Source organism: Fodinicola feengrottensis (genome assembly GCF_010993775.1).
GTDB classification, from domain to species: domain Bacteria; phylum Actinomycetota; class Actinomycetes; order Mycobacteriales; family HKI-0501; genus Fodinicola; species Fodinicola feengrottensis.
In genome coordinates this window covers 1-47151 of record NZ_WOTO01000070.1, presented here as the reverse complement: position 1 = coordinate 47151, position 47151 = coordinate 1, and the positions used below count along the sequence as shown (strand labels likewise).

Annotated in this window: 45 protein-coding genes and 14 pseudogenes; 36 read left to right on the top strand and 23 right to left on the bottom strand. The window is 67.6% G+C overall.

Annotation, left to right across the window (positions count from 1 at the left end):
- The first annotated feature begins 376 nt into the window (after positions 1-376).
- Positions 377-739, top strand: a complete 363-nt coding sequence (locus tag GNX96_RS41960) for a hypothetical protein (RefSeq protein ID WP_163573139.1) — start codon at positions 377-379, stop codon at positions 737-739.
- Between the two features lie 158 nt (positions 740-897).
- Here GNX96_RS41960 and GNX96_RS41955 read toward each other — a convergent pair.
- Positions 898-1303: pseudogene (locus GNX96_RS41955) on the bottom strand (ArsI/CadI family heavy metal resistance metalloenzyme).
- An 80-nt stretch (positions 1304-1383) separates the two neighbouring features.
- On the opposite strand from GNX96_RS41955, the pseudogene GNX96_RS41950 reads away from it, so the two are divergent.
- Together GNX96_RS41950 and GNX96_RS41945 are read left to right on the top strand one after the other, a co-directional pair.
- Positions 1384-1752: pseudogene (locus tag GNX96_RS41950) on the top strand (ArsR/SmtB family transcription factor).
- Between the two features lie 26 nt (positions 1753-1778).
- Complete coding sequence (locus tag GNX96_RS41945) at positions 1779-2261, top strand: GNAT family N-acetyltransferase (protein WP_163573138.1); 483 nt, start codon at positions 1779-1781, stop codon at positions 2259-2261.
- 42 nt (positions 2262-2303) lie between these two features.
- Here the strand turns inward: GNX96_RS41945 and GNX96_RS41940 are convergent, their stop codons facing one another.
- Together GNX96_RS41940 and pdxR are read right to left on the bottom strand one after the other, a co-directional pair.
- The gene (locus GNX96_RS41940) at positions 2304-2486 is read right to left on the bottom strand and encodes a hypothetical protein (protein WP_163573137.1); all 183 of its coding nucleotides are present in this window, start codon (positions 2484-2486) and stop codon (positions 2304-2306) included.
- 80 nt (positions 2487-2566) lie between these two features.
- Positions 2567-3928, bottom strand: a pseudogene (pdxR, locus tag GNX96_RS66345) (MocR-like pyridoxine biosynthesis transcription factor PdxR).
- A 47-nt stretch (positions 3929-3975) separates the two neighbouring features.
- On the opposite strand from pdxR, the gene GNX96_RS41930 reads away from it, so the two are divergent.
- The gene (locus GNX96_RS41930) at positions 3976-5091 is read left to right on the top strand and encodes an MFS transporter (protein WP_163573136.1); all 1116 of its coding nucleotides are present in this window, start codon (positions 3976-3978) and stop codon (positions 5089-5091) included.
- 75 nt (positions 5092-5166) lie between these two features.
- Entirely contained in the window at positions 5167-6261 is a 1095-nt protein-coding gene (locus tag GNX96_RS41925; RefSeq protein WP_279582928.1) for a low temperature requirement protein A, read from the top strand.
- 9 nt (positions 6262-6270) lie between these two features.
- On the opposite strand, the gene GNX96_RS41920 is transcribed toward GNX96_RS41925, so the two are convergent.
- The 8 genes and pseudogenes from GNX96_RS41920 to GNX96_RS59295 form a co-directional block, all read right to left on the bottom strand.
- Positions 6271-7818, bottom strand: a complete 1548-nt coding sequence (locus GNX96_RS41920) for a long-chain-fatty-acid--CoA ligase (protein WP_163573134.1) — start codon at positions 7816-7818, stop codon at positions 6271-6273.
- Positions 7819-7829: 11 nt separating this feature from the next.
- On the bottom strand, positions 7830-8267 hold the full coding sequence (locus GNX96_RS66340; RefSeq protein ID WP_390624291.1) for an alpha/beta fold hydrolase: 438 nt from the start codon (positions 8265-8267) through the stop codon (positions 7830-7832).
- A gap of 5 nt (positions 8268-8272) precedes the next feature.
- Positions 8273-8521 (bottom strand): annotated as a pseudogene (locus GNX96_RS66335) (alpha/beta fold hydrolase); the annotation flags it as partial.
- Between the two features lie 110 nt (positions 8522-8631).
- A complete protein-coding gene (locus GNX96_RS59315) occupies positions 8632-9540 on the bottom strand; it encodes an alpha/beta fold hydrolase (protein WP_279582925.1) in 909 nt (302 codons plus the stop codon).
- The gene (locus GNX96_RS59310) at positions 9537-10292 is read right to left on the bottom strand and encodes a hypothetical protein (protein WP_279582924.1); all 756 of its coding nucleotides are present in this window, start codon (positions 10290-10292) and stop codon (positions 9537-9539) included. Before GNX96_RS59310 ends, GNX96_RS59315 begins: the two co-directional genes overlap by 4 nt.
- Before the next feature lie 10 nt (positions 10293-10302).
- Positions 10303-10596, bottom strand: coding sequence for an acyl-CoA dehydrogenase family protein (locus GNX96_RS59305; RefSeq protein ID WP_279582923.1), 294 nt, complete (start codon positions 10594-10596; stop codon positions 10303-10305).
- Between the two features lie 103 nt (positions 10597-10699).
- Positions 10700-11041, bottom strand: a pseudogene (locus GNX96_RS59300) (acyl-CoA dehydrogenase family protein); the annotation flags it as partial.
- Positions 10926-11492 carry an acyl-CoA dehydrogenase family protein gene (locus GNX96_RS59295; protein WP_279582922.1) on the bottom strand — a complete coding sequence of 189 codons (567 nt, stop codon included), beginning with the start codon at positions 11490-11492 and terminating at the stop codon, positions 10926-10928. The pseudogene GNX96_RS59300 and the gene GNX96_RS59295, both read right to left, overlap by 116 nt.
- A 213-nt stretch (positions 11493-11705) precedes the next feature.
- Between GNX96_RS59295 and GNX96_RS41900 the strand changes: the two genes are divergently transcribed.
- The 9 genes and pseudogenes from GNX96_RS41900 (at position 11706) to GNX96_RS41880 (ending at position 16714) form a co-directional block, all read left to right on the top strand.
- Positions 11706-12170, top strand: coding sequence for a hypothetical protein (locus GNX96_RS41900; protein WP_163573133.1), 465 nt, complete (start codon positions 11706-11708; stop codon positions 12168-12170).
- Positions 12171-12372: 202 nt separating this feature from the next.
- Positions 12373-12543 (top strand): hypothetical protein, encoded by a 171-nt coding sequence (locus GNX96_RS41895; RefSeq protein ID WP_163573132.1) that lies wholly within the window; start codon positions 12373-12375, stop codon positions 12541-12543.
- Positions 12544-13046: 503 nt separating this feature from the next.
- Positions 13047-13886, top strand: coding sequence for an AAA family ATPase (locus GNX96_RS59290; protein WP_279582921.1), 840 nt, complete (start codon positions 13047-13049; stop codon positions 13884-13886).
- Positions 13859-14614 (top strand): MalT transcriptional regulator family protein, encoded by a 756-nt coding sequence (locus GNX96_RS59285; protein ID WP_279582920.1) that lies wholly within the window; start codon positions 13859-13861, stop codon positions 14612-14614. The genes GNX96_RS59290 and GNX96_RS59285 overlap by 28 nt, the downstream gene beginning before the upstream one ends.
- A pseudogene (locus tag GNX96_RS59280) lies at positions 14611-15045 on the top strand (hypothetical protein); the annotation flags it as partial. The gene GNX96_RS59285 and the pseudogene GNX96_RS59280, both read left to right, overlap by 4 nt.
- A gap of 112 nt (positions 15046-15157) precedes the next feature.
- Complete coding sequence (locus GNX96_RS59275) at positions 15158-15562, top strand: tetratricopeptide repeat protein (RefSeq protein ID WP_279582919.1); 405 nt, start codon at positions 15158-15160, stop codon at positions 15560-15562.
- Positions 15540-15683 carry a helix-turn-helix transcriptional regulator gene (locus GNX96_RS59270; protein WP_279582918.1) on the top strand — a complete coding sequence of 48 codons (144 nt, stop codon included), beginning with the start codon at positions 15540-15542 and terminating at the stop codon, positions 15681-15683. Before GNX96_RS59275 ends, GNX96_RS59270 begins: the two co-directional genes overlap by 23 nt.
- A 91-nt stretch (positions 15684-15774) precedes the next feature.
- A complete protein-coding gene (locus tag GNX96_RS41885; protein ID WP_163573131.1) occupies positions 15775-16050 on the top strand; it encodes a hypothetical protein in 276 nt (91 codons plus the stop codon).
- Positions 16013-16714: a hypothetical protein gene (locus tag GNX96_RS41880; RefSeq protein WP_279582917.1), complete on the top strand. Its 702-nt coding sequence runs from the start codon at positions 16013-16015 to the stop codon at positions 16712-16714. The genes GNX96_RS41885 and GNX96_RS41880 overlap by 38 nt, the downstream gene beginning before the upstream one ends.
- Here the strand turns inward: GNX96_RS41880 and GNX96_RS41875 are convergent.
- Positions 16698-17252 (bottom strand): histidine phosphatase family protein, encoded by a 555-nt coding sequence (locus tag GNX96_RS41875; protein WP_163573129.1) that lies wholly within the window; start codon positions 17250-17252, stop codon positions 16698-16700. The genes GNX96_RS41880 and GNX96_RS41875 overlap by 17 nt on opposite strands.
- A 143-nt stretch (positions 17253-17395) precedes the next feature.
- Here GNX96_RS41875 and GNX96_RS41870 point away from each other — a divergent pair, with 143 nt between their 5' ends.
- The 17 genes and pseudogenes from GNX96_RS41870 to coaBC all read left to right on the top strand — a co-directional run bounded on the left by GNX96_RS41870 (position 17396) and on the right by coaBC (position 30078).
- A complete protein-coding gene (locus tag GNX96_RS41870) occupies positions 17396-17860 on the top strand; it encodes a hypothetical protein (RefSeq protein WP_279582916.1) in 465 nt (154 codons plus the stop codon).
- Positions 17857-18216, top strand: coding sequence for a hypothetical protein (locus tag GNX96_RS41865; protein ID WP_279582915.1), 360 nt, complete (start codon positions 17857-17859; stop codon positions 18214-18216). Before GNX96_RS41870 ends, GNX96_RS41865 begins: the two co-directional genes overlap by 4 nt.
- An 87-nt stretch (positions 18217-18303) precedes the next feature.
- Positions 18304-19298 (top strand): annotated as a pseudogene (locus GNX96_RS41860) (aldo/keto reductase).
- A gap of 95 nt (positions 19299-19393) precedes the next feature.
- Entirely contained in the window at positions 19394-20290 is an 897-nt protein-coding gene (locus tag GNX96_RS41855) for a DUF4129 domain-containing protein (protein ID WP_163573126.1), read from the top strand.
- The gene (locus tag GNX96_RS41850; RefSeq protein ID WP_163573125.1) at positions 20287-20721 is read left to right on the top strand and encodes a hypothetical protein; all 435 of its coding nucleotides are present in this window, start codon (positions 20287-20289) and stop codon (positions 20719-20721) included. The genes GNX96_RS41855 and GNX96_RS41850 overlap by 4 nt, the downstream gene beginning before the upstream one ends.
- Before the next feature lie 68 nt (positions 20722-20789).
- Positions 20790-21755, top strand: coding sequence for an AAA family ATPase (locus tag GNX96_RS41845; protein WP_163573124.1), 966 nt, complete (start codon positions 20790-20792; stop codon positions 21753-21755).
- Entirely contained in the window at positions 21752-22609 is an 858-nt protein-coding gene (locus GNX96_RS41840) for a DUF58 domain-containing protein (RefSeq protein WP_163573123.1), read from the top strand. Before GNX96_RS41845 ends, GNX96_RS41840 begins: the two co-directional genes overlap by 4 nt.
- Positions 22591-23061 carry a DUF58 domain-containing protein gene (locus tag GNX96_RS41835; protein WP_279582914.1) on the top strand — a complete coding sequence of 157 codons (471 nt, stop codon included), beginning with the start codon at positions 22591-22593 and terminating at the stop codon, positions 23059-23061. Before GNX96_RS41840 ends, GNX96_RS41835 begins: the two co-directional genes overlap by 19 nt.
- 81 nt (positions 23062-23142) lie before the next feature.
- Positions 23143-23676: a hypothetical protein gene (locus GNX96_RS41830; RefSeq protein WP_163573121.1), complete on the top strand. Its 534-nt coding sequence runs from the start codon at positions 23143-23145 to the stop codon at positions 23674-23676.
- 59 nt (positions 23677-23735) lie between these two features.
- A complete protein-coding gene (locus GNX96_RS59265) occupies positions 23736-24149 on the top strand; it encodes an FAD-dependent oxidoreductase (RefSeq protein WP_279582913.1) in 414 nt (137 codons plus the stop codon).
- Positions 24146-25084, top strand: a complete 939-nt coding sequence (locus GNX96_RS41825) for a dihydrolipoyl dehydrogenase family protein (RefSeq protein ID WP_279582912.1) — start codon at positions 24146-24148, stop codon at positions 25082-25084. Before GNX96_RS59265 ends, GNX96_RS41825 begins: the two co-directional genes overlap by 4 nt.
- Positions 25081-25674 (top strand): CYTH domain-containing protein, encoded by a 594-nt coding sequence (locus GNX96_RS41820; RefSeq protein ID WP_163573120.1) that lies wholly within the window; start codon positions 25081-25083, stop codon positions 25672-25674. The genes GNX96_RS41825 and GNX96_RS41820 overlap by 4 nt, the downstream gene beginning before the upstream one ends.
- 974 nt (positions 25675-26648) lie before the next feature.
- Positions 26649-27453, top strand: a pseudogene (gene pyrF, locus GNX96_RS41815) (orotidine-5'-phosphate decarboxylase).
- A 144-nt stretch (positions 27454-27597) separates the two neighbouring features.
- Positions 27598-27921: an integration host factor, actinobacterial type gene (gene mihF / locus GNX96_RS41810; RefSeq protein WP_163573119.1), complete on the top strand. Its 324-nt coding sequence runs from the start codon at positions 27598-27600 to the stop codon at positions 27919-27921.
- Positions 27922-27930: 9 nt separating this feature from the next.
- Positions 27931-28518, top strand: a complete 588-nt coding sequence (gene gmk / locus GNX96_RS41805; RefSeq protein WP_279582911.1) for a guanylate kinase — start codon at positions 27931-27933, stop codon at positions 28516-28518.
- Between the two features lie 15 nt (positions 28519-28533).
- Positions 28534-28802, top strand: a pseudogene (gene rpoZ / locus GNX96_RS41800) (DNA-directed RNA polymerase subunit omega).
- A 34-nt stretch (positions 28803-28836) separates the two neighbouring features.
- A pseudogene (coaBC, locus tag GNX96_RS41795) lies at positions 28837-30078 on the top strand (bifunctional phosphopantothenoylcysteine decarboxylase/phosphopantothenate--cysteine ligase CoaBC).
- On the opposite strand, the gene GNX96_RS59260 reads toward coaBC, so the two are convergent.
- The 4 genes from GNX96_RS59260 to GNX96_RS41780 form a co-directional block, all read right to left on the bottom strand.
- Positions 30062-31027 (bottom strand): molybdopterin dinucleotide binding domain-containing protein, encoded by a 966-nt coding sequence (locus GNX96_RS59260; RefSeq protein WP_279582930.1) that lies wholly within the window; start codon positions 31025-31027, stop codon positions 30062-30064. The pseudogene coaBC and the gene GNX96_RS59260 sit on opposite strands and share 17 nt — an antisense overlap.
- Before the next feature lie 38 nt (positions 31028-31065).
- On the bottom strand, positions 31066-32337 hold the full coding sequence (locus tag GNX96_RS59255) for a molybdopterin-dependent oxidoreductase (protein ID WP_279582910.1): 1272 nt from the start codon (positions 32335-32337) through the stop codon (positions 31066-31068).
- Entirely contained in the window at positions 32334-32753 is a 420-nt protein-coding gene (locus GNX96_RS41785) for a MarR family winged helix-turn-helix transcriptional regulator (RefSeq protein WP_163573117.1), read from the bottom strand. The genes GNX96_RS59255 and GNX96_RS41785 overlap by 4 nt, the downstream gene beginning before the upstream one ends.
- A 335-nt stretch (positions 32754-33088) precedes the next feature.
- A complete protein-coding gene (locus GNX96_RS41780; protein ID WP_279582909.1) occupies positions 33089-35134 on the bottom strand; it encodes a phosphocholine-specific phospholipase C in 2046 nt (681 codons plus the stop codon).
- Positions 35135-35400: 266 nt separating this feature from the next.
- Between GNX96_RS41780 and metK the strand changes: the two are divergent.
- The 5 genes and pseudogenes from metK to GNX96_RS41755 all read left to right on the top strand — a co-directional run bounded on the left by metK (position 35401) and on the right by GNX96_RS41755 (position 40021).
- Positions 35401-36601 (top strand): annotated as a pseudogene (gene metK / locus GNX96_RS41775) (methionine adenosyltransferase).
- A gap of 419 nt (positions 36602-37020) precedes the next feature.
- Entirely contained in the window at positions 37021-37239 is a 219-nt protein-coding gene (locus GNX96_RS41770) for a SigE family RNA polymerase sigma factor (RefSeq protein WP_279582908.1), read from the top strand.
- A 4-nt stretch (positions 37240-37243) separates the two neighbouring features.
- On the top strand, positions 37244-37471 hold the full coding sequence (locus GNX96_RS41765; RefSeq protein WP_279582907.1) for a sigma factor-like helix-turn-helix DNA-binding protein: 228 nt from the start codon (positions 37244-37246) through the stop codon (positions 37469-37471).
- Positions 37472-37474: 3 nt separating this feature from the next.
- Complete coding sequence (locus GNX96_RS41760) at positions 37475-38842, top strand: sialidase family protein (protein WP_163573113.1); 1368 nt, start codon at positions 37475-37477, stop codon at positions 38840-38842.
- Between the two features lie 202 nt (positions 38843-39044).
- A pseudogene (locus GNX96_RS41755) lies at positions 39045-40021 on the top strand (NADPH:quinone oxidoreductase family protein).
- 233 nt (positions 40022-40254) lie between these two features.
- Here GNX96_RS41755 and GNX96_RS61850 read toward each other — a convergent pair.
- From GNX96_RS61850 to GNX96_RS66330, 7 genes and pseudogenes are all read right to left on the bottom strand, one after another.
- Positions 40255-40581, bottom strand: coding sequence for an aromatic amino acid lyase (locus tag GNX96_RS61850; protein ID WP_313885925.1), 327 nt, complete (start codon positions 40579-40581; stop codon positions 40255-40257).
- Positions 40582-40687: 106 nt separating this feature from the next.
- A pseudogene (locus GNX96_RS61845) lies at positions 40688-41578 on the bottom strand (aromatic amino acid ammonia-lyase); the annotation flags it as partial.
- Between the two features lie 130 nt (positions 41579-41708).
- Entirely contained in the window at positions 41709-42194 is a 486-nt protein-coding gene (locus tag GNX96_RS41745) for a hypothetical protein (protein WP_163573112.1), read from the bottom strand.
- A gap of 27 nt (positions 42195-42221) precedes the next feature.
- Positions 42222-43901, bottom strand: coding sequence for an FAD-dependent monooxygenase (locus tag GNX96_RS41740; RefSeq protein ID WP_279582906.1), 1680 nt, complete (start codon positions 43899-43901; stop codon positions 42222-42224).
- Positions 43902-44063: 162 nt separating this feature from the next.
- Complete coding sequence (locus tag GNX96_RS41735) at positions 44064-44636, bottom strand: tetratricopeptide repeat protein (protein WP_163573110.1); 573 nt, start codon at positions 44634-44636, stop codon at positions 44064-44066.
- A gap of 128 nt (positions 44637-44764) precedes the next feature.
- The gene (locus GNX96_RS59250) at positions 44765-46144 is read right to left on the bottom strand and encodes an NB-ARC domain-containing protein (protein WP_279582905.1); all 1380 of its coding nucleotides are present in this window, start codon (positions 46142-46144) and stop codon (positions 44765-44767) included.
- 85 nt (positions 46145-46229) lie between these two features.
- Positions 46230-46934, bottom strand: a pseudogene (locus GNX96_RS66330) (AfsR/SARP family transcriptional regulator); the annotation flags it as partial.
- Between the last annotated feature and the right edge of the window lie 217 nt (positions 46935-47151).

Sequence of the window (47151 nt, the reverse complement as noted above, 5' to 3'; positions counted from 1 at the left end):
CGAACAGCTCGTGACGGAAATTTCGATGACAACGCTGGAAAACATCCAGGTCGACACCCGGCTCCGTCGTCGGGCGTCGCGGTCGTCAGTGGCCTGACCAAGCATAGGTACGACGCGCCACCGGGCGCCCCTCGACGGCGCTGGATTGACCAGCTTCATAACTTTCCGAACGAACTACACGGCACCCGCATTTTGCGCTCTGGACCGTCGTGAAAGTCCCCGGCCGGCCGGATTCCGTCGCCGGGTTGGGGTACCGGGGCCAGATCAGCTCTCATCGTCCACCCCGGTCCTGGGGGCGGGTCCGTCGCTGCCGACGTGAGCGGCGGGCCGTTCTCGTCACATTCTGTTAGGAAGGGGCACGGTCATGGATTCCCCGATGATCGAGGTAGCGAAGATCCACGCGCGGGACCACCAGCCCCTGTTGCCACCGGCCGCCGCGAGCGTCATCCCTGTCTGCCGGGCGTGGCACTGCAACGAGAGCTGGCCGTGCCCGGTCCGGCGCAACGCGGTCACCGTGTTGTGGTTCTACGGCATCAACCCGGCCAGCGTGGACGACCCACCACGACAGCCGCTACCGGACACCGGGCCGGCGCGACGGCCTCGGCCACATCTACCGACCGCTACTCAGGATTCTCTCTGTCCTGCCGCAGGCTCCCAGGGCACGACTACGACCGCCGCGAGCGTCCCCAATGGCGTTGGACGTGAACACGCGCCGAGTCGTGTCCTGTGCAGGGGGTGAGCGGCCGGCCCGCACGGGGTACGACGGGCCGGCCGCTTGCCGTCACCACCGAGCACGGGCGCGATGTAGGTATTATTCGGACCAGTAATACCGTCTAACATTCTTTGATATGCCGACCCGAGCATTGTGGTCGAAATTCCTTTGAAGGGCCGGCGTCGCTAGGCGGGCGTACAGCAAGCGGGTGCTGCGGTGGTGGGGGAGTCGGCCTTGACGGTGTAGACCTCCCATGGTTCCTGGCCGGGGCCGTGGACCCAGACCTTGTCCTGTAAGGCGTAGCAGCACGTCGTGTCGTTTTCCAGCTGTGTTTTTCATACCTTCGCCGATCAGCCTGTTCGCGGCAGCGGCTACTTGCGCGGTGGAGTCGACTTCGACGCCGAGGTGGTCCATTACGGTGGCTTGGCCGGGTTCGCCTTCGAGCAGTACGAGCTTGAGAGCGGGCTCAGTGATCGCGAAATTGGCGTAACCGGGCCGAAGTTTCGCCGGTTTGACGTTGAACAGCTGGGAGTAGAACGCGATTGACTCGGCAAGATCGCCGACCCGCAGGGCGAGCTGAACTCGGGACATCGAACCCTCCTTGGATAGATGACCATCAAAGCAACTTCGATTAGATTGCCCTCTAAATAGAACTCTGTCAAGATAGACAGATGTCGAGACAACTGGAGCTGGCCGCGATCGACGCCTGCTGCTCACCGCTGGCACGTAAGCCGTTGTCCGAGTCGCAGGCCGTGGAACTGGCTCGGGTGTTCAAGGCGATATCAGACCCCATCCGACTCCGTCTGCTCTCGCTGATCGCATCACACAAGGGTGGGGGCGGCGTGCGTCTGTGACCTGACCGACGCCTTCGAAGTCACCGGCCCGACGATTTCCCACCATCTCAAGGTGCTGCGCGAGTCGGGGCTCTCATCGACGGCGAACGCCGTGGCACCTGGGTCTACTACCGCGTCCATCCTGAGGAATTAGCCCGCCTGTCTGCTGTACTGGTGCCGGGCGACGCGGCCGCGGTGACAGTGTGATCACCGGTGCTGCTCAGGTGGTGCCGATGACCTCCGCGCACGCGCCGGCGGTGCTGGCGATCTACCAAGCCGGGCTGGACAGCGGTGACGCGAGTTTCGAGACTACGGCTCCGTGCTGGCGAACCTGGGACGCCACCCATGCCGCGCAGCACCGCTTTGTCGCCGTTGACCAGCACGGACGGGTCCTGGGCTGGGTCGCCGTGTCCGCTGTGTCCTCGCGCTGTGTGTACGCCGGAGTCGTGGAACACAGCGTCTATGTCGACCCCGCGGCAGGTCGACGGGGTGTCGGGCTGGCGCTGCTCCAGGCATTGATCGCCTCGACGGAGGCCGCCGGGATCTGGACCATTCAAAGCGGAATCTTCCCGGAGAACACCGCCAGCGCGGTCCTGCACGAGCGCGCTGGCTTTCGCCGGGTCGGTGTCCGCGAACGCATCGGCGCCCACCACGGTCGATGGCGCGACGTGGTGTTGATCGAACGACGTAGCACCCGCGTGGGATCGGGCGGTTGAGCGGCCCGTACGTCCTCGGGTGCGACGACCCGTGCGAGGGCTCTAGCCCAACCGTAGGTCGCGCAGGCGTTTCGGGGGCAGGATTGAGCCTTTCAGCTCGTCGTCCTCCCAGTGCAGAAACTCTGTTTCCCACGGCCGCTGCGACCGGAGGAAGGCCTCTTGGGCGCGGACCTGCGCGCGGTATGCCTGCCAGATTTTGTGGGCGGCCACTGATATCAGTCGCATGATGTTTCACCTCTTCCTGTCACCTGCTAATTTCTCATCTGGCGGCGATCGGCGACAGATGCGCAAGTGTCAAGAACCCATCAAATGCTGCCAACCGTGCGTACGAGGGCATCCAGAGCGTCGGAATAGGCGTGATCGGGCGGGGTGCCGTAGCCGATGACAATTCCTTGCTGATGGTGACCGGGCTGTTGCCAACGGTCTCCCAGATAGCCGATGGACAGCTCGTTGACGGCGGCCACCTGACGAATGTCATCTTCGGTGTGGTCCGGAAGTTTTATCAACGCGTGCAGGCCAGCGGCGATTCCGCGTACCGGAATATTGATACGCGAAACCAGTAGATCCCGGCGGCGCTTGTATTTCAACCGCATGGCCCGGATGTGCCGGTCGTAGTCGTGGCTGGCGATGAAATCCGCGAAAGTGAGCTGTCCGAGGTTTTCGGTGTGGTGGTCGCTGTGTCGTTTAGCGTCGACAACCGCTTCGATCAGCTCCGGCGGCAGGACGAGCCAGCCCAGCCGCAGACCCGGGCCGAGGGTTTTTGAGGCGCTCCCGAGATAAGCGACCTGATCGGGGGCGGTGCCCTGGATCGCGCCGACCGGTTGCCGGTCGTACCGGAATTCGCCGTCGTAGTCATTCTCGACAACCAGTCCGCCGGTCGACCCTGGCCCAGTCGGTGAGTGCCAGCCGGCGAGCCGGATGCAGCGTTTCGCCAGTCGGATTCTGGTGCGCCGAAGTGACAATCACCGCTCGTACGGCCGCGGTTAGGGTGTCGGTACGAGCGCCTTTCTCGTCGACATTCACCGGTACCACGGTCGCGCCGGTTCGGCGTACCAATTCTCGGTGAAAAGGCACGCCCGGGTCTTCCATGGCGATGGTCGACGGGCCGAGTGCGCGGGAGATGAGGACGAGCGCTTGGACATAGCCGTTGGTGATCACGATCTGATCCGGGTGGGCGAGAACTCCACGCGTACGCCCCAAATAGCCGGCGAGGGCTTCCCGCAGCTCCAGACGGCCGCGCGGATCGCCGTAGCCGAACGCGTCGGCCGGCGCGTTGCCCAACGCCCGCCGGGCCGACCGCAGCCAGGCCGCGACCGGGAAGGCCGCCACGTCGGGGCTGCCCGGGCGCAGGTTGTGCCGCGGCGGCCGCTCGGTGGCCGGCGGCTGGGAGCGCTGTGCTGGGCCATCAGCGCGACGGCGGTCCCCGAGCCCTGCCGCGAGGTCAGGTAGCCCTCCGCGATGAGCTGGTCATATGCCGCTCGTACGGTGCCGCGGGACAGCCCCAGCTCGACGGCCAGTTTGCGGCTGGCCGGCAGTCGGGCCGCCGGAGCGAGCCGGCCGGCCTGGATGGCGGACCGCAGCGCCTGCTCCAGGCCGGTCCGCCGGCCGGTCGCCGGGTCGAGCTCCAGGTGCAGGTCGACGCCGAAAGTGGGCCAGAATTCAGTCACGGTATTGGATCTTAGTTTCGATCCAATCACTGCGTAGCGTCCCGCTGGTGACTCTCGAAACACCGCGCCGGCTGATCTGGTTGCTGGCCCTGACTTATGGCCTGACCATCGCGAACATCTACTACTGCCAGCCGCTGCTGCCGGAGATCACCGGCTCGTACGGGCCGGCCACGCCGGCGCTGACCACGCTCAACCAGGTCGGGTATGCGCTGGCCCTGGTGCTGATCGTGCCGCTCGGCGACATCGTCCGACGACGGCCGCTGGTGTGCCTGTTGTTGTGTGTCGACGCGATGGCGCTGATCCTGACGGCCATCGCGCCGACCGTGGGCGTACTGCTCGCCGCTGGTGTGGTGGTCGGGCTGGCCAGCGCTGGGGTGGTGAACATCCTGGTCGCGTACGCGGCGACCGTCGCCGCCGATCATGAGCGGGGCCGAGCGGTCGGCACGATGCTCACCGGCGGCCTGACCGGTGTCCTGCTGTCCCGTACGGTCGCCGGCCTGGTCAGCCAGGCGGTGGGCTGGCGGGTGTTGTTCCTGGCCGCGGCGGCGGTGACGCTCGTGTTGGCGGCGACGCTGGCTCGTACGATGGCGCCGGCCGACCCGGAGGTGTCGATCGGCTACCTTGCGCAGTTGCGCGCGACCGTACGGCTCGCGGCGACCGAGCCGGTGCTGCGCGCCGCCGTCCGCGATCGGTGCCTGCGTTTTCGCTTCTTTCGGAGTGTTCTGGGCGACCGCCGCGTTCCTGCTCGCCGTCCGCCGTACCACTTCAGCGCCGCGGCGATCGGGCTGGTCGCGCTGGTCGGCGGTGCCGGCGTACTGGCCGCCCGGCTGACCGGCCGGGCCGCCGACCGTGGCTGGCAACGCCCGATGACCGGACTTTTGCTGGTTTTGGGCGCTGTTTCGTTCGCCGTGTTGTGGCTGGGCGGGCAGCACCTGACGTGGTTTTTCGTTGGATTGCTCGCGGTCGACATCGCGATTCACGGCACCCACCTGCTGAACCTGAGCGTGGTTTACGGCCTGACCAGCGCAGCCCGGTCGCGTATCGCCTCCGTCTACATGACCGCGTACACGCTCGGCGGGGTGATTGGAACGGCCGCCGGCGTCGCCGCGTACGAGCTGGCCGGTTGGGGCGCGGTGTGCGTGGTGGGGCGCGGGTGTGCATGATCACCGGCCTAGCGGTCTGGATCCGGGACTGCCGGTCGGCTGGGGTCATTGCCCTCAATGAGCGAATCCGCGGAAGTGCCTGAGAAGCCGGTCACCTGGGCCGAGCTGTTCTTCGACCTGGTTTTTGTCTTCGCCGTCACCGAGGTGTCGTCGCTGCTGCGTGAGGACGTGTCCTGGGCCGGGCTGGGCCGAGCTTTGGTTGTCTTCGTACCGATTTACTGGGCCTGGGTCGGCACCACGATCCACGCCAACACCACCAATGTGGACACCTCCTTCGAACGGATCGGCATTTTCGCGACCGGCCTCTGCAGCCTTTTCATGGCGTTGGCCGTGCCTGGTGCGTACGGCTCCCGCGCGGTGTTGTTCGCCGCGGCTTTCCTGCTGTTGCGGGTGGTTTCACTGTTTTTCTCCGGTCCGCAGCAAAGTTTCGCCTTCGGGCCGATGAGTATCGCCGTGTTCATCACCGGTCCGGCCCGGTTGATCAGCGCCTTTTTCCCTTACCCGATCCTGATAACGGTGTGGGCCATCGCCGCGGTGCTGGACCTGGCGACGCCTATCCTGACCCGCCGCCGGCTGCTGTCGATGCGGTTCCATCCCGGCCACCTGCCGGAGCGGTTCGGCACCTTCATCATCATCGCGCTCGGCGAATCCATCGTCGCGATCGGCGCCCCAGCCGCCACTTCGGCGCATTTGACGGTCGACGTGCTGGTGGCGGTCGCGATCGCTTTCGTGCTCGCCGCCGCATTGTGGTGGGTGTATTACGTGTTCGCCGCCAGCGCGATCCGGCACGCGATGCTCACCGCGAGCGTACGCACCGACCTCGTCCGCGAGGTGCTCTCGTACGGACACCTGGCCTTCCTGACTGGCATCATCGCGGCCGCGGTAGGCATGGCGGCCGTCGTCGCACATCCCACCCACCGCTTGGAAATCGGCGTGGTGGGCCTGCTCTTTGGTGGCTGTGCTCTCTATCTTGCGACTTTCGGCTACACCCGGTGGCGGATGTTCCATCGAATCTCGATCTACCGGCTGGCTGGTGCGGCAGTTGCTGTTTTCCTGATCCCGCTGGCCGTCTACGTGCCGGCGGTGGCTGCTCTTGGCGCGCTGACCGCTGTCGTGGTCGGCGTCAACGTGACCGAGCATCTGGTCGTACGACGGCGGGGATCGATGTAGTGTCGCGCCTCAGCTGAGTTCTCGCTTGAGGACCTTGCCGGTGGCCGTCATCGGCAGAACCTCGCGGAACTCGACGATGCGTGGGTATTTGTAACCGGCCATGTTTTCCTTGCACCATGCCACCAACTCGGCCTCGACCAGCTCGGCGCCAGGTGTGCGGATCACGAATGCCTTCACTTCCTCGCCGTGGCTCTCGTGCGGCACGCCGATGACCGCGACCAGGCTCACCGCCGGGTGGGTCATCATGACCTCCTCGAGTTCGCGTGGATAGACGTTGAAGCCGCCGCGTACGATCATCTCCTTGGCGCGGCCGACAATGAAGTAGTCGCCGTCGGCGTCCTGTCGGCCGAGGTCGCCGGTGTGGAACCAGCCGTCCCTGATCGCTTCGGCGGTGGCCGACGGGCGGCCCAGGTAGCCGGTCATCACGTTGTGGCCCCGGATCGCTATTTCACCGGTCTCGCCGTCGGGCACCCGTTGGCCCTGGTTGTCGACGAGCTTGACCTCGATCCCCCAGGCCGGCTGGCCGATCGAGCCGGGTTTGGGTTTGCGGCCCGGATGGTTGAAAGTGGCGACCGGGCTGGTCTCGGACAGGCCGTAGCCCTCGCTGACCTCGACCCCGAACACCTTTTCCATCTGTTCCAGGATTTCCACTGGCAGTGCGGCCCCACCGGAGACCGCTATCCGCAGGTTGTTGGCGATTTCGGGTAGGTCGTACGCGGTCGGGTCGGCGCTCAGTAGGCCCCAGTACATTGTCGGAACGCCGGCGAAGAACGTGACCTTTTCGTTCAACATCAACGAAAGAGCGGCGTTCGCGTCGAAGCGAGGGAGCATCACCAGGGTCGCGCCGGAGCTGAAGCCGGCGTTCATCTGGACCGTCTGTCCGAAGGAATGAAAGAGCGGCAGCGCCAACAGGTGGATCTCGTGTTTGGCCACACCGAAAATCCGGTGACAGGTGACAGCGTTCATCACCATGTTCGAGTGCGACAGCTCGGCGCCCTTGGGCTGGCCGGTGGTGCCGCTGGTGTAGAGGATGACGGCGGTGTCGGTCGGAGCGGTGACCGCGGTGTCGAAAACTGCCGGTTGACCGGCCAGCGCGGCGCCCAGGGTGGTGGCGCCCTCGATCGGCGAAGGTGCCGACGGATCCGCGGTGATCAGGAAGAAATGCTCGCAGCTTTCGGTCGCGCCGAAGCCGGCCCACCCCTGCTGGCCGATGGGCAATGCTGGCGTACCTTCGAAACAGAGATAGGCCTTCGCCCCTGAGTCGGCCAGATGGTAGGCCACCTCGCGGCCCTTGAGCATCACGTTCAATGGGACCACGGTGGCACCGGTCTTCAGGATTCCGTAGTAGACGATGGGAAAGTAGGGCACGTTGGCGCATGACAGCGCGACTCGGTCGCCCGGTCCCGGTCCGACACCGCGGGACGCCAGCAGGTTGGCGACCTGGTTCGCGGCCGCGTTCACCGCCGGATAGGAGAGTCGGGTGTCGCCGAGCACGACCGCGTCTCGGTCGGCGAAGCGGACCGCGCTGTCCTCCAACATGAGGGCCAGGTTCAGCATGACTTTCTCCTTTACGACAGGAAGGTGTGGATGGCCGGAACAAGTTCGTCGGCGTGCGTGAGCAGCGCCAGGTGGCCGCCGCCGTGGACAATGTGGACGGTCGGTTTTCGCAGTAGCCGGGCCATCATCTTCGCGTTCACCAGCGGGATGATCGGGTCGTCGTCGCCGGCCACCAGCAGCACCGGTTGGCGCAGCAGCGGGCAGGTAGTACGCACTGGTCCAGCCCCAGCCGGCGAGCATCTGCCAGTAGTAGCCGAGCGGATCCGGCGCCCGGGACGCCCGGGCGAAGGCGTCGGCGACCCCTTTGTCTTCGCCAAAAGCCGCCACCGTAGATCGCCGCGCCGAGCTCGCGCATGCGCGATGGCCGGAAATACCGGGTCGGACTGGCCAGCGCCAGCAGGACGCGCGGGTGAGCCGGCACCATCACCATTCCCATGCTGGTCGCGCACAACACCACTCGGCGGCACAGTTTCGGGTTCAGGTGGGCGAATTCCTGCGCGAGCGCGCCGCCCCAGGAAATGCCGAGCACATCGACCTGCGGAAAGCCCAGTTTGGTCACCAGCTCGCGCAGCAGTCGAGCGTGGCCAGTCATCCATCGCGGCAGTCGCGGTGTCGGTGACCCGCCGGTGCCCGGCACGTCGAAGGCGATCGTCGGGATTCGCCGGCCCTGCATCGCCTCCAGCCGTTCGACGAACGGCCGCATCAGCTCCAGGTTCGCGCCAATGCCGTTGCACAGCAACAAAGGCGTTCCTTCGCCGGCGCGTATGTCCACGTGCAGCTGTTGGCGGCCGACCCGCAGGACATCGGTGCCGTTCATCCGCGTACGTACGAGCCGGGGGCGGCTTCCAGCGCAGCGTCAATGATCGGCGCGTCGACAAAGTCGCCCGATCGCTCGCCGAGCCACTCCATCCAGCGAGGCCACCAACTGCCGGCGACCTTGGTCGCGCCGGCCTTCCAGTCTGCCGCCGACTCCGGCCGGTCCGGATTGCTGAAATAGCTGGACTTCGGGTTGCCCGGCGGGTTCAGGATGCTCTGGATATGCCCGGAGTTGCTCAAGGTGAACTCGACATTCCCGGTCAGCCGCAAGGACGACCGGTAACAGGCGTCCCAGGGGGTGATGTGGTCGGTCGTACCGCCCATCACGAAAGCGTCACAGTCGATCTTTCCCAGATCCAGCGGCGTGCCGTCCACCACGACGGCTCCCGGGGTGGCGAGCGAGTTGTCGCGATAAATGTCGATCAGCTCGCCGTGGAAGGCGGCCGGCAGCCGGGTCGTGTCGTTGTTCCAGTAGAGCACGTCAAAAGCGGGCGGCTTGTTGCCGAGCAGGTAGTTGTTCACCCAGTACGACCAGATCAGGTCGTTTGGCCGCAGCAGGTTGAAAACCCGACCCAGCTCGCGACCGTCCAGGACGCCCTTGGCGTGCGAGTGGCGTTTGGCGGCGGCCAGTGTTTCCTCACTGGCGAAGACGCCCAGCAGCGTACGGTCGGCGGCCATGTCGAAAACGCTGACGAACAAGGTCAAAGAGTGGATACGAGCGATGCCACGCGCGGCGAAAGCCGCGCTCATGGCGACCGACGTGATGCCGCCGGAGCAGGCACCGCCGAGGTTGACGTCCGCGCTGCCGGTGATGTCGCAGACCGTGTCGATGGCTTCTTCGAGCGCACGAAGATAGGTCGCCAGCGTCCATTCGCGCTGCTCGGCGGTCGGGTTGCGCCAGCTCACCACGAAAACCTGGAAGCCGTTGTCCAGTGCGTACCGGGCCAGGCTTTTCTGTTCGGACAGGTCGAAAACGTAGTACTTGTTGATCTGCGGGCGGCGGCGCGATCAGCAACGGTCGGGCGTGGACCCGCTCGGTCCGCGCTCTCGTACTGAATCAGTTCCAGCACCTCGTTCCGGAAGACCACTGAGCCGGGCGTGCCGGCGAGGTTGCCGCCGACCTGGAAGCGGTTGGTGTCCACTTGCCGGGGCATCCCGCCGTTGTGAAGAACATCGTCGACGAGCTGGCGGATTCCGCTGACCGCGCTGCGGCCGCCGGTCTCGATGAACCGCTTGAGCGCCGCCGGATTCGTCGGCAGATTGCTCGGCGCGAGTGCGTCCAATCCCAGCGACAGGACGAAACGGGTTCGCTCGCGGTCCATAGTGGACAGTTCGGAGCCGCCGATCCACCTGTCCAGCTCGGCGTCCGCGGCCAGGTAGAGCTGCAACATCCGCTGATAGAGAACGTTCTCCGACCACGCCTGATCGGCGAATCGGCGATCTTTGGCGCCGGGCGTGAAAGTCGCCTTGCCGCGGCCGATGTCCAGGCCGGCGTGGGCGAGATGAGCAAGGCTGCCGACAGTGTGTTGCGGGTGTCGGATGGTTTCGCCAATGACCGTACGCAACGAGTCCAGCAGGTCTTTGCGGCGAAAGCCGACAATGGGGTTGGGGCCGCCGATCGAGTCGGCCGCGCTGTCCGGGTTGAGGCTCGAAGTCATGACAGGTCTCCTAGACAAAGGCCGAAAAGCCGGTGATCGCCCGGCCGACGATCAGGGTGTTCATCTCGCGCGTTCCCTCGTAGGAATGGATCGCCTCGGCGTCCGCGACGAACCGGCCGACCTCATGCTCCAGGAGGATCCCGTTGCCGCCCATCAGCTCGCGCGCGAGCCCGACCGTCTCACGCATTTTGGTGGTAGCGAAGGCTTTCGCCAGCGACGCCTGCTCCTCGGTCATCCGGCCGGCGTCCTGCAGACGGGACAGCTGGGCGACCATGCACAGCGACGCGGTAATGTTTCCCAGCATTTTCACCAACATGTCCTGGACCAGCTGGAAGCCGCCGATCGGCCGGCCGGCCGAACTGCTCGCGTTTCTTGGAATAGTCCAAAGCCCGTTCGTACGCGCCGATCGAGCATCCGACGGCCTGCCAGGCCACCGACGTACGAGTCATCCGCAAAACCGCTGCGGTGTCGGCGAACGAGTCGGCATGGCCGAGCCGGTGCGACTCCGGTACGCGACAGTCACGCAGCTCGATGTGCGCGTTCTGGACCGTACGCAGCGCCATCTTGTTCAGGATCTTGGTGGGGGTGAAGCCGGGACTGCCCTTCTCGACCAGGAATCCGCGGACGTTTCCGTCAGCCACATCGCGGGCCCAGATCACCGTGACATCGGCGAAAGTCGCGTTGCCGATCCACTTCTTCTGGCCCGACAAAACCCATTCGTCCCCGTCCCGGCGGGCCGTGGTGGTCAGCCCGCGGGCCGCGCCGGAGCCGGCCTCGGGCTCGGTGAGACCGAAAGCGCCGACCTTCTCGAACCGGGCCATCGCCGGCAGCCACGTCCTCTTCTGTTCCTCCTCGGAGCCACAAAGGTAGATCGAGCCCATCGCGAGCCCCGGTGTGGACACCGAAAAAAAACGTCGCGATCGACGGGTCGACGCGGGCGAATTCCAGCGCCACAAAGCCATCCAGCAGGCTGCTCCGACCGGCGCAGCCGTACCCGTCGTACGACAGACCGGCGATACCCAATCCGCCGAGCTTGCCAATCAGCTCGTACGGGAATTCCTCATGGATCCAGTGCTCGTTCGCGGTGGGGGCCACCTCGGTGGCCAGGAAAGCCCGCAGCCTGGCCAGCAGTCGCTGGTCGTTGTCCGGCAGCGCGTCCGCCAGTGCGTAGAAATCGCCTGTTTCGGTCTTGTCGGTCATCATGCCTCCTCGCCGTGTGTTCTCACGGTATGGCCAGGAGAGGGCCACCGGACCTGCCTAAAGTTAGGGGAGAAAAGTTAGGGCGCCGTCACCGGCCGCTCGCGTCGTACGTTATTCGTACGTGTCCGAGGGAAGCGCACCCACGCCGGTCGGTGCGCGTTTACGGTGGTCCCTGAGCCTGGACTGGGCGCGGACTTTCATGGGGGCAAGGCAATGTCGCACAACGGATTCCGATGGTCGTCACCCACCACGGTCGTCGCGCTGGTGCTCGGGGTGGCGCTGGTGGTTGGTTACGGTGCGTGGCGAGAGGGCTGGCGGCCGACCTTTCACAACCCGCTGGCCAACTCCGCTGACTCGGACACCAGGATCTACAACGGCTTCGAGGGCACCAACGCGGCGTCGTACGCCGAAGGCGCCGCCGGCATCGTGCCACCGCCAGCTGCGAAAGCCGGTGACTGGTCCGCTGCCGACGTGGCCCGGGACCTCAGCGCGGTCAAGGCGGCGCTGGTTTCGAGCCATCTGGACCACCGGCTGCTGGTCACCGGCGACCCGGCTGGATATCTCGCGCAGGTCGCGCCCGGTTACCGGTCACTAGCCAAACTATCGCTGGCCAAGGACAGTTTCAGCGAGATGATCCGGACCGCTCCCGGACACTCGCCGATCTTTCCCCGCGAGTGAAAGGAAAAATGACATTCGGTGTGGGCAAGGACGAGGATGGCCACAGCTACCTGCAAATCACCACGAACTACGTCTGGGCGTACGCGTTCGCCGGCGTTGGCACAAACCATCCGGGCGAGCACGTGGTCGTGGTCCACGACGAGACCAAGTGGGGTAGCTACAGCGATAGTCACGTCGGCCCCCCGAGTCCCGTGGGCTCTGGGTGGAGGGCACCCAAGCGTACGTCTACAACATGGACTGCCAACAAATCGCGCACGGCCTGATCGCGCCGGCGAGCTGGAAAGACCAGGGGACCGGGGTCGCCGGCGGCGGCGAGGACTACAGCCCAGATCAGCCAGTGGACGGCCCCGACACCTGCCCCAACCACAAATAAAGTGGGCTTCTATATAGAGCGCGCGTGGTCTGGGTGCCTTGGTTGAAGGCGTTTTCTGTGAGGGTGCGGTGCCTCGTCTACCAGCCCCGAGAAACCCACCCCGACACCAAAGGGCGGTGTCGGGGTGGGTTTCTCGGGGCTACTGCCGATGGCCCCCGATTTTTCTGGCGCCTTCGGCGCGGGGCGCCGTCGACTACGGCAGGAGCGTCCGCCTTTGTAGGCCCGCAAAGACCGCGGGCCTACAAAGGCGGACGCTCCTGCCGGAGGGGCGACAACATCGGCCTGGCGGCCGATGGCGCCGGACGGGGGCTGGGTCCCGTCTAAGTGGACCAATTTGATGGGAATGGTGACGGTCCCGTACGGGGTGAGGGCGGCGGGGCTGGGTCCCGTCGAAGGTGGCCACCTTGGCGGTAAGGGTGATGGTTCTGGGTGGGGTGGTAGTCGGGAGTGTGGGTCTGGTCAGGGGTTGGCGGGAAAGTTAGGGTCGGTCCGGGAGGTGGGGTATGCGGCTGGTCGCCACCAAACTGCTTATCCCCCCAGGCTGGCCGGGGTTGGTGCCGCGGGCGGCCGCCCTGCGGCTGCTGGATGGGGTGCTGTCCAGGCCGCTCACCCTCGTCACGGCGCCGCCCGGGTTCGGGAAGACGACGCTGGTGAGTACGTGGCTGCGGGAGCAGTCGGTACGGTCCGGCTGGCTGACGTTGGACGAGGACGATGACGTGCCGGCGCGTTTTCTGGACTATCTGCTGACCGTCGCCGGCGGCTTGGGCGACGAGGTCGCGGACTTGGCTCGTACGCTGCTGATGGCCAGCCCGCAGTCGGTGCCCGCGGTGGTCGCCGCGCTGGTCAACGACCTCGCGGCGGTGCCGGCCGAGATGGTCTTGGTGCTGGACGACTTCCATGTGATCGCCGAGCCGGAGATCCTCGACGTCCTGTCATTCCTGGTCGAACGCTGCCCGCCACGGCTGCACCTGGTGCTCATCAGCCGGCATGAGCCGGACCTGCCGCTGGCCCGCTGGCGGGGTCGTGTGGTGCTTGCCGAGGTGGGCGCGGCCCAGTTGCGGTTCTCCGCCGCCGAGGCCGGCGCGCTGTTGCGGTCAGGCGTCACCGGTTCGGCGGTCGATGAGCGTACGGTGACGGCCCTGCACCAGCGCGCCGAGGGCTGGGCGGCTGGTCTGCAAATGCTCGGTATCGGGTTGCGCGACGGTCTTCCGAGTGCCGCTTCGGTCACGTACCGGTCCGGTGATCGGTACGTGCTGGACTATCTCGCCGAGGAGGTGTTGCGCGGCCAGCCGGCCGAGCGGCGCGACTTTTTTTGTTGCGTACGTCCGTTCTTGACCGGCTGACTCCGTCGCTGTGCGACGCGGTCACCGGCCGGACAGACAGCGCGGCGGTCATCCGCCAGTTGGAGCGGGCCAATCTTTTCTTGGTGCCGCTGGATGATCGCGGTGAATGGCACCGCTATCACGGTCTTTTCGCCGATTACCTAAGACGCGAGCTGGATCCAGCGACCGCGCGAGACAGTCACCACCGGGCCGCGCAGTGGTATGCCAGCCATGAAATGCCAGCTGACACTGTGAAACACGCGATCGCGGCCGGTGAGCCAGACCTGGCGATCCGGACCGTACGAGCAGTCGCGGAGGATCAGGTACGCGGTGGTGAGCTCGCCCCACTCCTGGGCTGGTTGAACAGGCTGCCGGAGGAGACCGTCCGCGCGCACGCGGATTTGGCTGGATACAAGGGATGGCTGCTTTACCTCGCTGGGCGCCGGGAAGAGGCCGAGTCGTACGCACGGATCGCGCAGGACCAGATGGCCGCTGACGCGCCCGCTTCGGACCGGGCGATGTTGGGCACCTTCCAGGCATATCTCGCACTGACCAGGGGAGAACCGGCGCAGGCGGCCGAAATCGCCGGCGCGGTGCTCGACCAGGTGGGCGACAGCACCTCGTTCTTCCGGGCCGCCGCGATGGGCGCGCTCGGTCAGGCTCGCCGGCTGACCGGTGATCGGCGCGGTGCCATAAATGTGTTGCGCGCGGCCGTACGACTGGGGGAGCGCGCAGCGGTAATCCGTTGAGTGCCTTGGAAGCCACCGGCTATCTCGCGCCTTTGTTGTATGTCCAGGGAAGGCTGCGAGAGGCCGTGGTCCTGTGCGAGGACGCTCTGCGTGCGCACACCGACCCGGCCGGGCGGCCGCTGCCGATGGCCGGGCTGGCCGAGGTGCCGCTGGGCACCCTGCTCTACGAACGCGACGAACTTGGCTCCGCGCAACAACATCTGCAGGACGGGATCGCTCGCTGCGAACAGCTCGGCACCACGTCGTACACGCTGCTCGGGCTGCGCACGTTGGCGCGTCTGCATGTCGTCAAGGGTGCGGTGGACGAGGGATTCCGGGCGCTGCTGACCGCCCGCCGGCAGGCGGACGCGGCCGAGGACGGCCGGCGGGCCCGACTGGTGATCGCCACCATCGCGGAGCTGAACCTGCGTACCGGCAACCCGGCCGCCGCCGAGCAGGCCTTGCGGGAGATCGCCGACGATCACCCGTCCTCGTCCGACTACGAGCAGCTGACCCGGGCGCGGCTTTTTTCTTGCGCAGAAGCGTCCGAAACAGGCTTTGGAGGTGCTGGAGACGATCGAGTCGCGGGCCGCGCAGGAGGGCCGGGACGGCAGCCTGATCGCCATTCTCGCCGTCACCGCCCGCGCCAGGGCCGCGCTCGGGGAGCGGTCCCGCGCTCGCGAACTGCTGGCCAGGGCTGTTGAGTTGGCAGCGCCGGACGGTTACCGCCGAACCTTTCTCGACGAGGGCCAGTCGGCGGTTCCGCTGCTGAAGGACATTCGGTCCACCGCACCGGATTTCGTCGCCGACCTGTTGTCCCGGATCGGCGCTGCCCCACGCCGTCGGCCGACCAAGGCAGCGCGAACTCGTACGGTCGAAGGGATGGGTGTGATCGAGCCACTAACCAGCACCCAGCAAACGCATCCTGTCGCTGATCGCCACCGGCATGTCCAACCAGCAGATCGCTGACAAGCTTTTCATCACGGTTGGTACGACGAAGTGGCACTTGAACCAGATCTTCGGTCGCCTGCAGGCCCGCAATCGTACCGAGGCCGTCGCCCGGGCCCGCGAGCTCGATCTTTTTAGCTAAACCAGCGGCGGGACGGTCCGGAATTCCTTACTATCCCGCTGGGCCTGCTGTCCGACGGGGTATGGCAGTCCGCGAACGGGGGACGGGTCGGGTGTCACAGAACGACGAGGATTTCTGGAAGATCGTCGAGCCGCTGGGAAGCAAACGCAAACAGCGGCGAGCGGCTCGGAAGTTGCGTACGGGTCGCAAAAAACCGCGAACCAGCCGCATCGCGGTGGTGGTCGCCGTGGTGGCGGTGCTGGCCGGCGCCGGACTGGCGGTGAGTTGGGTGACGGACACCATCACCCGCGGCCCACGCCACCACGCCCGCCGCCGCTGCGATCCCGAAGGTGACACCGGCGGCAAACCGGGTGTTCGGGCCGTTTGAGGGCACTCCAGCGGAAAAGTTCGCCGAAGGTGCCAACGCAATCGTGCTGCCGAAAGGCGTGAAGACCGGCGCCTGGTCAGCGGACGAGGTCAGCCACGATCTCGGAACGGTGAAATCAGCACTGATCGCGTCGCATCTCGACCACCGCGTGCTGGTTTCCGGTGATTTCGCAGGCTTTCTGGCCTTGCTTGCGCCGGATAGCCGTGCTGAGTCGAAAAAGAGGCTTGCCGAGGCGAAACAGGCCCTGGTCGTACGGGTCGACGCTGGCGCCACCCTCGCCAAGGATCAGCCCAGGCTGTCCGGAGTGACGACGGTAAAGGCCACCAAAGACGACGACGGCCGGCCGATTCTGCAGATCACCACAAACTACGTCTGGGCCTATCCGTTCCAGGGGCAGTCGATCCGGCCCGGCGAGCGGGTCGTGGTCGTCCACGACGAGATCCGCTGGGGCTTCTACCAAGCGGAGAAAGTGACGCGATCCTCCGCCGGAATGTGGGTCAATCGGAGCGAGGACTACAAATACAACATCGACTGTGGTGCCGCGAACAAGGGCTTCATCAAGCCGTACACGCCAATGGCGGACCCTGGTCCGAACCCGGGCACCGACCTCGGCGACTCCGCGTACGACCCGACCAGGTCACTTGACATCAGGGGTGGTTGTTAACCCAGCCCGACGGGATTTCGTACGTCCAACCCTCCTGCCAATGGAACGGGGCGTTGACGAGGTCTTCCATCCGGGCGCCGGCGAGCAGAGCCCACCGGTTGGCCGAGTGAGAGATCATCAGCACCCGTTTCCCGTCCCAGTCCGCGGCCAGTTCTCGGAGAAACTCAGCGGTCGCGTCGATCACCTGCCGATAGCTCTGACCGCCCGGAAACGGCGACTCGAGGTGGTTCGCTCGTACGGCCGCGACCTCGGTCACCGGGTGGCCGTTGAGATCGCCGTAGTCGCATTCGCGCAGCCGGGTGTCCTGGTAGGTGGGAATGCCGGTGTCGCCGAAGGCGATCTTGGCGGTCTCTATGGCGCGGGTCAGGTCGGAGACGAAAACCGCGGCGAGGCCAGTGTCCCGGCGGCGCTTGCCGAGGTCGGCGGCGAGGGGCCCGGCCGTGGGTGGAAAGCCGGCCCAGCCGAGCCAGCCGGTGGCGATGCCGTTTTCGTTGTCCTCGGTGATCGAATGTGTCTCGTACGTAAGGATGACCGGCACCTTTGAGGAACTCCGTTCCCCCGCGGGCAGTCGTTCGGGCATCGGCTGGCGGGCATTTGGTGGCGGGCTGGTCGGGACGTACTGTCGCAGTCATTGTGACTGGTAGGAACCCTCGACACGACAGGCCGCGAAGCGCGTGGCAGGTGGTCGTTTCGCCGTCGATGATCTGGCGGATCTGTGGCGGTCTGCTGGTCGTTGTGGTGATCGCCGGCGCGTGGGCGTTGACCGGGCCGGGCAACGGACCTGGCGGCGGCTCGCCGCAGCCGACGGGCTCGGCGTCGGGCGGAGGTGCGAGTCCGTACGACGGCACTCCGGCGGCCAGCTTCGCGGTCGGCGCGGCCGGGATCGCGATGCCGGCGCCACGGGCGGTCAAGAACTGGTCGGTGGATCAGGTGAGCCGTGCGCAGCAGAACGTCAAGGCGGCGCTGGTGGCCGGCCATCTGGACCCGCGGATGGTGGTCGATCGGCAGGTCAACGGCTTTCTGGCGCTGTTCGCCGAGGCGGACCAGGGTGACGTAAGGGACACGTTCCTGACCGGTCCGCTCACCGGCGCGGCCATTCGGACCGCGCCGGGCACCACCCTCGCCGCCGAGCAGCCCCCCGGGTGAGTGGCGCGACGACAGTGGACGCCTCGGTGGATGACTCTGGGTTGGCCGTGCTGGAAATCGACACCAACTACGTGTGGGTCTATCCGTTCACCGGCGAGTCGAAGAAACCCGGCGACCGGCTGGTGGTGGTGCATGATCAGCTGCGCTGGTGGGTCTACCACCGCGCGGACGTGAAGCCGACCTCGGCGGGCCTCTGGCTCAACCACAGCGCGGCCTCGGTGACCAACATCGACTGCGCGTACGCCGGCAAGCAGTTCATCGCGCCCGCGCCGCCGGACCAGAAGCGGGTAGCCGGCTCGACCCGGGACTCCTTCAACCCGGACAACCCCGTCGCCCCGGTGGGTACGTGCCGCTGATTCCTGGTGCAAATGGCACCAGGCCAGCCCGTACGCGCCCGCGTAGGGTGGAAAGAGTACGGATTTCGGACAGATCTCAGGGAGTCAATGGTGTCAGGATCGCTGCCGACCCGCCGGCTGGGTGAGCTCACAGTCGGCGCCCAGGGGCTGGGTTGCATGGGTATGAGCCAGGTCTACGGCACTGGCGACGAGGTCGAGTCGATCGCGACCGTCCATCGCGCCCTCGACCTCGGCGTCACGTTGCTGGACACCGCGAACGTGTACGGCGCCGGCGCCAACGAAGAGCTGGTGGGTCGGGCCATCGCCGGCCGCCGCGACGAAGTGGTGCTGGCGACCAAGTTCGGCATCGTGTGGACCGACGGCCAGCAGGGCACCCGCGGTGATCCCGCGTACGTGAAGCAGTCCTGCGAGGATTCGCTGCGCCGGCTGAAGAAGTCGACCACATTGACCTCTACTACCAGCATCGAGTCGATCCGTTGGTGCCGATCGAGGAGACCTGGGGCGCGCTGGCCGAGCTGGTCACCGAGGGCAAGGTCCGCTACCTGGGCATCTCCGAGGCCGGCCCGGTGTCGATCCGGGCCGCACACGCCGTGCACCCGATCACCGCGCTGCAGAGCGAGTGGTCGCTGTGGACCCGGGGGATTGAGTCCGAAGTGGTGGCGGTGTGCCGCGAGCTGGGCATTGGCATCGTGCCGTTCTCGCCGCTCGGCCGGGGGTTTCCTGACTGGTGCGGTGACCTCCCGGGATCAGCTTGCCGCCGACGACATGCGGCGCGGGCTGCCGCGGTTCGCCGACGGCAACCTGGACGCGAACCTCGCCATCGTGGCGGCGCTGAAGGCGCTGGCGGAGAAGAAGGGCGTCACCGCCGGGCAGCTGGCGCTCGCGTGGGTGCACCACAAGGGCGACGACGTCGTGTGCCGATTCCGGGTACGAAACGGCGTACCTATCTGGAGCAGAACGTCGCGGCCGCCACCCTGGAGCTGACCGCCGACGACCTCGCCGCCATCGAGGAGGCCGCGCCCGCGGACGCGGTGGCTGGTGAGCGCTACCCGGAGCAGTTCGCCCGCAATGTGAGCAAGTAGCACGTATTCGCGATAACGAAGCCATAAATTCCGCCCCCGTAGCCGTACCGCCGAGTAGGACTTGTACTTGAGCGGTACGAGCAACGGGGGCGAGTATGGGCGGTGCACCTTCCGGCGAGCCACGGCCGCCGGACGACCGGGTGGTCGGCTGGCTGTGGGTGGTCCTCGCGGCCGTGCTGCTCGCGGTCGCGGCGGCTGGCGTCAACGCGCTGGCGCACGGCGGGCTCGACTCGGCCGCGAAGTGGACCTTCACCTCGGAATCGCTGCGTTTCGTCTTCGCCGCGGTCGGTCTGGTCGCCTTCGTGGTGGTGGTGTCCGGACTGCTCTGGCTGATGAACCCGACGCTCGCCGCGCTCAACCAGACCAGGGCCCGGATCACCGTGTTCGGTGCCATGTTGGTAGGCGCCGGGCTGCTCGGCTTCGTGCTCATTTTCCGTAGCGGCCCGGCCAAACCGAAGCTGCCGGGGCCAAGTCCGAGCTCTTCCGGACCGCGCATCAGCGGTTCCCCGGACGCGCCTGGCCTGTTCGGCACACCGGACTGGGTTGGCCCCGCACTGATCACGATCGCCATCGCGGCGGTGCTGGCCGGAGCTGCTCTCCTGCTGCTGAACCGGATGCGCCGACGGGACCGGCTGGCGGCCGCGCCGATCTCACCGGCGGTGCCGCCGCTCGCGATGGCCGCCCTCGCCGGCCGGGACGCGGTGCTGGCCGGAGACATGAGTCCACGGGCGGCGATCATCCGCTGCTTCGGTGCGATGGAGAACGCGCTCGCCAGCCACCAGGACGCCTCTCCACGGGTATCCGACACGCCCGGTGAGGTGCTGCGCCGGGGGTGGCAGGCCGGACTGATCCGGCGCGAGCCGGCCGACCGGCTGCTGGAGCTGTTCGCGGTCGCCCGGTTCAGCGATCATCCGATGGGCGAGCCGGATCGTACGTCCGCCGCCGACGCGCTGTCGGAGATGCTCGACGACCTGCAGGAGCGGGCCCGATGAACCGTCGCGCCAAGCGCGTCGCGGTGAGCGTCCTGAGCGCGGTCGCCGGGGTGGCGCTGATGGTGGTCGCCTGGGGCTTCGCCGGCCAGAGCGGGGTGCTGCTCGCCGGCGTCGTGATCGCCGGCATCCTGATCGCGGTGGTGGCCGCCCGGCAGGGCGTGACCCGGATCCGGCCAGCACGGGCGGCCGCGGCCGCCTCGGTCGCCCAACGCCGCCGGGTCTCGGTCGGCCGGCTGGTCACGGTGGCCAGCTGGAGCGGCGGCTCGCAGCGGGGACTGGGACACCGGCGTACGCCCCACCCTGCTCAAACTCCTGGACGTGCTGCTGTCCGAGCGGTTCCAGACCGACCACCTGAGCCGCCCGGATCTGGCCCGCACGCTGCTGGGCGATCAGCTCTGGCCGCTGGTCGACCCGGCCCGCGGGATCTGTGAGGACCGCTCGGTGCTCGGTCCGGAGCGCGCCGCGCTCACTCGAATCATCACCAAGCTGGAGGCATGAAATGGCGCTCGCCGGAACGGACACCGCGGCTCGTACGGTTCGCGTGCTGGACGAAATAGAGAAGGCGGTCATCGGTAAGCGGTCGGCGCTGGAGCTGATCCTGGTCGGTGTGCTGGCCGGTGGGCACGTGCTGCTGGAGGACCTGCCTGGGCTCGGCAAGACGCTGATCGCGCGATCGTTCGCGGCCGCCTTCGGGCTGAAGTTCACCCGGATCCAGTTCACCCCGGACCTGTTGCCGGCGGACGTGACGGGCGCAACGGTCTACGACCAGAAGCGCGAGGAGTTCACCTTCCACCAGGGGCCGGTCTTCACCAACCTGCTGCTGGCCGACGAGATCAACCGGACGCCTCCTAAGACCCAGTCGGCGCTGCTGGAGGCGATGGGCGAGCGCCAGGTGACGGTTGACGGTCGTACGCACCAGCTGCCCGACCCGTATGTCGTGCTGGCGACCGACAACCCGATCGAGTACGAGGGCACCTACCCGCTGCCCGAGGCCCAGCTCGACCGGTTCTGCATGCGGATCAGCCTTGGTTACCTGCCTGAGGACCAGGAGATCCAGATGCTCCGCCGGCGGCTCGACCGGGGCACTCCGGAGGCGACGGTGAGCACCGTGCTCAGCCGCGAGGAGCTGCTGGAGATGCGGCGGGCTGTGGAGACGGTGAGCGTGCACGAGGACGTGCTGGCGTACGTGGTGAAGCTGGTCAACGCGAGCCGCGAGCACCCGCAGGTGCTGGTCGGCGCCAGCCCGCGCGGTGCCCTGGACCTGGTGCAGCTGTCCCGCGCGCAGGCGCTGGTGTCCGGCCGCGACTTCGTCACCCCGGACGACGTGAAGACGCTGGTGCGGCCCGCGCTGTCGCACCGGATCAGCCTGCGGCCGGAGATGTGGGTGCGCCGGATCAGCTCCGCCGACGTACTGGCCGAACTGGTCGACCGGGTGCCGGCGCCGCGGATGAAGTCACTCGCATGAGTGCGCCCTCCGAGGGCCGCGGCCAGGTGCCGCTGCGCTGGCACGCCTCGCCGGCGTTGCGGACGTTCGCGCTGCTGGCGGTGGTCGCCTTCGGGTTCGCGCTGCTGACGGACAAGGCGTCGTTGATCGTCTTCGCGGCGCCGGCGTTGGGTGCGTTGGCGGCCGCCGGTCGCACCGGCCGACCGGCGAAGGTGCTGTCGATGACGGCGGCGCTTTCGGAGACGCGGTGCTTCGAGCGGGACATCCTCGTGCTGCGGGTGGACGTACGGCTGCCGGCCGCCAGCGCCGACGTGGACGTGCGGCCGGTGCTGCCCTACGGGCTGGTCGTGGACGCCGAGCCGAAGGTGGAAACCCGGCCTGGGCACATCACTTTCGAGTGGGACGTACGCGTCCGATGGGGCACGTACCAGCCGTCCGTGCAGGTCACGTGTGGTGTGCACGCCGGCATGCTGCTAGCTGTCGCGCAGGTCGAGCTGGCAGGTTTGCGGGTCTTCCCACGGCCGACCGAGCTGGCCCGGATGCCGATCCCGGCCGATCTACCGAACCGGGTGGGCCTGCATGTGAGCAGCCGGGCCGGCGCCGGCACCGAGTTCGCCGGCATCCGGACGTACACCAGCGGCGACCAGCTCCGGCAGGTGAACTGGAAGGCCAGCGCCCGGCACGGCCAGTTGCTGGTCAACCAGCGGCTGCCGGACCAGGCCGCCGACGTGGTCGCGATGATCGACGCGTACGCGGACGTGGGGCCGATCGGCACGTCGAGCCTGGACCTGTCCGTGCACGGTGCCAGCGACCTCGCCCAGGCGGCGCTGCGCGCAACGGCGACCGGGCCGGCCTGGTGGTGCTCGGCGGGCTGATCCAGTGGCTGCCCGCCGAGCTCGGCTCGCGGCAGTTCTACCGGATCGTCGAGCTGGTGCTGGACGCCAGGGACGAGGACTTCGACCTGGAGCCGAACCTGGACCGGATCCCGCGCGGCGCGCTGCCGCAACGGGCCGTGGTCATCGTGTTCAGTCCGCTGGTGGACGCCCGTACCGTCGGCGTGCTGCGTGACCTGCGGGCCCGTGGCCGATCAGTGGTGGTGGTCGACGTGCTGAGCGGCGAGCCGGCGGTGAACGCCGGCAGCGAGCAGGCCGACCTGGCGCTGCGGATGTGGCGGATCGAGCGGCGCGGGATCTGGATCCTGCTGGCCGACCTGGGCATCCCGGTGGTCCGCTGGGAGCGCGGGCTCACGCTGGAGGCGGTGCTGGGGCCGATATCGCAACGCCGGATGGCCCGCCGCTCCGGCGCCTTCTCCGGAGTCAGCTCGTGATCGCGGAGGCGTTTTTCGCGCGTCGGCTGCGGTCTTTGCGTCGGCCCGTTCCGGGTGGGCGCACCATGGCGTTCGTGCAGCTTGGCGGCCGGTTTGCTGATGGCCGGCGTGGTGCTTGTTGGCGGCTCGGGTGCCTCGCTGGCGTTTGGTGCGGCAGCCGGTTTGGTGTCGCTGGCGGTCCTCCGGTGGCCGGTGGCGCCCTGCCTGGTCGCCGTCGTGCTTGCCGTGGCGGGCCTTGGCTACGGCTCGGTCACCGGCTGGCTGGCGATCGTGGTGGCCGCCGCGGCGGGCCTGCTGGCGGTGGGGTTCGCGCTGCTCGGAGGCGTACGCAAGGGCAGCCGCCGGTTCCTGCGCAACCGTACGGACGCGGTCACCGGTGCGGTGCTGGCCACCCTGATCTGCGCCGCCGGGGCCGCCATCGACTCCGGGTGGGGCTGGCTCGCGGTGTCCGTGCCGATCTGCCTGGCGGTGGTCTACGTCGTCGCGATCCTGGTCGTACGCCAGCCGATCCGGCCTGACCCGGACGATCCCGACGATCTGATCCGCGGCGGCGGCGGCAGTGCACGGGCACTGATGACCATGTACGGCCACGGTAGGGCGCCCGGAGAGAACTGATTCCTTACGCTCGAAGGGGAGACGAGCGCTTCGTGGTCCGATCCGGCAGCATGGCGGGCATGCCATCTGAAGAGGTTGATGTCGTCGTCATCGGAATGGGACCGGGCGGCGAGTACGTGGCCGCGCAATGCGCCACCGCGGGCCTGACGACAGTCGGGATCGAGTCCCGGCTGGTCGGCGGCGAGTGCCCGTATTTCGGCTGCGTACCGAGCAAAATGATCATCCGGGCGGCCGACTCGCTGGCCGAGGCCGGCCGGGTCCCTCAGCTGGCTGGCAGCTCGACGGTGACGCCGGACTTCACGCCGGTCGCCCGGCGGATCCGGGACGAGGCCACCGACAACTGGAACGACCAGGTCGCGGTCGACCGGTTCACCAAGACCGGCGGCGTCTTCGTCCGCGGCCGGGCCCGGATCACCGGCCCGCACACCGTCGCGGTGGGGGACCGGGAGTTCACCGCGTCCCGGGCCTCGTGATCAACACCGGCACCGACCCGGCGGTGCCGCCGATCGACGGCCTCGCCGGCACGCCGTACTGGACCAACCGGGAGATCCTGCGGGCCGAGCAGCGGCCGGCCTCGCTGTGCGTGATCGGCGGCGGTGCGATCGGGCTGGAGCTGGCGCAGGCGTACGCGCGTTTTGGTACGGACGTGACGGTCATCGAGGTCTCCGACCGGCTGCTGGCGCTGGAGGAACCGGAGTCCAGCGAGCTGATCTCGCGGATCCTGGTGGCCGAGGGCCTGACCGTGCATACCGGCGCGAAGATCGCCCGGGTGTCGTACGACGGTGGCTTCAGCGTCGAGCTGGACGGCGGCATGGTGACCGCGGAGAAGCTGCTGGTCGCCGCCGGTCGCCGGACCGCGTTGGGGGAGCTGGGGGTGGGCGCCCTGGGGCTGGACGAGAGCGCGCGCTTTCTTGAGCCCGATGACCGGATGCGGATCGCTGACGGTGTCTACGCGATCGGCGACATCACCGGCAAGGGCGCTTTCACGCACATGTCGATGTATCAGGCCGCGGTCGCCACCCGGACCGTCCTCGGCCAGGACGGCCCACCGGCCGCCTACCACGCGGTGCCCCGGGTGACCTTCACCGATCCGGAGATCGGCTCCGTCGGGATGACCGAGAAACAGGCCCGCAACGCTGGTTCGCGCGTACGCATTGGCCTGACCCAGCTGCCCAGCTCGGCCCGCGGCTGGATCCACAAGGTCGGCAATGACGGTTTCATCAAGCTGGTGGAGTCCGACGGGATCCTGGTCGGTGCCACCGCGGCCGGGCCGTCCGGCGGGGAAGTGCTGTCCGCGCTCACCGTCGCCGTACACGCACGGCTGTCCACCGAGTCTCTGCGGCACATGATCTACGCCTATCCGACCTTCCACCGCGCCATCGAAGACGCGCTGGGCAAGCTCGCGTGAGCGACCATGTGGAGGTCGAGCGTACGTACGAGGTCGACGACTCTTTCGAGGTGCCGGCACTGTCCGGCCTCGGCCGGGTGGACGGCCCCGCCGAGCGTCTCCTGGACGCCACCTACTACGACACGGTCGATCTCCGACTGCTCGCCGCGAAGGTGACTTTTCGTCGTCGTACCGGCGGAAACGACGACGCCGGCTGGCACGTGAAACTGCCAGCCGGTGTGGACGCGCGCCGCGAGGTTCACCGGGACCTGAGCGACGACATCCCGCCGGACCTGGTGGCTCTGGTCCGCGAGGTCTCCGGTGGTGCCGCGTTGGCTCCCGCTGCCCGGATTTCCACCCGGCGGTTGGTGCTCACCCTGGTCGGGGACCAGCCACTGGCCGAACTCTGCGATGACCATGTCACGGCCCAGGTGCTGCTGCCCGGCCATGAAAGCTCCGAGGGCTGGCGCGAACTCGAGGTCGAACTCCTGGACGGCAACCGCGCCACCTTCGACACAGTCGAGCGCGTCCTTTTCACCGCCGGCGCCCGCCCCGCCACCATCGGCTCCAAACTGGGCCGCCTCCTTGGTCCGTACCTCCCACCCACTTAGCCCGTTCGCTCGTTTTGGTTGGTCGCCGATTTCGTCGGTGCCGCCTGGTTGGCTCGAATTCGGGGGCACCATTTTTCGGTGCTTGCACAATCGGATTCCGATTGCGTCAACAGTGTTCAGGAATGCCGGCGAATTTTGCCGCCCCCGAATTCGAGCCAATCAGGTGGTGGCGACATTTTCGGCGCGTACGAGCCGAACCTGGCAGTGAACGGGCTGTCGGGGGTACGCGCCGAAAATGTCGGCGGTGGCCGGCAGGCTCGAGTTCGGGGGAGCCTCAGTGTGGGGCCAGTGGTGTTGAGGTGACTGGTGTTGAGAGTGTGGCGCCGAGGTGGTTGAGTGCCGTACAAACTCGACCCTCGGCCGGCTGGAACGCGCGGTATCCGACTGGAAGCGCGGTATCCGACGGTGCGTGTCGAGATGGCGGCCGGATGGTTACCTTCGTGTTTTGGGATGTTGATCTTGGTTAGTTGGCCCGTACGAAAAGAACATTTCGGACCGATGCCCGTTTTGGGTAGGCAAACTAACCAAGATCAACCTCTCCGTTGTGAATGCGCGTCACTCCAGCACTTGCAGCCCCACAAACCTCAGGACCCACAAAAAAAAATTGGCTACGCGCGCGCCTCTGACCCACCCCCCACCCGATCACTGGGTGGGGGCTACTCAATCAAGTAACTGCGACAGTTTCGCGCAGTAGCGGGTACTTCGGTGGAACTCGGGAGCAATCAGAGCCGCCGTCTGATGCCAGAGTGGACACTGCGACAGATGTGACAACCGTCTCGCCGAAGCGCCCAAACGGACCAGGACCAGCGGAGATGTCCAAGTGGCGGGTGTGACATCTGTGTACGGAAGTTGCGCACACCACACCCAGCGCCGCTGCCGAATTCGTGTCACAGGTACGCGTTTGCGGCGGTCAGGGGCCAGATCGCATACGGTGGGGGTGTGAGCGAACCCTTCGGCACCAGGCTCAGGCAGCGATGGACAAGCGCGGGCCGCTTTGCGTCGGGATCGACCCGCACGCGGCGCTGCTCGCGAAGTGGGGGTTGCCGGACAATCCGGTCGGGCTGGCCGCGTTCGCGGATACCGTCATCGACGCCATCGGTGACCTGGTGCCGGTGGTGAAACCGCAGTCGGCGTTCTTCGAGCGGCACGGCAGCGCCGGCATCGCGGTGCTGGAGCGGCTGATCGGGGTTGGCCAGCCAGGCCGGCGCGTTGGTGCTGCTCGACGTGAAGCGCGGCGACATTGGGTCCACTGCCGCCGGATATGCCGACGCCTACCTGCGCGACGGTTCGTCGCTGGCCGCGGACGCCATCACGGTCAGCCCGTTCCTCGGCGTCGGATCGCTCGACCCGGTGTTCGACACCGCGCTGGAGTACGGGCGGGGGGTCTTCGTGCTCGCGCTCACATCCAACCCGGAGGCCCCGTCGGTGCAGCACGCGCGTACGCCGGACGGCCGGACGGTCGCCCAGGCCGTGCTGGACGACCTGGCCGTACGCAACGCCGGCGCCACCCCGCTCGGCTCCATCGGCGCGGTGGTCGGTGCCACCATCGGCCAGACTGGACACGACCTGACCCGGCTGAACGGGCCGTTCCTGGCCCCGGGTATCGGTGCTCAGGGCGGCACTCCGGAAGGGCTGCGGGCGGTCTTCGGTGACGCTCTCAGCGCTGTCCTGCCGGCGGTCAGCCGGGAGGTGCTGGCGGCCGGTCCGAGTCCGGAAGCGCTGCGTAAGGCCACCGAAGAGCATCTCCAGCGGTGTGTCGCGGCGGTGACACGCGGGTGATAGCTGTAACCGCACGTACCAGTTTTGACCACCGACTTACGTACCCCGCGTTGCCGGGGGCGGCGGGCGCTCGCTAGGTTCAGCGAATCGCCAGACCGTGTACCACCAAATCTGCCCATCGACGACATTGACCGAGGTGAAAGAGTGGCGCTCCCGTCACTGAGCCCAGAACAGCGCGCGGCGGCTCTGGAAAAGGCCGCTGTGGCACGCAAGGCCCGGGCTGAGCTGAAAGACAAGCTCAAGCACGGCCAGACCACGCTCGCTGATGTGCTCAAGGCAGCCGACACCGATGAGATTGTCGGCAAGATGAAGGTCGCGGCGGTGCTCGAGGCGCTGCCCGGCATCGGCAAGATCCGGGCCGTGCAGATCATGGAACGGTTCAAGATCGCCAGCAGCCGCCGGTTGCGGGGGCTGGGCGACAACCAGCGACGTGCCCTGCTGGACGAGTTCGGCTCGCCCGGCCAGTAAGTGTCGACGGTGACCACGGACGATCTGACCAAACGAGGCCGGCTGACTGTTCTGTCCGGTCCCTCCGGGGTCGGCAAGAGCACCGTGATCGCCACTATGCGCCGCGTGCATCCGGATGTGTGGCTGTCGGTGTCGGCGACGACCCGACACCCACGTCCGGGTGAACGCGACGGCGTGCACTACCACTTCGTCAACCGTGACCAGTTCATGGCCATGGTCGACGCGAACATGTTGTTGGAGTGGGCCGAGTATGCCGGCAACTTGTACGGGACCCCACGTGAGCCGGTGGAACGCCGGCTTTCGCAGGGAAAATCCGCGTTGCTGGAGATCGACCTGTTCGGCGCCCGGCAGGTCCGAGTGGCCGAGCCGCAAGCCCTGCTGGTCTTCCTCGCCCCGCCGTCGCGCGAACATCTGTTCGAGCGGTTGTCCGGCCGGGGCACCGAGGACCAGGAGACGGTACGGCGCAGATTCGAGCTCGCGGAGGTCGAGCTGGCCGCTGTGGGTGAGTTCGATGTCGTACTGGTTAACGACACTGTGCAACACGCGTGCGACGAGTTGGTACTATTGCTCGAGTCATCCACCATTTCCCACAGTTGACTGAGGCTGATCTGCGTGTCCGGCACTGTCGCCGCCCCTGAAGGCATCACCAATCCCCCCATCGACGAGCTTCTGGAGAAGACCAGCTCCAAGTACGCGCTGGTCATCTACGCCGCCAAGCCAAGCGCGCGCGCCAGATCAATGCGTACTATTCGCAGCTCGGCGAGGGCCTGCTGGAATACGTAGGACCGCTGGTGGAGACCAGCCCGCAGGAGAAGCCGCTGTCGATCTCGCTCCGGGAGATCAACGCGAACCTGCTGACTCACGAGGTTGTCGAGTCCTAAAGATCATGTGTCGCGGGGCGTGTCGGTGAGCACCATGCCGGCACGCCGCGTTGTTTTGGGGGTCGGCGGCGGCATCGCCGCATACAAGGCTGCCGAGCTGCTCCGCCGCCTCACCGAGTCCGGCCTGTCCGTACGGGTGATCCCGACCGCGAGCGCGCTGAAATTCGTCGGTGAGCCCACCTGGGCCGCCCTTTCCGGCCAGCCGGTGGCGACCGACGTGTGGACCGACGTGCACGAGGTCCCGCACGTGCGGCTGGGCCGCGAAGCCGATCTTGTGGTGGTCGCACCGGCCACCGCTGACCTGCTCGCGAAAGCCGCGTACGGCCGAGCCGACGACCTGACCTGCTGACTTCCACTCTGTTGACCGCGACCTGTCCGTCCGTCATCTTCGCGCCGGCCATGCACACCGAGATGTGGCTGCATCCGGCCACCGCGCACAACGTCGCGACTCTGCGATCCCGCGGCGCGCTCGTCATCGAGCCGGCGGTCGGCCGGCTGACCGGCGCCGATACCGGACAGGGCCGGTTGCCCGATCCCGACGACATCGCCGCGATCGCCTTCGCGACCCTCGAACGCGGCACCGCTGCCGCCGACCTCACCGGCCTGCGAGTCGTCGTTTCCGCTGGCGGTACGCGTGAGCCGCTGGATCCGGTTCGGTTCCTCGGCAACCGCTCGTCCGGCCGGCAGGGCTACGCACTCGCTCGTACGGCCGCCGCCCGCGGCGCCCACGTCACCCTGGTCACCGCAAACTCCGGCCTGCCGGACCCGACCGGGGTCATCGTCGTACGGGTCGGGACCACTGCAGAGCTGCGGGACGCGATGCTGGCGGCCACCCGCGACCCGGCCGGACGCGGACGCGGTGGTGATGGCTGCGGCACCGGCCGACTTCCGGCCGGTCGGCACCAGCTCGTACAAGATCAAGAAGGCCGACGACGGCTCCGCGCCGACGATCGTGCTGGCGCAGAACCCGGACATCCTGCACGAGCTGGCCGCCACTCGCGGCAAGCCCGGTCAGGTGGTCGTCGGCTTCGCCGCCGAAACCGGCGACGCCGACCGGTCGGTCCTGGAGCTGGGTCGCGCGAAGCTGGCCCGCAAGGGCTGTGACTTGCTGGCGGTCAACTACGTTGGTGAGGGCGGCGCCTTCGAAGGCACCGAAAACTCCGCCGTGGTGCTCGGCTCGGACGGCTCGTCGACCGAGGTTCCGCGCGGTTCCAAGGAAAAGCTGGCGAACGTCCTCTGGGACCTGGTCCTGCCGCGGATCAAACGCGAAGGATGACCGGCAACTCGAAAGCGGTCACGGTCGGCGGGTCGTCGTACTTTTCGACTTCTACCAGGCAGGTCTGGGCCGTCGAGCCCTGAGACAGCCGGGACGTTCCCTTGTCGAGGGTGACGACGTTGGGGTTGCCGTGTTTGTCCAGGCTGCCGGGCACGCCCGGCTCGGCCGGGTCATACCATGCGCCGGTCGCGATCTGGACGACTCCGGTCATCAGCGTAGTGCAGATCCGTACGCCGGCGAGGAAAGCGCCTCGGTCGTTGAAGACTCGTACGACATCGCCGTCGACGAGACCACGGTCGTTGGCGTCCTCGACACTGAGCTGAATCGGCTCCCGGTCCCGGATTTTGGTCTGCCTGCTCAGCGAGGCGTGGTCGAGCTGGCTGTGCAGTCGGGTCGCTGGCTGGTGGGACAGCAGATGCAAGGGAAATCGCCGCGCGAGCGGGCCACCGAGCCACTCGGCCGGTTCCAGCCAGGCCGGGTGCGCGGGACAGTCGGGGTAGCCAAATGACCGGATCTTTTCGCTGACCAGCTCGATCCGGCCCGACGGCGTCTTGAGGGCAGCTCCCGCTCTGAAGTCCGCGAACAGGGTTGTTGGCCCTTCGTCGGCTGGAAACTCGTACTTGTCACTGGCCCAGAAGGTGTCGAAGTCCGGTGGGTCGAAGCCGGCTTCGAGCGCCTGCTTCCGCGCGCCGTCGTACATATGCCGCAGCCAGCCCATTTCGTCGCGGTTCTGGTGGTATTCGGCACCGAATCCCAGCCGGTCGGCCAGCTCGGAGAAGATGTCGAAGTCGTTGCGAGCCTGCTGAAACGGCGGCACGACCTGGTGCATCGCGATCCAGAACCGGCTGAGCTCCGCGGCGCCGATGTCGTTGCGTTCCATCGTGGTGGTCGCGGGCAGCACGATGTCGGCGTGTTTGGCCGGTGGGGTCCAGAAAGGCTCGTGCACGATGACGGTCGCGGGCCGCTGCCAGGCACCCAGAAAGCGGTTCAGGTTGGTGTTGTGGTGAAAAACGGTTTCCCGCCCGCTGAGTAGATCAACTCGATGTCGGGAAAGGTGATGACGCGACCGTTGTGCTCAATTTCTTCGCCAGGGTGCAAAAGCAGGTCGGTGACCCGAGCCACCGGCACGGTGGCCTTCACCGGATTGCTGTCCAGCGGCAGTTTCGGCCGCGGGATGCCGGTCGTACGCGGCAACGCGATGCCGCTGACGGCGCCGAGGCCGAGGCTGAAACCGCCGCCGGGCAGGCCAATCTGGCCGAGGACCGCGGCCAGCGCCACCGTCATCCAGACCGGCTGTTCGCCGTGATCGGCACGCTGGACCGCCCAGGCTGTGTTGACCAGTGTCCTCGTCGAGGCCATTTGGCGGGCCAGGTCGATGATCGTTTCTTCGGGTACGCCGGTGATCCTGGATGCCCAGCTGGCATCATGACCGAGCAGATAACGCTCGAATTCCGGAAAGCCTTCGCAGTGTTCGTGCAGAAATTCGAGGTCGTGCCGACGCTCGGACACCAAGGTGTGGGCCAGTCCGATCATCAATGCCGTATCTGTGTTCGGTCGGATCGGGATCCACCGCGGGGCGACCGTCTCGACGACATCGTGTTGGTACGGGCTGATGCAGACCACGTCGACGCCGGCCGCGCGAGTTTTTTTGGCGTACCAGTCCGGATTCTCGTGGTTGACCGCGCCGCCCGAGTCTATTTGCGCGTTCTTGAGCGGCGCGCCGCCGAACATCACCAGCAGCTTGGTGTGCTCGACGACCTCCGGCCACGGCACCACCAGGTTGCTGATGTCCGACCGGCCCACGACATAGGGCATGATTCCGGCCGCCGCACCGAAACTGTGGTTACCGGTCTTGTCGACATACCCGCCGAAATGAGCCAGGAAACGCTTGAGCACGCTGGGGGAGTGGTGCAACCGGCCGGCGCTGGCCCAGCCGTACGAGCCGCCGTAAATCGACTCGTTTCCGTGCTTTTCGCGGGTTTCCAGTAATGCGGTGGCGACGAGATCGAGTGCCTCTTCCCAACTGATCGGCACGTACGCATCGGCGCCACGCCGGCCGGTCGATCGCAAATAGCCTTCTCGCACGTACGGCTGGTCTATCCGCAACCGGCCGTGCACGGTCTCGGGCAAGCTGGCCTGGATAGGCGATGGATGCGGGTCGTACGAGACGCCGTCGACTCCTCGAATTTCATGCGTCGCGCGGTCGGTTTCCACCGAGTAGACGCCCCAATGGGAGGCGGTCTGGATGTGTTCGGTCATGCGCCGATCGCTCGCAATGTCAGCTGATGCAGCTGCTCACGCTCGTTGCCGTTCAAGTGGGCCAAAAATTCGTCGGTGGCACGGTCGACAACATCTTTGCCGCGCTGCAGCTGATCTTTGCCGGCGGCGGTGATGGAAAGGATGCGCCGGCGCCGATCGCTCGGGTCAGGCGCTCGCCGTACCAGGCCGGCCGTCTCGACCTCATCCAGCATTTTCACCAGATCACTTCGATCCATCGTGAGATGGTCGGCGAGCTCTCGCTGCGACAGCTCGCCGAGCTCGGTCAGGCAATACAGTGCGAAATGTGTCCGCCACGACAGCCCCTCCTGGTCGAACGCGCCGCTGACCGTGGCCCGGGCGATCCGGCCCAGCCGGACGGTCGCGAACATCGGCATCCCCAGCAGCGGATTGTCCATAACCGCACGCTACCGCATTCGTGGGCATCCCCATAGTGGGACTTCCCATGAAGTGATCGACAACAAACGCCTACTCGCCGCCGAGAAACCCGGTCTTTCGGCGCAGACCCGGCCCGCGACCATCGTGCCGGCCACTTGAACGCGCGCTTATCTCGCGCGCGCGTCTACTTACGTAATGAAAACCCGCCACCCGCCCCCCACCCTTCTGAAAGGGCGGGGGCTCAAAATTTCACGACGGTACGACAGTTTCGCGCCGCACCCCGCGGCGCGCCATGTCGCGACACGCCAACGGTGTCAGCCGCTGAGGCCGGGGCGGCCGTCTTCGAGGCGGCCGGTCAGCCGGCGGGTGAAGTGTGTGTGTCCGTCGGAGCGGTGATCTCCACGTCGTACCAGCCGTGCGAGGTCGGCCAGCTGACCAGTCGGGCTTGGCCGGGAGCGAGGGCGAGTTGCTGTTTGTGCGAGCCGTAGCCGCGGGCGGTCAGCGCCAGCGCGAGGGTTCGCTTGCCGGTGTTGTGCAGAGTGATTTGCAGGTCCATCCGGCCGGCCGCGGGCAGGATCCGGACCGCGATCGGGTGCGCGGCACCGGTGGTGGAGCCGGCCGCGTCGGCCCAGAAGCGGTTCGGGCCCTGGATCGTCAGTTGGTACGGGCCGACCGCGCCGACCGGCCGCACGGTCCGGTCGCGTACGTCCACGTGTTGCGGCGGGGTGGGCGTCGGCGCGTACGAATAGATGGCGAAGTGGGTCGTACGGCTGCCGTAGTTGCCCAACTCCACGGTCAGCCCGCCGGCGGCCGGTTCGATCGCCACCGTCGGGTGATACGGCAGCGGCCGGGCCGGCCGGTTGCCCGGCTCCTGGTCGGGCAGCGCCTGGGTGGCCGGCGGCTGCGGGTGCCAGCGGGTGATCGGCGCCGGAATGCCGCCCGGATGGGTGAGTTTTGCTGGCCTGCCGCTGTTCCGGAAGTCGAAAGCCGAGGTCAGGTCGCCGGCCACGGTCCGCCGCCACGGGCTGATGTTCGGCTCGGAGACACCGGTCCAGCGTTCCAGAAAACGCAGCACGGATGTGTGGTCGAAGGTCTCGGAGTTGACGAAACCACCAATCGACCACGGCGAGATCACTGTCATCGGTACGCGGAAGCCGAGCCCGATGGGCCGGCCGTTGTAGTAGTCGTCGCTGTTGCCGCTCACCGGTGCTGGCGGAACAGGCGGCGGCACGTGGTCGAAGTAGCCGTCGTTTTCGTCGAAGTTCAGGAAAATCGCGGTCCGCGACCAGGTGTCCACATCGGACGCGACGGCGTCCAGCACGTCGTAGATCAGGTTGGCGCTGCCGACCGGTGTGGACGAGCCCGGATGCTCGGCGAGCACCGCGGAGGGCACCAGCCAGGAAACCGTGGGCAGCTTCTTGGCCTTGATGTCGGCCCGCAGTCGCGGTACGAGACTGTTCGTTTCGCTGCGATACAAGGCTTTGTCGTAAAGGCTGCGTTCGGCGGCGGTCAGCACGGTGAGTCCGTTGGTCAGCGCAGCCGCTAGGGCCTTCTGTTTGTCCACGCTGAAAGTCAGTAGCTCGTCGTAGAAGGCGTTGATGCTCGGATACTTCAGGCCGGCCGCCGCCAGCACCTTGTCCGCGATGTTCTTGAAAGCCAGGAAGAACTCGAGCGGGTTGTCGGTAAAGTTGTCGAATTCCTGATAGACCCGCCAACTCACACCGGCCGCCTCCAGCCGCTCCGGGTAGGTCGACCAGGAATAGCCTTTGTGGTCGTAGTCGTACGCGTCGTTCTCGACCGCGCGTCGGATCCCGTCCGGTTCGTAGCCGACCTTGCCCGACCACAGGTAGTTGCGGTTCGGGTTGGTGGGACCGAAAAGCGAGCAGTGGTAGGCGTCGCAGACCGTGAAGGTGTCGGCCAGCTCGTACTGCAGGGCGATGTCCTGGCGCTCGTAATACGTCATGGTGGCGGCCGTCTTGGCGGCGATCCAGCCGTTGTTCCAGCCGCCCGACCAGGCCACTCCGCCGCCGGCCCAGCCGTGGTCGAGCGAGCCGAGATACTGGATGTCGGTGTCCGGCCGGCCTTCCCGCTCGGCCTCGCGGCGCAGCGAGAACGGCAGCACCGGGTCGCGGCCGGCGGCCGGCTGCTGGAAGGCGCTCTGCCCGCCGGGCAGCGCCAGCGGATGCCGGTCGGCGAAGCCGCGTACGCCCCGAAGCCGCCCGAAGTAGTGGTCGAAAGACCGGTTCTCCTGCATGAGAACGATCACGTGGTCGATCGCCCGCAGGCCACCGGGCTGCATCGGCGCCGCCATCGCCGCGTGGACGGACGGCGGTAGCAGCGACCCGAGGGCACCGGCCCCGGCCGCCGCCGCGGACATGCCCAGGAGGCGCCGCCGGGACACCCCAAAACTCCGAACGCTCGCTCATGAGACGCATCAAAGCAACGCTTAGCCGCTGCTAGAAAGGCCGCGCGAAGGGATTCATCCGGTGGACGTCGGGTATTCGCGCTCGAGCGTCACCCGATCACCGATCGTTAGCCTTCGTGCGTTTCCGGTGGATGTCCGGGCCGGGTGGCGTCCATCACGCCGTACCGGGTGCCCTACCGGCGCGGATCCACAAGTAGACTCGGTCGCTAGTCAAAAAAGAAGCCTCAGCACCTGGGAGAGTTGTGTCTCGACGCCTGTTCACCTCGGAGTCCGTCACCGAGGGCCACCCGGACAAGATCGCGGACCAGATCAGCGACGGCATCCTCGACGCGCTGCTCGCGCAGGACAAGCGTAGCCGGGTCGCCGTGGAGACGCTGCTGACCACCGGCCTGGTGCACGTGGCCGGCGAGGTCACCACCGAGGCGTATGCCGACATCCCCAAGATCGTCCGCGAGACGATCCTGGAGATCGGCTACGACTCCTCCCGCAAGGGCTTCGACGGTGCGTCCTGCGGTGTCAGCGTGTCGATCGGCTCGCAGTCGCCGGACATCGCGCAGGGCGTCGACTCGGCGTACGAGGCGCGGACCGGCGAGAGCGTCGAGGACGCGCTGGACCGGCAGGGCGCCGGCGACCAGGGGTTGATGTTCGGGTACGCGAACGATGACACCCCCGAGCTGATGCCGCTGCCGATCGCGCTCGCGCACCGGCTTGCCCGGCGGCTCACCCAGGTCCGCAAGGACGGCGTGATTCCCTACCTGCGGCCCGACGGCAAAACCCAGGTCACCATCGAGTACGACGGCACCAAGGCGGTGCGTCTGGACACGGTCGTCGTCTCCAGCCAGCACGCCGCCGACATCTCGCTCGAAGAGCTGCTGCAGCCCGACATCGCCGAGCACGTGGTCGCGCCCGAGCTGAAGGAGCTGGGCCTGGACACCAGCGACTACCGGCTGCTGGTGAACCCGACCGGCCGCTTTGAGATCGGCGGCCCGATGGGCGACGCCGGCCTCACCGGCCGCAAGATCATCGTCGACACGTACGGCGGCTTCGCCCGGCACGGCGGCGGCGCCGCCTTCAGCGGCAAGGACCCGTCCAAGGTCGACCGCTCCGCCGCGTACGCGATGCGGTGGGTGGCCAAGAACGTGGTCGCCGCCGGCCTCGCCGCCCGGGTCGAGGTCCAGGTCGCGTACGCGATCGGCAAGGCCCAGCCGGTCGGCCTGTTCGTCGAGACCTTCGGCACCGAGACGGTCGCGCCGGCCAAGATCCAGGACGCCATCACGTCCGTGTTCGACCTGCGCCCGGCCGCGATCATCCGCGACCTGGACCTGCTCCGCCCGATCTACCAGAAGACCGCCGCGTATGGCCACTTCGGCCGTGAGCTGGACGAGTTCACCTGGGAAGAAGACCGACCGCGCCGACGCTCTGAAGGCCGCTGTCACCAACTAGTTTCTCGGGTTTCTCCGCTGCCGACAGCTCACAGTACGAGAAGCGCCGCCCGGGACTCCCGATCCGCCGGGCGGCGAATCGGGTGGTGATCATGGCGGATGACGAGTTGGCGCGCTGGATCATTCATGGAGCGCGCGCAGGGCGCGGCTGAGCGTCGGGTCGGTTGAGCTGCCGGACGGTGTCCGGTTCGAGCAGTACGTCATACGCGGCCCCGCTTAACCATGGGCCTCATTCACACATGCCTCTGCGCCAGTGCGGGTAACCAGGCATATTCGCCTGAGATCGCGTGGAACCCGACCCCCTGGTCGTCTGTCATCCCCTGTGACACTGCTTCTGAACTCGACAAGCGGGGGGACGATGAGCGACCGGACACGGACGCCGACCTCGATCATCACATCTTCCGGAACACCTACAGACGCTTGCTGGTCAGCATGTACGCGCTGACCGGCAACATGACCGAGGCGCAGGACGTGGTCGCAGAGGCGTTCGTACGGGCCGTGTCCAAGCGCGAGAACATCCTCGCGGCGGACAGCCCGGAGGCCTGCCTGCCGCGCACCGTCGCGAGGAACATCGCGGTCAGTAGGTGGAAACGCGCGAAAACACCTGGCGTTGCTGCTCAGACGCGCGGCCGACCCTGATCCGGTGGTCGACGGAGCGTCGCCCGACCGGGTCGCGGTGATGGCCGCGATCCGCCGGCTGCCACGCCCGCAGGCCGAGACTGTGGCGCTGCACTACATCGCCGACCTGCCGGTCGTCGACATCGCGGCCACCCTCGGTGTCTCGCAGGGCACTGTCAAATCGCGGCTGTCCCGCGGCCGTGCCGCCCTCGGTTCGCTGCTCGCGGACGATCTGACCAAGGCAGGTGCATAGATCATGACCACTCCAGCAGATTTTGTTGACGTCCGCGAGAAAGTCGACGAGCTCGGTGCTTTTCCCGACCTCGCGTCGATTCACCGCAAAGGCCTGACACGGCGCCGGATCCGCCGCCAGAGCTGGGTGCTTGTCCCGGTCGCCATCGTCGTGGTGGTGGCACTCGCCGCCTACGCGGCGCCGCGGCTGGGCTCCGACACCGATCGGACGCTGCCGCCGGCCACCGCTGTGTGGGCGCCGCCGACGGGTACTCCGCCGCTGCTGCCGCCGGCCGTACACGGGCCGCTGCACGGCGTGAAGATCCCGGCTGACCAGCGGATGGAGCTGATGTCGAGCGGGACCGCCGACGAATGGCGGACATATGCGCTGACGCGTACGAAGGACGGGAAGTTCGCGCTGACGCGAACGCTCGACGGCGGCTACACCTGGCAGGCGTGGACCCTGCCGGCGGAGATCCCGAAGCTGGTGAACAGTGTCGACGGAACCCCCAGTGAGCCGGCTGGCCCGGTCGCCGGCGACGGCCAGACAGTGACCATCGGCGACTACGTGAGCCTGGATGGAGGCCAGAGTTGGACGCGGCGGTCCGCGCCTGAGGCCACCGTCGACCAGGTTCCGTCCGGCTGGCGGGCCATCACCTACCTCCACGTCACGAACGGTGGAACTCTCGGGCTGGCGGCGCAGGACCCGGGCAGCGGTGCGCGGAAACCACTCGCTCACCAGCCGCCGCTGCAGGTCGTCGAGGACGACAATCCAGGGAGTTGGTGGCAGCCCGGCGGTCACCTGCGGCAAGCCGCCGACGGATCGTTGTGGACGCTGGTGAACAAGGAGGTCATCCGTACGTCCGCCAGCAAGGCACCGGCCTCGCATTCATCGCCTGCGATCAGCCATGACGCAGGCCGCAGCTGGAAACTCGCCGATCAGATTCCGGCCGACATTGTCGATGTCGACGGCCGGACGGCGTACGCGATCGGACGGACCGGCGCCGTTTATGTTTCGACGGACGGCGGCGGCAGTTGGGATCGGGTTTCCGCCCATGGACTGCCCAATCGCCAGATCGGTGGCGGCGCGCTGCGGTCCGACGGATCACTGCTGGTCCGGGCGTACGCGCCAGGGCAGCCTGACGACGCCCAGGTCTGGATCAGCAAGGACGGTGGCCAGACGTTCGCCCAGGCCATCGGGGCCGGCCACGTCCAATGGCTCGGCGACACCGCGGCTGGCGGCGTCGTAGCGAATGTCCGGGTCGAGAAGGACCCCGACAAGCAGGTGCCCGCCGTGTGGCTGGTCAGCCAGGACGGCTTGCATTGGAACGCCGCACCCGAACCACCCGCCGTCTACGTCGTCCCATCCCGCGGCAAAACAGTCGGCGGCTGACTCTCGATCCAGGAGAGTCCGCCCGAAGGGCAAGGTCTTGACTTTGATCTTCCCCCGAGCAACGAACCGGTGGATGTCGGCTGGATACACGAAAGGCTCCAAGACGGCCGCACGCCCATACCGTCCGACCGGTCGGTATGGGAATGGCGGCGGGGGCACGTATGGTGAGCCGCAGGATGACGGCGATCGATGGGAGAGGCGTATGCGGGCCTGGCAGGTTCAGGAGCTCGGGGAGCCGGCGAAGGTTCTGAAGCTCGTCGAAGTCGACGACCCGACGCCAGCGGCGGGGCAACTGCTGGTCAAGCCGCTGGCCGCGGCGGTGAACTTCCCGGACGCGCTGATGTGCCGCGGGCTCTACCAGGTCAAGCCGCCGCTGCCGTTCACGATCGGCCAGGAGATGTGCGGCGAGGTCCTGGAGGTCGGCGAAGGCGTCACCGGGTTCAAGCCGGGGGACCGAGTGCTGGGCGGAGCGCCCGGCGCGTTCGCGGACCTCACGCTGACCGGCGCGATCGCCGCCTTCCCCGCACCAGCGTCGCTGACCGACGCGGAGGCGTCCGCGCTGTTCATCGGCTATCAGACCGGCTGGTTCGCATTGCATCGCCGAGCCAACCTCCAGCCGGGTGAGACTCTGCTCGTACATGCCGCGGCCGGCGGGGTCGGTAGCGCGGCCGTGCAGCTGGGCAAGGCGGCCGGAGCGCGGGTGATCGGCGTGGTGGGCGGCGAGGCGAAGGCCGACTTCGCCCGGCAGCTGGGTGCGGACCTGGTCATTGACCGCAAAAAGGAAGACGTCATTGCGGCCGTCAAGCGGCGACGGACGGAAAAGGCGTGGACGTCGTGTACGACCCGGTCGGCGGTGACGCGTACCAGCAGTCCACCAAGGTGATCGCCTTCGAGGGCCGGATCCTGGTGATCGGGTTCGCGAGCGGCACCATCCCGACGCCGGGCATCAACCACGCGCTGATCAAGAACTACTCGATCGTCGGCCTGCACTGGGGCCTCTACACCCAGCGCGCGCCGCAGCTGGTCGCCGAGTGCCACGCCGAGCTGACCAAGCTCGCCGACGCCGGCGCCATCAAGCCGTTGATCACCGAACAGATCCCCTTCACCGAGGTCCCCGACGCCGTCCAGCGCCTAGCCGACGGCAAAACCGTCGGCCGCTTGGCCGTCGTACCCGCCTGAACCTTTGGCCGCGATGCCTCTTGCGTGCGTCTGGCCTGGTTCCGCTGAATTACCCGCTACAGCGCGAAACTTCGGCGTTGAGTGCGGCACAATGTCCCGCACTCGATGTCGAGTGCGGGATTTTGTGCTGCAGTCGATGAGCCAAGAGTTGTCCAATGGCAAGAAAAGTGTGGCGTTCGGCGAGTGCCACAGAAATTGCGTCGCTCGGCGGAGCGGTTTTGGTGTCAGAGGGATCAGAGGTCGGCGAGGGAGGGGAGGAGGTCGGCGGCGGCCTGTACGTCGGCGGTCAGCGAGCGGTCCGAGAGGTCCGCGTCCAGGACTGCGCAGGCTTGGTCGAAGGCGGTACGGGCGGGGATGTCCAGCATTTCCGCGTGCCGCATCCGGAGCGCGCGTACGGCTGCGACCAGCTCGCAGGCGAGGACCTGCTGGTACGCGTCGGCCGCGGCGGCGGTCTGCCGGGCCGCCTGGGTGGAGAAGCTGGCGTGGTCCTCCATTCCGCGGGACACCACGGCCGTCCCGAGCGACACCGGCAGCGCGGCCTGCCGCAGCTGCGTGAGCATGTCGTGCGCCACGTACTCCAGGATCATCACCCCGGAGCTGCCCGGCGGGCCGGCCGGCCGCGAGGAACGGCGACAGGCCGGTGAAAGCCGGCTCGACCAGGTCGCCGAGCCGGGCCGCGGACAGCTCGGCGACCGAGTGCAGCGCGGACCGGACCTGGTCGAGGGCAAGCGCCAGATATGCCGTGTGGAAGTGCGCGTGGTGGAACACGTTCCCGTCCGCGACGGACACCATCGGGTTCTCCGCGCTGGCGTTGATCTCGATTTCCAGCACCTGCTCCAAATACCGCCGAGTGTCCAGCGCCGGCCCTTGGACCTGCGGAAACGCCCGCAGGCCGTACGGATCCTGGAGTCGGCTACCGGGTTTGGTGACTCCGTGCATGCCGAGCAGCCGGCGAATCTCGGCGGCGCATTCGACCTGGCCGGGATGTGGCCGGGCCTCGTGGACGGGCGTCGCGTACGCCTCCGGTGACCCGTCCAGCGCCACGTACGAGAGCGCCGCGACGCAGTGGCTGGCCCGCAGCAGCCGGTCGAGGCCGACGCACACCAGCGCGGACTCCGCGAGAGTGGCCGCGTTGCTGCTCATAAAGGCAAGCGCGTCACCGGTGTCGATCGGGATCGCCGGCAGGTGGCCGACCGCCCACGGCCGCTCGCCGGCCAGCGCCAGCCCGGTCTCGGCCAGCGCGGTCAGGTCGCCGGTGCCAATCGCGCCGAACCGGTGGACGAGCGGCAGGGCGCCGTCCGCGAGCGCCTGCGCCAACGCCGTCGGCAGCCGCGGATGGGCGCCGGAACGGCCGGTGGCCAGCTGGTTCAGCCGGATCAGCAGCATCGCTCGTACGTGCGGAGCCGGCAACGGACTTCCACCGCCGCCGGCGTGGCTGCGCAACAACCGCAGGCCGTAGTCGCCGGCGGCCTCCGCCGGGACCGCCTCGTCACGGTTCGCGCCGACGCCGGTCGTACGTCCATAGACGTGCCGGCGGGTGGCGAGGTCGCCGGCCAGCTGCCACGACTGTTCAGCCCGGCTGACCGCCTCGTAGTCCAGCTCGACCCGCGCCTGCCCGTCCCCACCAGCGCGACCTCGGCGCAGGTCAACGCCCGCCCATCCACCCGTACGACAGCTTCAGCCATCTCTACGGCATACCAGGGTCCCCGCGTACCTGCGCGGGGACCCGCGGCACTGTACTTAGGACGGTCTGTCGCCCGATTGCCGGCTGAGCACCACAACCTGCAGGATGACCAACCCGATATGCGCGACAGTCGACAAAATGCCGGGCACCACCATGCCGAAAGCCGGATAGCTGCGCCAGAAGAAGATGTTCGCCGCTGCCAGCAAAAACGTGCACCGACACAGCGAGGATGTGATTCGCCGGGCGATATGCCTTTGACCGCTGGGAAAACAGCGTCCAACCAATAATCAACGCGAGACCGTGCGCCTCAGCGAAGCCGATCGTGTACGGCGACGAGTGGAAGGCGGCGGCGTACAGTCCGATTCCGAAGTAGCCGGACAGTTCCAGGATGACCTGAACACCCCCGACGACCATGAGAAACATGCCGTTGATGGTCAGCGCGCGCTGGACCAGAACACTGCTCGCGGTGGGCGTGGACGTAGTGACCACAACGACTCCTTAACTATCCGTCCGCCTCTAGGAGAGCTTGGAGGTCAGGTAGGCGGTGATCTGGTCAGCGGAAACCGGCTGGGAGCGGTAGGCGAGATACGAGTCGGGCCGGACGATGAAAGCGCTGGCCTTCTCGACGGCGTACGTCTTATGGACCTCGCGTTCGAGGTCGCCGATGACCATGGGGTGGTCGGCGAACCGCTCCGCGCTGACAACCCGAGCGCGTACGAGATCGCCGAAGTCCGCTTCCAGCTTGGTCGCGATGCGGGCCAACTCGATGCTGGTCATCGAGCCTTCGTCGTGCCCGGTGAAAAGCAGGACGGTGTGGTGGGTGCCGCGGAACACGTCGTACATCCGGCCGGCCGTGCCGTCGATCTGGACGTCAGCCTCGCGAGCCCGCTCGCCCGGCTCGGGCGCCTCACCCCAGTGGGTGCCTTCGGACAGGTTGAGCGGCGACTTGGGGTAGTGGACGGCCAGCTGGGAGAGGATGCCGGCGAAGAAGCGCCGGAACGACTCACGGGTCAGCACCGTCTTGGCCAGCGTCGGCGCGAGGAACTCGCGCATGAACGCCTGCGCGGCGCCCTGGCCGGACGCGATCTGGAACATCCGGTCGCTGGTCTTGAGCAGCTGGACGCCGACCGGGTGCCGCTCGTCGTTGAAGCTGTCCAGCAGGACCTCGGCGTTCGCGCCGGTGACCACGCCACGCTGCACCAACGCGAGCTTCCACGCGAGGTTGTACGCGTCCTGGATGCCGGTGTTCATGCCCTGCGCGCCGGCCGGGCTGTGTACGTGTGCGGCGTCGCCGACCAGGAAGATCCGGCCGTCGCGATAGCGCGGCACCGAGCGGCGGTGGATCCGATAGCGGCTGACCCAGTACTCCTCGACGACCTTGGCCGGCACCGACGCGCGGTTGTCCAGCATCGCCTGGAATTCCTCGTGGGTCGGCTCGCTGTACTCGCCGGAGTGTCCGGTCTCCGGAGTCTTGACATTGCCGAAGATCCGGTAGCGGTCCTGGCCCGGCATCGAGAACGCGGCCATGATGCCGATCTTGGACGGGAAGACGTAGAGGTCGCCGTGCGGCAGCTCCCAGTCAAGCTTCGCGTCCGCCATGATGAACTCTTCTTCGTACGTGGAGCCCTCGAACGGGATCCCGCTGGCTTTGCGGACCGCGCTGTGCGCGCCGTCGCAACCGATCACGTAACCAGCGCGAATGGTCTGCTGGGTGCCGTCCCCACGACGGGTCGTGACCGTCACGCCGGTGTCGTCGGCGATCATGTCGATGACCGCGAGGTCGCGCTCGATCTCCAGGTCGAACTCGGCGAGATGCTCGGCCAGCACCCGCTCGGTCTCGTTCTGCGAGATGGTCCAGGAACTGGGGTAGTGGCTGCGGATGTCGGGAGCGGTCAGCAGGCCCCTCAGGTCCATCCGTACGTCAGCCGAGCTGTTGGTGAACAGGATGTGCAGGCCCGGCACCTCCTCGCCAGCCGCCTGCATCGACTCGATGATCCCCATGTCGTCGTAGAGCTCCTGCGTACGGGCCTGGACGACAAGCGCCCGGGACGTGCGCGACGCCTCCGGCGCCCGGTCGATCAGCCGAATGCTGTCGCGTACGCCGTGCCGGGCCAGCTCACGCGCGATGGTCAGTCCGGTGGGTCCGGCGCCGACAATCAGGATCGGTACGTCCACATCGGTCATCTCTGCCTCCATTTAATTCATCTCGCAATGAATTAAAGGTACGACCAAGCGAGGGGAGCCGGCAAATGGGAGGAAAAGAGAATGCCCGATCAGGCAGCTGCAGGCGGCATCGTCAAAATCGTAACGAATACCACTATTCGCGACAAGTCGCGGCCAAAACTCAGTGGCCAAGACTCAGTGGTGGCTGGTGGTGGGCAGGTCCAGCCGTGCCAGCAACGCGCGGAGGTGATCCGCCTCCGGGTCACCGCGATCGACGCAGACGTGTAGCGCCTCGGTCCACACCGCTCGGGCTTCGCCGGACCGCCCATCTGCGAGCAACTGCTTGCCCAGGCTGCGCCGGATGGCCACCGCCAGGGTCGTGACGCCGGCCTGTTCGGCCTGGTGAAGGGCATCCTGATAGATGGCGATCGCACCGGCCAGGTCGCCCTGTCCGGCGTACGCGTCCGCCTCGGTCTCCAACGTGTACGCCAGTCGGGCCGGCTCGTTCAGGTCGCGGAAGATGGCCGCTGCGCGCCGCGCCTGCCGGGCCGCGTCGGCGTACCGGCCGAGGCCGTTGAACGCGACCGCCAGGTTGTTGAGCACCATCGCCTCGGAGCCGCGCGGCTCCGCGTCCGGACACAGCACCAGCGCCTGCGCGAGCGTCTCGTGCGCTTCCTCGTACCGGCCCGAGAGGTTGTAGCTGGAGCCGATGTTGATCAGGCACATCACCTGCTCCACCGGCGCGTCGAGCCGCTCGAACAGCAGCAAACGCCTGCCGGCAGGCGTTGATCGCGTCGTCGATGCGGCCGGTCCTGCTGTACGGGGTGCCCAGGCCGTTAAGGACCTTCGCCTCCAGGAACGGGTCGCCGGCCAGGCGCGCGGACCGGACCGCCACCTCACCGATCCGGAGCATTTCGGCCCAGTGCCCGCGGATGTAGCGGTACGACCAGCCCAGCTCGCCGAGCACCGCGGCGTGCCGGTGCGAGCCTCGTTCGACGGCGAGGTCGACGGCCGCGGTGATTGCCGGCCGCTGGCTGTCCCACCAGCCGATGGCCCGCGGGTAGTCCTCGAAGACCGCCGGTGTGACGCCTGGGTGCGGCGCCGGTAGCCGCATTCCGTTCCGTGGGGTATTCGCTGAGCCGCTCGCGCGCGTTGGCGGCGGTGTGCACGTACCAGTCCAGTAGCCGGTCGATCGCCGCGCTGCGGTCCCGGTCGGTCAGCTCGGTCTCGGCGACTTCGCGCGCGTACTCGCGGAGCAGATCGTGGAACTCGTATCGGTCGGCGGACCGCCGTTCCAGCATGCTGGTCGAGACCAGCTCATCCATAAGGGCGGCCGCGCGGCGGTTGTCGAGGCCAGCCAGCGCGGCTGCGGCGCCGATGCTCACGTCGTTGCCGGGATGCAGTCCGAGCAGCGCGAACAGCAGCGCGGCCGGCGCGGCGAGGGCTTGGTACGACCACGAGAAGACCGCCCGCAGGTCCGTTGGGGCGTCATCGAGGGCGAAGGTGTCCAGTCGGTGCCGCTGGTGGTGCAGGTCGCTGAGCAGGTCGCCCAGTGGCCGGCTCGGATGCCGGGCCGCGGGTTCGGCGGCCAGTCGTACGGTCAGCGGCAGCCGGTCGCACAGCTCGACGATGCCGGCCGCCGCGGCCGGCTCTCGGGCCACCCGCTCGGCGCCGACCGCGGCCGACAGCAGCGACAACGACAACGCCTCCGGCGTGGTCAGCTGCCCGACGGTGATCCGCTGGGCGCCTTCGCGGGCGGTCAGACCGCGCAACTGGCGACGGCTGGTGATCAGCACCAGCGAGTCGCTGCCCGGCAGCAGCGGGCGTACGTGGTCGCTGTCCCGAGCGTTGTCCAGCAGGATCAGCAGCCGCCGGCCGGCCAGCTCGCTGCGGAACGCGGCCGCCCGGGCGTCCAGGTCGGCCGGGATCCGGTCCGCCGGCACGTTCAGCGATCGCAGCGCGGTGTCGAGTGCGTCGGCCGCGGGTACGGGTGCGCCGGGGCCGAAGCCGCGCAGGTTCAGGTAGAGCTGGCCGTCCGGAAACCGGTCGCTGACCCGGTGCGCCCAGTGCACCGCGAGCGCGGTCTTGCCGATCCCGGCGGCGCCGTCGATCGCCGAGATCACCACCGCGCTCGGCGTCCGGCCGGCGACCGGCTGGATCAGCGCGTCCAGGGTGGCCAGGTGGTCGGCCCGGCCGGCGAAACCGGCGATGTCCGACGGCAGCTGCCGCGGCGGGCGTACCAGCGCGGTCGGCGAGGCCGGTGCGGTCTCCGGCACACGCCAGCGACGACGCTCGGTCTTCGAGGATGGCCTGGTGCAGGTCGGCGAGATCCCGGCCGGGATCCAGACCAAGCTGATCGCGTACGGCGGTGGCCACCGACCGGTACGCCTCCAGCGCGTCGGCCCGCCGGCCACCGCGATGCAGCGCCAGCATCAGTCGCTGCCAGAGGGCTTCCCGGAGCGGATAGGTGCTGGTCAGGCCGCGCAGCTCGGCCAGCACCTCGCGGTGCCGTCCGTTGGCCAGGTCGAGATCCAGTCGACGTTCCAGCGCTGACAGCAGGTCTTCGGTGAGTTCGGCGGCGGCCTCGCGTTGGAGCAGGTCGGACGGCACGTCACTGAGCGGGTCGCCGCGCCACAGGGCCAGCGCCTGGTGCAACAACTCCAGCTCAGCCGCCGGCTCGCCGGCGGCGCGGGAGGCTCGCAGCAGGTCGCGGAACCGCAGCGCGTCGACCGCCAACGGATCGACCCGGAGCAGGTAACCGGGTCCGACGGTGACGATCGTGTCGGTGCCGAGCTGGCGGCGGAGTCGGGCCACCACCGTCTGCAGGCTGTTGCGGCTCGGCGGCGGCTCGGGCCACGCGTACTCGGTGAGCGCCCGGTAGGAGACGACCCGGTTGGCGGACAGCGCGAGCGCGGCCAACACCGACCGCTGGCGGCCCTGCACCACCGCGGGTTCCGCGTTGACGAGCACTTCGAACGGGCCCAGGACATGAAACGCCAAAGACTCGCTGATCAAGGCCTGCCTCTCGATCCACCGGAACCGCAGTCTAGGCCGTGTTGAGTTCATCTTGTCTTGACGTGTGGTGGGCCGCACCAGTTTGGTCGCGGCGGTTCGGTCGTGGGCCTCTGGTAGACCTGGGTGCGTGAACGAGGGGGAGGGGCAGCTCGCGCTGCGCGGTCTGGCCGTGCGCCCAGCGCGCCGCAAGGCCACGGCCGGAACGGAGCCCGACTGAGCGGCTTGCCGGTCGCCCGGGTGGCCGGGGACATGTCGCTGGCGCACCTGG

Excerpts from the sequence above, each read along its gene's own strand:
- GNX96_RS59290 (WP_279582921.1), top strand. The coding sequence starts at position 13,047 with ATGCGGCTGGTCGCCACCAAACTGCTTATCCCCCCAGGCTGGCCGGGG.
- GNX96_RS41900 (WP_163573133.1), top strand. The coding sequence starts at position 11,706 with ATGTCGCACAACGGATTCCGATGGTCGTCACCCACCACGGTCGTCGCG.
- GNX96_RS41760 (WP_163573113.1), top strand. The coding sequence starts at position 37,475 with ATGACCACTCCAGCAGATTTTGTTGACGTCCGCGAGAAAGTCGACGAG.
- GNX96_RS59295 (WP_279582922.1), bottom strand. The coding sequence starts at position 11,492 with ATGACCGACAAGACCGAAACAGGCGATTTCTACGCACTGGCGGACGCG.
- GNX96_RS41940 (WP_163573137.1), bottom strand. The coding sequence starts at position 2,486 with ATGCGACTGATATCAGTGGCCGCCCACAAAATCTGGCAGGCATACCGC.
- GNX96_RS41960 (WP_163573139.1), top strand. The coding sequence starts at position 377 with ATGATCGAGGTAGCGAAGATCCACGCGCGGGACCACCAGCCCCTGTTG.
- GNX96_RS59270 (WP_279582918.1), top strand. The coding sequence starts at position 15,540 with ATGTCCAACCAGCAGATCGCTGACAAGCTTTTCATCACGGTTGGTACG.
- GNX96_RS41845 (WP_163573124.1), top strand. The coding sequence starts at position 20,790 with ATGGCGCTCGCCGGAACGGACACCGCGGCTCGTACGGTTCGCGTGCTG.
- GNX96_RS59255 (WP_279582910.1), bottom strand. The coding sequence starts at position 32,337 with ATGACCGAACACATCCAGACCGCCTCCCATTGGGGCGTCTACTCGGTG.
- GNX96_RS41945 (WP_163573138.1), top strand. The coding sequence starts at position 1,779 with ATGACCTCCGCGCACGCGCCGGCGGTGCTGGCGATCTACCAAGCCGGG.
- GNX96_RS59310 (WP_279582924.1), bottom strand. The coding sequence starts at position 10,292 with ATGACTTCGAGCCTCAACCCGGACAGCGCGGCCGACTCGATCGGCGGC.
- GNX96_RS59305 (WP_279582923.1), bottom strand. The coding sequence starts at position 10,596 with ATGCTGGGAAACATTACCGCGTCGCTGTGCATGGTCGCCCAGCTGTCC.
- GNX96_RS41920 (WP_163573134.1), bottom strand. The coding sequence starts at position 7,818 with ATGCTGAACCTGGCCCTCATGTTGGAGGACAGCGCGGTCCGCTTCGCC.
- GNX96_RS41850 (WP_163573125.1), top strand. The coding sequence starts at position 20,287 with ATGAACCGTCGCGCCAAGCGCGTCGCGGTGAGCGTCCTGAGCGCGGTC.
- GNX96_RS41740 (WP_279582906.1), bottom strand. The coding sequence starts at position 43,901 with ATGGAGGCAGAGATGACCGATGTGGACGTACCGATCCTGATTGTCGGC.
- GNX96_RS41785 (WP_163573117.1), bottom strand. The coding sequence starts at position 32,753 with ATGGACAATCCGCTGCTGGGGATGCCGATGTTCGCGACCGTCCGGCTG.
- GNX96_RS41855 (WP_163573126.1), top strand. The coding sequence starts at position 19,394 with ATGGGCGGTGCACCTTCCGGCGAGCCACGGCCGCCGGACGACCGGGTG.
- GNX96_RS59265 (WP_279582913.1), top strand. The coding sequence starts at position 23,736 with ATGCCATCTGAAGAGGTTGATGTCGTCGTCATCGGAATGGGACCGGGC.
- GNX96_RS61850 (WP_313885925.1), bottom strand. The coding sequence starts at position 40,581 with ATGCTCACGCAGCTGCGGCAGGCCGCGCTGCCGGTGTCGCTCGGGACG.
- GNX96_RS41840 (WP_163573123.1), top strand. The coding sequence starts at position 21,752 with ATGAGTGCGCCCTCCGAGGGCCGCGGCCAGGTGCCGCTGCGCTGGCAC.